The 57,671-nt window shown below is 40.0% G+C and carries 51 protein-coding genes and 2 riboswitches (1 of these 53 cut by a window edge); of the genes, 38 read left to right on the forward strand and 13 right to left on the reverse strand.

Annotated features, from left to right (window positions below):
• Window positions 1-43: 43 nt before the first annotated feature.
• Window positions 44-583, reverse strand: a complete 540-nt coding sequence (locus FD50_RS05710) for a YagU family protein (RefSeq protein WP_056960756.1) — start codon at window positions 581-583, stop codon at window positions 44-46.
• Between the two features lie 510 nt (window positions 584-1,093).
• Here FD50_RS05710 and FD50_RS05715 point away from each other — a divergent pair.
• The 6 genes from FD50_RS05715 (at window position 1,094) to FD50_RS05740 (ending at window position 7,131) form a co-directional block, all read left to right on the forward strand.
• Window positions 1,094-2,230, forward strand: coding sequence for an epoxide hydrolase family protein (locus tag FD50_RS05715; RefSeq protein WP_056960757.1), 1,137 nt, complete (start codon window positions 1,094-1,096; stop codon window positions 2,228-2,230).
• Window positions 2,231-2,348: 118 nt separating this feature from the next.
• Window positions 2,349-2,990, forward strand: a complete 642-nt coding sequence (locus tag FD50_RS05720; RefSeq protein ID WP_056960758.1) for a cation efflux transmembrane domain-containing protein — start codon at window positions 2,349-2,351, stop codon at window positions 2,988-2,990.
• A 95-nt stretch (window positions 2,991-3,085) separates the two neighbouring features.
• Entirely contained in the window at window positions 3,086-4,609 is a 1,524-nt protein-coding gene (locus FD50_RS05725; RefSeq protein WP_082610441.1) for a ClC family H(+)/Cl(-) exchange transporter, read from the forward strand.
• A 75-nt stretch (window positions 4,610-4,684) separates the two neighbouring features.
• Window positions 4,685-6,304 carry an APC family permease gene (locus FD50_RS05730; RefSeq protein WP_420806262.1) on the forward strand — a complete coding sequence of 540 codons (1,620 nt, stop codon included), beginning with the start codon at window positions 4,685-4,687 and terminating at the stop codon, window positions 6,302-6,304.
• A 193-nt stretch (window positions 6,305-6,497) separates the two neighbouring features.
• Complete coding sequence (locus FD50_RS05735; protein WP_056960759.1) at window positions 6,498-6,845, forward strand: ArsR/SmtB family transcription factor; 348 nt, start codon at window positions 6,498-6,500, stop codon at window positions 6,843-6,845.
• 79 nt (window positions 6,846-6,924) lie between these two features.
• The gene (locus FD50_RS05740; RefSeq protein WP_056960760.1) at window positions 6,925-7,131 is read left to right on the forward strand and encodes a hypothetical protein; all 207 of its coding nucleotides are present in this window, start codon (window positions 6,925-6,927) and stop codon (window positions 7,129-7,131) included.
• A gap of 120 nt (window positions 7,132-7,251) precedes the next feature.
• Here the strand turns inward: FD50_RS05740 and FD50_RS05745 are convergent, their stop codons facing one another.
• Complete coding sequence (locus tag FD50_RS05745) at window positions 7,252-7,845, reverse strand: TetR/AcrR family transcriptional regulator (RefSeq protein WP_054756890.1); 594 nt, start codon at window positions 7,843-7,845, stop codon at window positions 7,252-7,254.
• Window positions 7,846-8,051: 206 nt separating this feature from the next.
• Here FD50_RS05745 and FD50_RS05750 point away from each other — a divergent pair, with 206 nt between their 5' ends.
• The 4 genes from FD50_RS05750 (at window position 8,052) to FD50_RS05765 (ending at window position 15,970) form a co-directional block, all read left to right on the forward strand.
• The gene (locus FD50_RS05750; RefSeq protein ID WP_056960761.1) at window positions 8,052-11,705 is read left to right on the forward strand and encodes an MMPL family transporter; all 3,654 of its coding nucleotides are present in this window, start codon (window positions 8,052-8,054) and stop codon (window positions 11,703-11,705) included.
• Window positions 11,706-12,282: 577 nt separating this feature from the next.
• Window positions 12,283-13,146, forward strand: coding sequence for a metallophosphoesterase family protein (locus FD50_RS05755; protein ID WP_056960762.1), 864 nt, complete (start codon window positions 12,283-12,285; stop codon window positions 13,144-13,146).
• A gap of 114 nt (window positions 13,147-13,260) precedes the next feature.
• Entirely contained in the window at window positions 13,261-14,058 is a 798-nt protein-coding gene (map, locus tag FD50_RS05760) for a type I methionyl aminopeptidase (protein WP_056960763.1), read from the forward strand.
• 166 nt (window positions 14,059-14,224) lie between these two features.
• Complete coding sequence (locus FD50_RS05765; RefSeq protein ID WP_056960764.1) at window positions 14,225-15,970, forward strand: methyl-accepting chemotaxis protein; 1,746 nt, start codon at window positions 14,225-14,227, stop codon at window positions 15,968-15,970.
• A 170-nt stretch (window positions 15,971-16,140) separates the two neighbouring features.
• On the opposite strand, the gene FD50_RS05770 is transcribed toward FD50_RS05765, so the two are convergent.
• Window positions 16,141-17,244, reverse strand: a complete 1,104-nt coding sequence (locus FD50_RS05770) for a serine hydrolase domain-containing protein (protein WP_056960765.1) — start codon at window positions 17,242-17,244, stop codon at window positions 16,141-16,143.
• A 13-nt stretch (window positions 17,245-17,257) separates the two neighbouring features.
• Complete coding sequence (locus FD50_RS05775) at window positions 17,258-19,012, reverse strand: hypothetical protein (protein ID WP_056960766.1); 1,755 nt, start codon at window positions 19,010-19,012, stop codon at window positions 17,258-17,260.
• Between the two features lie 466 nt (window positions 19,013-19,478).
• On the opposite strand from FD50_RS05775, the gene FD50_RS05780 reads away from it, so the two are divergent.
• The gene (locus FD50_RS05780; protein WP_056960767.1) at window positions 19,479-20,831 is read left to right on the forward strand and encodes an aspartate aminotransferase family protein; all 1,353 of its coding nucleotides are present in this window, start codon (window positions 19,479-19,481) and stop codon (window positions 20,829-20,831) included.
• Window positions 20,832-20,934: 103 nt separating this feature from the next.
• On the opposite strand, the gene FD50_RS05785 is transcribed toward FD50_RS05780, so the two are convergent.
• Complete coding sequence (locus FD50_RS05785) at window positions 20,935-21,189, reverse strand: TetR/AcrR family transcriptional regulator (protein WP_056960768.1); 255 nt, start codon at window positions 21,187-21,189, stop codon at window positions 20,935-20,937.
• Between the two features lie 91 nt (window positions 21,190-21,280).
• Between FD50_RS05785 and FD50_RS05790 the strand changes: the two genes are divergently transcribed.
• Together FD50_RS05790 and FD50_RS05795 are read left to right on the forward strand one after the other, a co-directional pair.
• Window positions 21,281-22,702, forward strand: coding sequence for an MDR family MFS transporter (locus FD50_RS05790; protein ID WP_082610443.1), 1,422 nt, complete (start codon window positions 21,281-21,283; stop codon window positions 22,700-22,702).
• A 5-nt stretch (window positions 22,703-22,707) separates the two neighbouring features.
• Entirely contained in the window at window positions 22,708-23,427 is a 720-nt protein-coding gene (locus FD50_RS05795; RefSeq protein WP_056960769.1) for a DUF4811 domain-containing protein, read from the forward strand.
• Between the two features lie 10 nt (window positions 23,428-23,437).
• On the opposite strand, the gene FD50_RS05800 is transcribed toward FD50_RS05795, so the two are convergent.
• Together FD50_RS05800 and FD50_RS05805 are read right to left on the reverse strand one after the other, a co-directional pair.
• Window positions 23,438-24,343, reverse strand: a complete 906-nt coding sequence (locus FD50_RS05800; protein WP_056960770.1) for a cation transporter — start codon at window positions 24,341-24,343, stop codon at window positions 23,438-23,440.
• An 11-nt stretch (window positions 24,344-24,354) separates the two neighbouring features.
• On the reverse strand, window positions 24,355-24,774 hold the full coding sequence (locus FD50_RS05805) for a MarR family winged helix-turn-helix transcriptional regulator (RefSeq protein WP_054756915.1): 420 nt from the start codon (window positions 24,772-24,774) through the stop codon (window positions 24,355-24,357).
• Between the two features lie 289 nt (window positions 24,775-25,063).
• Here FD50_RS05805 and msrA point away from each other — a divergent pair, with 289 nt between their 5' ends.
• The gene (gene msrA, locus FD50_RS05810) at window positions 25,064-25,912 is read left to right on the forward strand and encodes a peptide-methionine (S)-S-oxide reductase MsrA (protein WP_056960771.1); all 849 of its coding nucleotides are present in this window, start codon (window positions 25,064-25,066) and stop codon (window positions 25,910-25,912) included.
• A 47-nt stretch (window positions 25,913-25,959) separates the two neighbouring features.
• Here msrA and FD50_RS05815 read toward each other — a convergent pair whose 3' ends face one another.
• The 3 genes from FD50_RS05815 to FD50_RS05825 all read right to left on the reverse strand — a co-directional run bounded on the left by FD50_RS05815 (window position 25,960) and on the right by FD50_RS05825 (window position 28,261).
• Window positions 25,960-26,775, reverse strand: coding sequence for an HAD family hydrolase (locus FD50_RS05815; protein WP_056960772.1), 816 nt, complete (start codon window positions 26,773-26,775; stop codon window positions 25,960-25,962).
• On the reverse strand, window positions 26,768-27,538 hold the full coding sequence (locus FD50_RS05820) for a DeoR/GlpR family DNA-binding transcription regulator (RefSeq protein WP_056960773.1): 771 nt from the start codon (window positions 27,536-27,538) through the stop codon (window positions 26,768-26,770). Before FD50_RS05820 ends, FD50_RS05815 begins: the two co-directional genes overlap by 8 nt.
• Window positions 27,539-27,784: 246 nt before the next feature.
• Complete coding sequence (locus FD50_RS05825; protein ID WP_056960774.1) at window positions 27,785-28,261, reverse strand: MarR family winged helix-turn-helix transcriptional regulator; 477 nt, start codon at window positions 28,259-28,261, stop codon at window positions 27,785-27,787.
• A 92-nt stretch (window positions 28,262-28,353) separates the two neighbouring features.
• On the opposite strand from FD50_RS05825, the gene FD50_RS05830 reads away from it, so the two are divergent.
• The 10 genes from FD50_RS05830 to FD50_RS05870 all read left to right on the forward strand — a co-directional run bounded on the left by FD50_RS05830 (window position 28,354) and on the right by FD50_RS05870 (window position 42,414).
• Window positions 28,354-28,950: an NAD(P)H-dependent oxidoreductase gene (locus FD50_RS05830; RefSeq protein WP_054756923.1), complete on the forward strand. Its 597-nt coding sequence runs from the start codon at window positions 28,354-28,356 to the stop codon at window positions 28,948-28,950.
• Window positions 28,951-29,098: 148 nt separating this feature from the next.
• Entirely contained in the window at window positions 29,099-30,274 is a 1,176-nt protein-coding gene (locus tag FD50_RS05835) for a cation:proton antiporter (RefSeq protein WP_056960775.1), read from the forward strand.
• Window positions 30,275-30,688: 414 nt separating this feature from the next.
• Complete coding sequence (locus tag FD50_RS05840) at window positions 30,689-32,869, forward strand: glycosyltransferase family 39 protein (protein WP_056960776.1); 2,181 nt, start codon at window positions 30,689-30,691, stop codon at window positions 32,867-32,869.
• Between the two features lie 77 nt (window positions 32,870-32,946).
• Window positions 32,947-33,993, forward strand: a complete 1,047-nt coding sequence (locus FD50_RS05845; RefSeq protein WP_082610444.1) for a glycosyltransferase family 2 protein — start codon at window positions 32,947-32,949, stop codon at window positions 33,991-33,993.
• A 466-nt stretch (window positions 33,994-34,459) separates the two neighbouring features.
• Window positions 34,460-34,543: a potassium-transporting ATPase subunit F gene (locus tag FD50_RS13065; RefSeq protein WP_369440881.1), complete on the forward strand. Its 84-nt coding sequence runs from the start codon at window positions 34,460-34,462 to the stop codon at window positions 34,541-34,543.
• The gene (kdpA, locus tag FD50_RS05850; RefSeq protein WP_056960777.1) at window positions 34,540-36,315 is read left to right on the forward strand and encodes a potassium-transporting ATPase subunit KdpA; all 1,776 of its coding nucleotides are present in this window, start codon (window positions 34,540-34,542) and stop codon (window positions 36,313-36,315) included. Before FD50_RS13065 ends, kdpA begins: the two co-directional genes overlap by 4 nt.
• Before the next feature lie 16 nt (window positions 36,316-36,331).
• Window positions 36,332-38,410: a potassium-transporting ATPase subunit KdpB gene (gene kdpB / locus FD50_RS05855; RefSeq protein ID WP_056960778.1), complete on the forward strand. Its 2,079-nt coding sequence runs from the start codon at window positions 36,332-36,334 to the stop codon at window positions 38,408-38,410.
• Between the two features lie 16 nt (window positions 38,411-38,426).
• Complete coding sequence (gene kdpC, locus FD50_RS05860) at window positions 38,427-39,011, forward strand: potassium-transporting ATPase subunit KdpC (protein WP_056960779.1); 585 nt, start codon at window positions 38,427-38,429, stop codon at window positions 39,009-39,011.
• Between the two features lie 54 nt (window positions 39,012-39,065).
• Window positions 39,066-41,726, forward strand: coding sequence for a sensor histidine kinase (locus FD50_RS05865; RefSeq protein WP_056960780.1), 2,661 nt, complete (start codon window positions 39,066-39,068; stop codon window positions 41,724-41,726).
• Window positions 41,719-42,414 (forward strand): response regulator transcription factor, encoded by a 696-nt coding sequence (locus tag FD50_RS05870; RefSeq protein WP_056960781.1) that lies wholly within the window; start codon window positions 41,719-41,721, stop codon window positions 42,412-42,414. The genes FD50_RS05865 and FD50_RS05870 overlap by 8 nt, the downstream gene beginning before the upstream one ends.
• Window positions 42,415-42,534: 120 nt before the next feature.
• On the opposite strand, the gene yjeM is transcribed toward FD50_RS05870, so the two are convergent.
• Complete coding sequence (gene yjeM, locus FD50_RS05875; RefSeq protein ID WP_228888067.1) at window positions 42,535-44,046, reverse strand: glutamate/gamma-aminobutyrate family transporter YjeM; 1,512 nt, start codon at window positions 44,044-44,046, stop codon at window positions 42,535-42,537.
• A gap of 595 nt (window positions 44,047-44,641) precedes the next feature.
• On the opposite strand from yjeM, the gene FD50_RS05880 reads away from it, so the two are divergent.
• The 5 genes from FD50_RS05880 (at window position 44,642) to FD50_RS05900 (ending at window position 48,345) form a co-directional block, all read left to right on the forward strand.
• Window positions 44,642-46,114, forward strand: coding sequence for an anthranilate synthase component I family protein (locus tag FD50_RS05880; protein ID WP_056960783.1), 1,473 nt, complete (start codon window positions 44,642-44,644; stop codon window positions 46,112-46,114).
• Window positions 46,098-46,691 (forward strand): anthranilate synthase component II, encoded by a 594-nt coding sequence (locus FD50_RS05885; RefSeq protein WP_056960784.1) that lies wholly within the window; start codon window positions 46,098-46,100, stop codon window positions 46,689-46,691. Before FD50_RS05880 ends, FD50_RS05885 begins: the two co-directional genes overlap by 17 nt.
• Window positions 46,692-46,744: 53 nt before the next feature.
• A riboswitch (Fluoride riboswitch) is annotated at window positions 46,745-46,805 on the forward strand.
• 138 nt (window positions 46,806-46,943) lie between these two features.
• Window positions 46,944-47,339, forward strand: coding sequence for a fluoride efflux transporter FluC (locus FD50_RS05890; RefSeq protein ID WP_054756942.1), 396 nt, complete (start codon window positions 46,944-46,946; stop codon window positions 47,337-47,339).
• The gene (gene crcB / locus FD50_RS05895) at window positions 47,336-47,689 is read left to right on the forward strand and encodes a fluoride efflux transporter CrcB (RefSeq protein ID WP_054756945.1); all 354 of its coding nucleotides are present in this window, start codon (window positions 47,336-47,338) and stop codon (window positions 47,687-47,689) included. Before FD50_RS05890 ends, crcB begins: the two co-directional genes overlap by 4 nt.
• Before the next feature lie 137 nt (window positions 47,690-47,826).
• Entirely contained in the window at window positions 47,827-48,345 is a 519-nt protein-coding gene (locus FD50_RS05900; RefSeq protein ID WP_056960785.1) for a helix-turn-helix domain-containing protein, read from the forward strand.
• Between the two features lie 278 nt (window positions 48,346-48,623).
• Here the strand turns inward: FD50_RS05900 and FD50_RS05905 are convergent, their stop codons facing one another.
• On the reverse strand, window positions 48,624-49,277 hold the full coding sequence (locus FD50_RS05905; RefSeq protein WP_054757755.1) for a haloacid dehalogenase type II: 654 nt from the start codon (window positions 49,275-49,277) through the stop codon (window positions 48,624-48,626).
• A 124-nt stretch (window positions 49,278-49,401) separates the two neighbouring features.
• Here FD50_RS05905 and FD50_RS05910 point away from each other — a divergent pair, with 124 nt between their 5' ends.
• Window positions 49,402-50,049 carry an ArsR/SmtB family transcription factor gene (locus FD50_RS05910; protein ID WP_056960786.1) on the forward strand — a complete coding sequence of 216 codons (648 nt, stop codon included), beginning with the start codon at window positions 49,402-49,404 and terminating at the stop codon, window positions 50,047-50,049.
• Window positions 50,050-50,118: 69 nt separating this feature from the next.
• On the opposite strand, the gene FD50_RS05915 is transcribed toward FD50_RS05910, so the two are convergent.
• Window positions 50,119-51,306: an MFS transporter gene (locus tag FD50_RS05915; protein WP_056960787.1), complete on the reverse strand. Its 1,188-nt coding sequence runs from the start codon at window positions 51,304-51,306 to the stop codon at window positions 50,119-50,121.
• Window positions 51,307-51,553: 247 nt separating this feature from the next.
• Between FD50_RS05915 and FD50_RS05920 the strand changes: the two genes are divergently transcribed.
• From FD50_RS05920 to FD50_RS05955, 8 genes are all read left to right on the forward strand, one after another.
• Window positions 51,554-52,357: an alpha/beta fold hydrolase gene (locus tag FD50_RS05920; RefSeq protein WP_054757752.1), complete on the forward strand. Its 804-nt coding sequence runs from the start codon at window positions 51,554-51,556 to the stop codon at window positions 52,355-52,357.
• A gap of 45 nt (window positions 52,358-52,402) precedes the next feature.
• Entirely contained in the window at window positions 52,403-52,981 is a 579-nt protein-coding gene (locus FD50_RS05925; protein ID WP_054757751.1) for a TMEM175 family protein, read from the forward strand.
• An 86-nt stretch (window positions 52,982-53,067) separates the two neighbouring features.
• Window positions 53,068-53,769, forward strand: a complete 702-nt coding sequence (locus tag FD50_RS05930; RefSeq protein WP_056960788.1) for an MBL fold metallo-hydrolase — start codon at window positions 53,068-53,070, stop codon at window positions 53,767-53,769.
• Between the two features lies 1 nt (window position 53,770).
• On the forward strand, window positions 53,771-54,328 hold the full coding sequence (locus tag FD50_RS05935; RefSeq protein WP_054757749.1) for a TetR/AcrR family transcriptional regulator: 558 nt from the start codon (window positions 53,771-53,773) through the stop codon (window positions 54,326-54,328).
• 263 nt (window positions 54,329-54,591) lie between these two features.
• Complete coding sequence (locus tag FD50_RS05940) at window positions 54,592-55,125, forward strand: GNAT family N-acetyltransferase (protein WP_056960789.1); 534 nt, start codon at window positions 54,592-54,594, stop codon at window positions 55,123-55,125.
• 302 nt (window positions 55,126-55,427) lie between these two features.
• Window positions 55,428-55,560: riboswitch (FMN riboswitch) on the forward strand.
• A gap of 261 nt (window positions 55,561-55,821) precedes the next feature.
• Window positions 55,822-56,850, forward strand: a complete 1,029-nt coding sequence (ribD, locus tag FD50_RS05945; RefSeq protein ID WP_056960852.1) for a bifunctional diaminohydroxyphosphoribosylaminopyrimidine deaminase/5-amino-6-(5-phosphoribosylamino)uracil reductase RibD — start codon at window positions 55,822-55,824, stop codon at window positions 56,848-56,850.
• A 1-nt stretch (window position 56,851) separates the two neighbouring features.
• On the forward strand, window positions 56,852-57,448 hold the full coding sequence (locus tag FD50_RS05950; RefSeq protein WP_054757747.1) for a riboflavin synthase: 597 nt from the start codon (window positions 56,852-56,854) through the stop codon (window positions 57,446-57,448).
• Window positions 57,445-57,671, forward strand: partial view of a bifunctional 3,4-dihydroxy-2-butanone-4-phosphate synthase/GTP cyclohydrolase II gene (locus FD50_RS05955; protein WP_056960790.1) — the beginning only. The gene runs 994 nt beyond the window's last position; only the first 227 of its 1,221 coding nucleotides appear in the window; its start codon is at window positions 57,445-57,447; its stop codon lies beyond the right edge, outside the window. Before FD50_RS05950 ends, FD50_RS05955 begins: the two co-directional genes overlap by 4 nt.

Consider the following 57,671-nt stretch of genomic DNA (forward strand, 5'->3'; position numbering starts at 1 on the left):
TTTAACTTTTGTCACAGCCCCTTAATTTTTAGTAACTATCTCCTCAGAGATTTTCAAGAGTATGTTTTTTGTCTTTTGCGGCCAAAAAATAACCGACTGCATAAATTGACCAAGCCCAGACGATGTGACCAAAGAACTCAGAAAAATGTTCATCAAATGGCTGGTTCCACGCTGCGGGCACAGTCCCCATTGCAGGCATAATAATCAGATGAAAAGCTACCCAGACAGCAATCCCATAAGCTGCACCTTGCCAGAGTGTAACTTTACTCCAGTACTGCGCGAGAAATAGGAATAGGGCTGCAAAAACGATTGAGAAGGCGAAATGAATAATAAGAGCAACATAGAAGTCCTTCTGATCGGTAGAATAATACACAAATGCATGCGTTGTTGCATGCGACATCCCAAGCTGTTCAAGTAAATGCTGCGGTGGATTTGTGGCGTTTCGGGCTAGAGTTCGTGGTGGGAGCAATGTTTCCCAACCAATTTTGACCATTCCGGAAATCATTCCAGCAATTAAACCATACCAAAGTGTTTTGGCAACAATTGCACCAAATGGAGCATGCGGTTTAGAAATTTGAAACATGATATTCACCTCGTTAATTTAGGAACAGTGATCATTATAGGTTTATGTGATTTTTTTATCAAGTATGATGATTGCAACTAAAGCTTTAACATTGGTTATTATAATAATTAACTAAAAAAGTCACAAGACCTCTTTAAGCGCATCTTTTGCTAGTGAAAAATTCTTATGCTAAGGTTAACATAAATCTTATAATAGAGGTTAAGTTCGCTACGAATCAAGGCATGCTTAGCAAACGAATTGGACACTTTAAGTATTTGGCAAGGCATTGCCACAGGAGTACAAGTCTATACTGGAGATGACTAGCGCTCAAATTATTTTGCTTTCCAAGGTAACCAGCTTGAAACGTTGAGTCTGCTCCTAGATGCAAAGTCGCCGATCACCTTTAAAAATATTCCTGAAAAAATGATAAATTATGGTGGGGCAAGTCCTTTAAGCAACAAGGACACAATATTCAGAAAAAGTACTTGCCGAAATAGTTGCAGCATCTTAGCAGAAATTGGGGGGATTGGAATGACAATTGAACCATTAACAATTAAAATCGGAGGAGAGCAACTTGTTTTTCTCAAAAAAAGGCTCCGGCAAACCATGCTTCCAGCGGCATTAGAGATGTCTGACTGGGATCAGGGCATGAGTGGTGACTATTTTCAGAAACTGATCAGTTATTGGAGTACTGAGTTTAGGTGGCAGCAACAGGAAGTCAAACTTAACCGCTTCAAGAATTTTCAGGCGGTTCTGGGTGATTTTAGAGTACATTTTATTTATGAACGTGGTGCAAGTTCAAACTCGATCCCGATCATCTTAACACATGGATGGCCGGATAGTTTCTTACGCTACACTAAAGTATTGCCGCTTTTGACCAAAAAGAGAAGGTTTGCAGACGGACAGGAGTTTTCCTTTGACGTGGTGATTCCTTCTTTACCTGGATTTGGTTTTTCTAATTATCCGGCGGCCGTTCCCGCAATTAACAATGCTACAATTGCAGCATTGTGGCAGAGACTGATGACTGAAGAACTAGGATATTCAAAATTTATTGCAGCAGGTGGAGATCTTGGTTCAAGTATTTCACGTTATTTGGCAGCTGATAACCCGGCTAACTTGCTAGGTCTTTATCTAAATGATGTTGGCATTATTAGGGAACTTTTAACTCCGCAGCCAGATGATCAAGCAGATTTACGCGTTTATCAAAAAAAGGTTCAGACGTGGTTGCGTACGGAAGCTGCATTCATGAATTTGCAAGCAACTAAGCCGCAGACACTCGCATTTGCCTTAGCAGATTCACCTGCCGGGTTGGCCGCTTGGTTGTTAGAAAAATTTCATGCTTGGAGCGATAGTCAGACAACGTGGAAACTTGATGAGCTTTTAACGAATGTCATGCTTTATTGGCTCGGAAATTCAAGTGCAACTGCAGGCAGACTTTACTATGAGAATGCCCACCAGCTTAAATCATTGGGAAAACTTGCCGTACCGACGGGAGTATGTCGACTTCCGGCAGACCTTTTGTTACCGCCCAAGGACTGGGTAGCAGCTCACTTTAATCTGATTCACTGGACTAAGTTGTCATCTGGTGGTCATTTTACTGCTTGGGAAAATCCCCAAGAATATGCAACCGACCTTTTTGACTTTACGCATAAGCTCAAGTTGCTGTAAATATTAAACCCAAAGCTAAAGCCTGCCCTGATTTACTGTAAGTAATTTTAATGCTAATATGCACATATGAAATAAAAAACATGCAAAGCTGTCGTGTCAGCGGTAAGAAGGTCTGAACATGCAAGTAAAAACTAGTTACAGTAAATTACTACAAAAAAGTTTGCGAACTGAATATTTTTCAGTGGGCTGGATGTTTCTTGAATTTTTAGTGGCCCTTTATTCAGGAATAAGGGCCGGTTCCATTCTCTTGATTGCTTTTGGGCTTGATAGTCTGCTTGAAATTATTGCCGGATTGACATTGATTTGGCGGTTACACAAAGCGGAAGTTGCGGGAATGACTGAAAGTGACATAAAAATTGCAGAGCGTCGGTCATCTTTAGTGGTTGGCAGTGTGCTGCTATTGCTTGGAATTTATATTTTTAGTATTTCAATTTATGATTTAACTGCACATCAAGGGGCGCAAGATAGTCTGATGGGAATCGGGCTGGCGGTTTCTGCGGTGTTCTTAATGCCTTTTTTAGTACACAAAAAAAGAAGTCTAGGCAAAGCTTTGCATTCGAAAGCCTTAATTGAGGATGGGATGTGTAATATTACCTGCGCGTATATGGCTGCAACTGTGCTAATCGGGACCTTGTTTACAGCATTATTTAACTGGTGGTGGCTGGATGCGACAGCAGCTTTATTTTTATGCTATTTCATTATGAATGAAGGCCGCGAAGCGCTGCATGAGGGATTAGCACAGGAAAAAAAGGACGAATAGAAGATAAAGTAGCTGCATTGGAGCAGGTATTTTATTTTTTTGTGTTTTAATTGGATTAAGATGTAATAGTTTTTACAGGAGATAAATACATAATTATGAAAGAAAGAGATTTGATTAGAATTAGGGCGGTTTTTCGCGGAGTTATCGTTGGAAGTTTAGTTGGCTTGGTTGTGAGTGCTTTTCGTTACACGATTAGCGAACTCCTAGTTTTTTGGAAATTCTGCTATCATTTAGCTGGAACTTCGGTTTATGATGCATGTCTGGTAGTCTTTGGACTGCTATGTTTAACCTGGATAATTGGATTGTTTATCACCCATGAAAAACATATTATGGGCTCAGGAATACCAGAAGTTGAATTGCAATTAGTAGATCGCCTGCAACTGAATCCGGTTTCTGTTTTAATCAGCAAGTTCATTGCTGGCAGCTTAGCGCTCGGGACTGGTGGATTCCTTGGACGTGAGGGGCCTTCTGTGCAACTCGGTGCTGCAGTTGGACAGATTTATGCAGAAAAAATTAAAGTGTCTAAGGCTGACTGGCGCCTCTTAGTGGCAACTGGGGCAGCCGCAGGACTTTCTGCGGCGTTTGGTGCACCTTTAGCCGGGACAATGTTTATCCTTGAAGAAGTGGCGCATAGCTTTTCAGTTTTGTTATGGATTGAGGCTTTGAGCGGTGCTTTAGCTGCTGATTTGGTGACAGATCACTTTTTTGGACTTGAACCGGTACTTGCGATTCACTACAGTGCAAGTTTCCCACTACGTTATTATTGGATCTTAGTATTATTGGGACTTTTGCTTGGCGGTTTAGGGACTATTTACCAGCAAGTGACCTTGAATACCGGAATTTTTTATCGCTTTTTGCGTTGGATTCCACGCAAATGGCAGTCGATTGTAATGTTTGTTGCCATCTTACCACTTGGAATCTGGGCACCGACCTTATTAGGAGGCGGAGAAAATTTAATCAAAGGGTTGCCACTAAGTAACAGCAATTTGCAAATTATTTTGCTGCTTTTTTTAGTGCGCTTTGTGCTCTCAGCTGTTTCGTTTGGTTCCGGAAGTCCGGGTGGAATTTTCTTGCCAATTCTGACCCTTGGAGCAATCATCGGGCTGGCAGTCGGCAGGAGTGCAGTTAATTTGCAGCTTTTGCCAGCAGTTTATCTGCCTAATATCATTATTTTTTCTTTAGCAGGCTATTTTGCTTGTATCAGTAAAGCGCCTTTCACTGCAATTTTATTAATTGCTGAAATGGTCGGTTCGCTTGCACACCTTTTGCCGCTGGCATTTGTTTCTTTGATTGCCTACCTCTTCGTTGATCTTTTAGGTGGGGCACCTATATATGAGTCACTAGCTGCCAGAATTGGATTGAACACCGTTTTAAAGGAACGAGAAAAGCCTCAGTTGCAACGCGTTGAACTTAGTGTCTCACCTGCAGGCAGTTTTACTGATCGGGAAGTTAAGGAGATTCCGTGGCCAACACAGGTAATTTTAACCAGAGTGGTGCGCAACGGAAATGAATTATTAGGTAAAGGGGATTTAATAATTCAACCCGGTGATAAGTTAATTTTGCTTGTGCCTGCAACGACCGCAGCAGCAGTTTCTACCGCTTTAGCACGCCTGAATTAACTACCATCATGAGGTCTTTAGAGATTGTGTTATACTTAAACGTGTATTGTCAATTTTTAAAGGAGTGAGTATTTTATTAACGCAAAAAGTAAGAAAATCAGTTTGTTTAGCCTTGTGATGCTTGGACTCGGGTCGTTAATCGGCTCAGGCTGGCTTTTTGGATCATGGGAAGCAACTAAAGTCGCAGGCCCGGCTGCGATTATTTCATGGTTCGTAGGTGCCGTGATTATTGGTGTAATCGCGTATAACTATATCGAGCTGGGAACGATGCTGCCAGAATCAGGTGGAATGAGCAAGTATGCACAATATACACACGGTTCTTTATTGGGTTTCATCGCCTCCTGGGCGAACTGGATTTCTTTAATTACTTTAATCCCAATTGAAGCAGTTGCGGCTGTTCAATATATGGGATCGTGGCCATGGAGTTGGGCAAGTTTTACCCATTCTTTTATTAAGAATGGCACAATCACTACTACAGGGCTGCTCGTAGTTTTTCTGTTTATCATTATCTTTACTTTGTTTAATTACTGGTCAGTTTCTTTGTTGACTAGATTCACAAGCTTTATTTCAATTTTCAAGATTGGGATTCCTGTGCTGACGATTCTAATGCTCTTTCTTTCAAGCTTTCATCCTGAAAATTTTGGAACTAACCTGCATGAATTTATGCCGTATGGGTCTTCGGCAATCTTTAGAGCAACAACTGTTTCAGGGATTATTTTCTCGTTTAATGCATTTCAAACGGTCATTAATATGGGCAGTGAAATCGAAAACCCTAAGATGAATATTCGAAGAGGTATCGTTTTTTCATTGTTAATCAGTGCTGTAATTTATATTTTATTACAGGCGGTCTTTATTACTGCCTTAGAACCGCAAACAATTGCCAAAGCAGGTTGGAGCGGCATCAATTTTAATTCACCATTTGCCGATTTAGCAATTCTCTTGGGAATTCATTGGTTATCTGTCTTGTTGTACATGGATGCTTTTGTGTCACCCTTTGGAACTGGCGTTTCGTTTGTAGCTTCAACTGGGCGTGCGCTGGCTGCGATGATCGACAATAAGCATCTTCCACATTTTCTTGGGAAAGTTGATAAAAACCTTGGAATTCCACGAGTAGCAATTGTCACAAATTCACTGTTGAGTATGGTGCTCGTTTCGATTTTCCGTTCATGGGGAACACTTGCAAGTGTAATTTCCACAGCGACACTGATTGCCTATTTAACAGGTCCGGTGACAGTCGTTTCCTTCCGTAAAATGGCACCGGAGTTTAATCGACCAGTTAAAAATTCTAACTTAAAATTTATGGCACCTTTAGCCTTTGTACTTTCTTCACTAGCAGTTTACTGGGCAATGTGGCCGACTACGATTCAGGTGATTTTGATTGGGCTTCCATTTTATATTTATTATGAATGGAAAACTGATTGGTTTAAGACTAAAAAACAAATTGCAGGAAGTCTCTGGATGATTTTCTACCTTGCATTCTTAACCTTGATTTCGTTCATTGGCAGCAAGGATTTTAACGGATTGGGGATTATTCCGTATCCTTTTGATTTTCTGGTCGTGATAGTAGTTTCCCTGTTCTTTTATCATTGGGGGACAGAAAGCCGCTTATTTACCAAGTATTTTAAACAGGCAAAAAGAGTTAACAACTTGACCAAAAGAAAAGGCGGTCAAAAATCCTCTCAAGAGGAGAAATAATTTCGTTTGCAGCTTAGCTGTTTTTACGCTTTGAATTTCAAATTTGCTAATTTTGGATTGTTTTTAAAAGAAAAAGCAGGCAAATATGCGGTTATGTGATAGCATGTAGTTAGATTGGGACGCAGAGCTTAAGCGCTATTAAGCAACTGAAGCTCAGTAGACCACGTTATAAGTGAGGAGGCGTTATTTCTACGTGAAGAGAAAAGAACACGTCCAAACTGAGGTCCAATTGATTGATGAGCGCCATTTGGCCGAATCTAAAAGGATCTTTAAGCTGTTAAGCAATCCAATTCGGCTTCAAATGCTGAATGTATTAGAACAAAAAGAATTAAATGTGGGAGAAATCGGGCATTTACTGCAAATTGAGCAGTCAGTAATTTCGCATCAATTAGCGCTTTTACGGCAGCACCAACTGGTCAGTGCACATAGAGTTGGCAAGGCGAACTATTATCGCCTAGATGATCCCCATATTTTAGATGTTATTAATGAAATGATTGAACATGCAGATCATGTGATGCGTGGGCAAAAACATGGCCATTAAGATAAGAAAGTACCAGGTATGAGACACAGGCTAGTTGATTTCCCCAAATTCCTTTAGGTTAATGGAGAGGATCGAGAATATGAGCAAATATGATACTTTGTGGGCATACTTTCGCAATAAAAGGGAACCAGAGATTAAGTTGAGCTTTGCGAAGATTAAAAAAATAGCGGGGATCGAATTGGACCATTCCTTTTTGAGTTACAAAAAGGAACTACTGACGTATGGTTACACAGTTAGTAAAATCTCGCTTAAGAGTCAATACGTTGTTTTCAATCGGATAGATTAGCAGCAAGGCGTAAAAAGAACTGCTCCAAGCAAACCTGAATTTAATCAGTTGCTTGGAGCATTTTTTTTGATGACTAGCAATTTTTGGATAAGATGTGTTTCGTCCACAATGATGGTGTAGTTAATCTTTTCCACGTAAAACAACGCTGCGAAAATGCAATTGTTCATCACCATAGACCCATTTATCGATGTAGCTTGCAAGCTCTTCGGGTGATTCTTTGAGACCGGTTTTTAACCAATAGCGAACGGCGCCGATAATTCCATTTAAGCAATATTCAAACATGTAGTGTTCTTCGGTTTTATTTTTAAAAGGGAATGTCTTGATTTCGTGGTCATTTTTTAGAATCTCATTTTTAGCGTTTGTTAGAAACTGTGTTAAGAATTCTGGATCGTTTGTCAGCACAAAAAGTGAGACTGCTGAGCGTTTTTTGACGACTTCTAAAATACTGGTCAAAACATTTTTTAAAGAATCTGGACTAGTGCGTCGATTAATAATGGTCAGTAATTTTTCAGTCGTTTCCTGCTCCATCTCATGCATACAATCAGGAATATCCTGATAATGGGCGTAAAATGTAGCCCGATTGACATCTGCAATTTTGCATAATTCGGTTACTGTAATTGCATTCAATGTTTTTTCTTGTAGCAAATCAATTAAACTGCTTTGAATTATGAGTTTAGTCATCTGTACACGTCGATTATTTTTTGTTCCCGCCATTAGAACTTGCTCCTTTTTTAGCATAAATTCAACGATTTAAGTAATAATGTTGATTTAAAAACACCTGTTGGTTAGCTGTTGGTTGAAAAATAGCTTTCTTTATTCTAACATATTAGTATCATTTAAACACATTGTTGTAAAGATGTCACGACGTTGTACTACATTTTGACAGCAATCTAAAAATTTTAAGGGAGAGAAGTCACGAGATGAGAGGGAGTAAAAAACAGTTCATAATTCAAGCAGTTGTCTGGCTTCTTATAATGTGTGCTGCAGTTATTTTATTACCTAATGTGGGGCAGTTAGTGCGTGACAAGGGGCAGATGAAACTGCCAAGTAGTGCTAAGAGCCAAGTTGCACAGGTAATTCAAGACAATTGGGGACGTGATCAGGGAAATACGCGTCAAGTAGTTGTGGTCTTTAATAATGGCAGTTCGCCATTGACAACAGCACAAAAGAACAGAATTAAACAAACTGTCAGTCATTTTAAGACTAGCAAGCAAAAGTATGGGATCAAAGATGTGACAGCAGCTAATGACAATGCTGCTACCAAGAAACAGTTGATCTCGAAGGATAAGTCAACCGAATTGTTACAATTGATGGTCGACAAACAACAAACCGTTAAGAAAATGAAGACGTTGATCACTTCTGGGGCTAAAACCCAAGGTGTTAAAACTTATGTTACAGGCAGCGACATCTTGAATGATGATTTTATTCAAGAGACAGAACAAGGCTTAAAGAAGACTGAGTTAATCACTGTGATTTTTATTTTCATTATCTTAACTTTGGTTTTCCGGTCGCCAATTACGCCACTTGTTTCATTGCTTTCGGTCGGGGTATCTTTCATTATTTCGTTAAGTGTTGTGATGAACCTTGTTGAGAAATTTAACTTTCCGCTTTCAAATTTCACCCAAGTCTTTATGGTTGTGGTTTTATTTGGGATAGGAACGGATTACAATATTCTGCTGTTTGATCAATATAAAGAAGAACTTAGTCGCGAAAAAGACGTGATTACGGCCACTAGGAATGCGTTGCGGATTGCAGGACGCACGATCCTATATAGTGGTTCATCAGTTTTGATTGGCTTTACAGCATTAGGATTAGCCAATTTTTCTGTTTATCGTTCAGCAGTGGGAGTTGCAGTGGCCGTAGCAGTTTTGCTACTAGTTTTATTGACGCTCAACCCATTTTTTATGTGGATTTTAGGGCGGCGTCTTTTTTGGCCGACTAAGAACTTTGGTAGCGGCAGTAGTAGTCGTTTGTGGCACGGGATTTCCACGCGAGCGGTTAGGCATCCATTCATTGCAATCGCGCTTGTCTTAGTAATTGGGGTTCCGTTTCTTGCGACATATCATAATGAGCTTAACTATGATACGCTTGCAGAATTAAACGATTCGATTCCAGCTAAAAAGGGCTTTAAAGTAGTCCAGAAACATTTTTCTAAAGGGACAGCTGAGCCTTCAACACTGTATATTAAAACCAATCATCCTTTAAACAATGAGAAAGACTTGAAGGAGATTGACGCGCTAACACGCAGGCTTAAGAAAATTGCTGGTGTAAAAACAGTTGCATCTGTAACACAACCAGGCGGTTCTGAAATTAGTAGCTTGTACGTTACTAAACAGCTAAAGACAGTTACTAACGGTATGAAATCTGCAAGTAGTGGGTTAAACCAAATTGGAACTGGGTTGAATAGTGCCAACCAGCAACTAGGAAATGCAAACTTGCAACAGGGTGTTACGGGTGCAAAACAGTTGGCTAGTGGGACGGCAACACTTAAGTCCGGGAGTCAACAGTTAAGTAGTGGTGCAACGACACTTGCTAATGGGGCGTCTGCATTGCAGCAAGGAACCACGACTTATACCAGTGGAATTAATACGCTCAACAACGCACTCAATACTTTGAACAGCAAGCAGTCCCAGATAACGACAGGTGTGGGGACACTTAATAGTAGTGTCGCGAAGCTGCAAAGCGGTTCGCAACAAGTAGCAGCCGGATTAGCACAATTGCAAAGTAAAGTTAACGCAGCTACAGGGACAGGCAATACGGCACAGATTCAGGAGCTAAAAAGCAAGTTAGGCGAGTTGAATAGTGCAATGGCCCAACTTGAAAAATCAACCGGTAGCACCAATTTACCGGATATTAGCGGTATAAAAACAACTGCAACGGCATTGACGAGTTCGAGTACAAAGGCGCAAAATGATGCGCAAACGCTGCAGACTGCGTTAACGAGTCTAGCAAGCAGCAATTCGGATGCAGCTACACAGCAGAAAATGTTAAATGAAATTTTTGCTGCAATTGCACAGACTGGAACGGCATTAAACACACAGCAAAAAGCTGCCTTAACCACTGTAATGAGTTCGATTGCAAAGTCTAATGTACAGCAATTAAGTGGTGCAACGACCGCCGCTTCGAGTTTGAAAAATGATCTTAGTGCTCTTACTACAGCCGGAAACAGCTTAAACACTGAATTGAACCAATTAAATGCTCTTAGTTCACAATTATCACAATTGTCTAATCTCAATCAGCTGGCGGCTAGTTCAATCCAAGCAAACACGGCTTCAATGCAGGCATTGGATAAATTGAGTTCAGCTGTTCAGGGAATGCAACAGATTAAAAGTGCACTTAATGGAAGTACTGGGCAAACAGGACTCACCAGTGGTTCACAACAAGTTGCCAGTGGGCTTAGTCAATTGAGCTCTGGCACAGACGAGATGGCTAGTCAGTTAAGTCAGTATACTAGCGGTGTTGCTAGTGTAACTGCAGGTGCAAATAAGCTGGCTTCAAATTCAGGAACTCTGACTAATGGGACAGCACAGTTAGCTGCTGGCAATCAGCAGTTAGCAGAAAAACAGAGTGAGTTGACCGCTGGATTGACAACCGTCAATAGTGGGCAACAAACGATGTATAATTCTTTGCAAGGATTAGTGGGCCAGATGCAAACCCTTAGAAACGGGCTCAGCACTGCAAGCAACGGAACGCAGAAAATTAATCAAGGTGTTGGTTCAGCCAATAGTTATCTGACAGGCTTGAAAAATTCTGCGGCTTCTAAAACGTATTATGTTCCTAAGAGCGTTTTGCAGGGTAAGACCTATAAACAAAGTTTGCAAGCTTATATGTCTGGCAATTACAATGCAACGAAGATCACGATTGTTCTGGATGAAAATCCAAGTTCTGAAAGTGCGATGAACAAGATTTCAACTATTCAAGACCAGGCTCAAAAATCATTGAAAGGCACTGCACTTGCTGGTGCGACGGTCGCAATCGGAGGACAGACTTCGACTACTCATGACTTGCAGCAAACTGCATCAAATGATTTCTTGAGAACTGCAACTATTATGTTAATCGGGATCTTGATTGCATTAATGGTTATCACGCGCTCAGTGTTGCAGCCACTATATATCCTAGGGACACTCTTATTAGCTTATGTGATGTCCCTAAGTATCACGAAGCTAATCAGCAGTGCTTTTCTTGGACAGAGCATGCTAACTTGGAATACACCATTCTTTGGCTTTATTATGCTGATTGCCTTAGGGGTGGATTACAGTATCTTCTTAATGATGAAGTACCGCGAATTTGGTAATTTTACAGGGACACCAATTATCAGAATTGTGCGGGCCTCAGCTGTGATTGGAACTGTTGTAATCTCAGCAGCTGTAATTTTGAGTGGGACCTTTGCCGCACTGATTCCATCAGGTGTGTTGACATTAATTCAAGTTGCACTGGTTGTGATCATCGGTCTCATTATTTTGGTATTTGCAATTCCAACGATCATTCCAAGCCTTATTCGGTTAACTTATCCGTTGAAGGATAAAATGGACGATGAAGAGAAGTTCAAAGAGACAGAAAAAAAGCAAAAATAAAATAAGGTTACGAGAGTGTGACATAAGTCGAGAAAATTTGTGTGCTAACTCGAAATTACGAACATAGCGAGTACTTTGCTATGAGTAATTCGAAGTCAGACGGAATAAAAGAGGGGCTGTGACAAAGGTTAAATTTTGTCACAGCCCCTCTATTTTGTAATTTGTTGTTAGCACTCAAAGGCTAACGGTGTTTGTCGGCACTTCTTTTAACGTGCTCCACCAGCAACCTCCTGTGTCTAAGCCTAAATTACGCGTAACCAAGATCAGGTTACTTTGTAATTCAAGGCTTAGCCTGCGATGGTTAAACGCTGAGTGTCGGCACTTCTTTTAACGTGCTCCAAAAGGCAGGTTTCTGTGTTTAGAGTGAATCACACCGGTAACAAGTTCAGTTACCACCGTGATCCAACTCTAAGCCTCAAAACCTAACGCCTCTTTACGCACTTCTATCTTAACGTGCTCAAAGGCTAACGGTGCTTGTCGGCACTTCGATTTACTAGTCGCACTTATGTTATACTCAGCTAGTGGTTTGTGCGCAGTACAAAATTAGTAATTAATAAAGAGTTTGGGGGAATTGAGGATGAACTCACGCATCGCAATCGTTTCAGATAGTCACGGGAATGCAACCGCATTGAAAGCTGTAATTCGAGATGCACTGGAACAAAAAGCTGCTGAATTTTGGTCACTGGGAGATATCGGTTTTGGAGGGGCAAACTCAAAGGAATGTTTTGAACTCCTTGCGCAACAAAATACGACACAGTTTTTAATGGGAAACTGGGAAGCAAGCTATAATGAAGTGCTAACTAAAAAGGTTTTTAATATAAATGATCCGAGCGATGTCTATTTTGTAATGCTTGCAAAATATGAGTATGAACACTTAGGCTCGTACTGGAATCAACGTTTATTAAAACTCCCCCTCACAGCACAAAAGCAGCGCTATAACAGAATTTTTTCATTGACACATAATCTACCTACTAAAAACTATGGACCGGCTTTGCAGCCAACACAACCGCAGGCCAATTTTGACCAGCTAACTCTTGATCCTAAGGTCGATGTGGCATTATATGGGCATACACATACACCCATTTGGAGATATACACAACAAGGCCAGCTAATTTTGAATCCCGGTTCTGTAGGAGAAATCTTTTTTTCACGGACGCGGTTAATGCAAAATCGGAGTGCAAGTTATTTGTTATTGACAGTGACTGCTGAGGGAATTACTGAAGTTGATTTTCGCCGAGTTCCGTATGATGGCGAAATCGAGCTCAAAAAAGCAGCAGCACAAAATTTTCCTTACATGGAGCTGTATCAAAAAAATGTTCAGACTGGAAAAATTGAAACGCATAATCAGCCACTTTTAAAAAAGATCAACGAAGAATTAGGATATCGCAGGGTTGCACAGGAATTTATTACGAGCCTGCAATCAATTCAAGTTGATCATTAATTTAAGAAACCAGCAAGTTAGTGATAGTTTTTCTAAGAAGATTGGGCTGTTGAAAATTACTAAAAGTGGTAGGATAGATTCATTGGTAATTTGGGAAGGGAGTTTTTTAGTTACATGATTACTTTAAAATCGGCACGTGAAATTGCTGGAATGAACAAGTCAGGTGCCATTCTAGCCGCAGCGCATCGGATGCTGCGTGATAAAATTGTTGTCGGAATGGACACATGGGAGATTGAACAATTAGTTGATAACTTTATTCAAGCACATGGTGCGACTGCTTCGGAAAAAGGGGTGGATGGCTATAAATATGCGACTTGCATTAGTATTAATGATGAGGTGGCGCATGCAATTCCGCGTAAGGGCTTGAAGTTAAAAAACCATGACGTGGTAACTGTTGACTTTTGCGTTAATTGGCAAGGTTATCAGAGTGATTCAGCTTGGACCTATGTTGTGGGTGAATCCACGCCAGAAATTGAGCGTTTGCTTGCTGTGACCCATAAGGCGCTTTACTTGGGAATTGAACAGGCACAAGTTGGTAATCGAGTCGGTGATATTGGGTACGCTATTCAAAATTATGTGGAAAATCAAGCACACATGGGTGATGTGCGTGAATTGATCGGCCATGGAATTGGGCCATCCGTGCATGAGGAACCTGATATTTTTCATTATGGGCGTCCGCACCATGGTCTGCGATTGCGTGCAGGAATGGTGATTACGATTGAGCCAATGGTCAATGCGGGCGGTTCGAGTCACATTGAGACAAAAGTTATGCCCAAAATTGACTGGGAGTACTATGTTTCCGCTGATCGCAGTTTAGCCGCTCAATTTGAACACACACTTGCAATTACTGCAACAGGACCTAAGATTTTGACGTCTCAAGATAATGTCTTTGATCAAAAATATTTGCTTTAAAGAAAATATTAGTTAATAAAAAGCTTGTTTGTTTGAATTCTCAAGAATCTGCGGGAATCAAACAAGCAAGCTTTTTTGGTAAATTAAACTTTTAATTCTTACTTAACTGAAAGCTCATTCAATCCGATTAGAAGTATAAGGGCAGCTTTGAATGGAGGAAAATTGGATGAGCATTACTAAAAAGATGACTCTAAGCGTGACAGCAATCGTTTTTTTTAGCGTAGCAGTTCTTGGAATTACAAATTATTTTTTCAGCTATCGAGAAACGTTGAAATCAGCTGGCGTAGAACTTACTGGGTGTGCCAGTATCACAACGGGAATTGAAACTCCTGAGTACCTAATGCAAGTTAAGGCTGGTAAGCTCGAGAATCAGAGTAAGCTTGAAAAACAGGTAGACTGGATTGTGCAGCATAAAAAAATTTTTGCGGAAGCTTATATTCTGGATACTCAAGGAAAGCTAATAGTTGCAGATCAACATGCACGTCAATTGGGTTTTAAAAGAGGAACACAATTCAAGCTTTCAGCTGCAGCACTAAGACAAATCAAAAGTGGCAAAACATATTACACAGGAATCTATGAGCTTAGGGGCCGGCGGGTCATTACAGGATATGCGCCGGTCTATCGCACACAATCTACTTCAATGGCTTCAATGCCAGGAATGTCGCAGAATTCTGGGAAAGGCGCGGTCATTGCAATCAATGCGATTGATTTTGATGGTGGAATTGTCAGCGCTAGAACTTGGGAAATGAATAAATTTGTAATTTTGCTGAGTGTTATTTTGCCGTTGTTGGCTGCAATGATCACAATGTTCTTTGTGCGCCGGCTAACTATCCCAATTAAAAAAATCGGTAGACATGTTGAAAAGGTTGCCCAAGGTGATCTTTCATTGAAGCCATTGGAAATTACGGCGCATGATGAGTTAGGCCAACTGGCTCATGATTTTAATGGAATGGTGGCACAATTGCAAAGATTAATTGGCAATGTCGCCAGCACTAGCCAAAAAATAACCCTTAATTCGCAGGAATTAATTGAGGGTTCTCAAAAAGCTCAAGCTGCGACTGTCCAGAGCGCAACTCAGCTTGCAGAGGCCAACGAGAGCGTAACGCAGCAATCTGTATTAACACAGCAAGCAAATGAGGATCTTGGACAAATGTCGCTGCAATTTAAAGCAATTAGTACTCATATTGAGACTGCTGCACATCAAGCTAACAAAACAAAGCGTCTATCACAGGCTGGGAATACAGTTGTTAAGAATACAATTGCACAAATGGACAGAATTAAACAAAATAGTACTGAACTACAGCAATTAGCAGCTGGTTTAAATGAAAAAGCAAAAGCAATCGATCAAGTTATGACTTTGATCAATGGAATTTCAAAACAAACAAACCTGCTGGCTTTAAACGCGTCCATTGAAGCAGCGCGATCAGAAAATACGCAGGGCCAAGGATTTACAGTTGTTTCAGATGAAATTCGCAAACTTTCGGAACAAACTGGGCAAGCAACACTTGAAGTAGCTGAAGTTGTTACTAAGATTCAAAAAGATGCGGCACTGTCAGTCGCAAAGACGATCGCAGGTGCAACCAGTGTGGCTACAGGAATTACATTAATTAATCAGACAAGTGCCTCGTTTACACAAATTTCAGACAAATCAAATGAAACCTCGCAGCATTTAGCTAGACTTGCGCGCGAAATTTTACAACTACATGCAAAAATGGACAGCATAGTAGGGGAAATCGCGCATATCACTTCCTTTGCAGCTGGAATTGCAGCTAATACTAATAAGATTAGCGAAGCTGGCAGACAGCAAAAGGAGACAATGCAAGAATTTGTCACAGTTTCAGCTGAATTGTCGCAAATCGCTGCGCAATTACTAGCCTTAGTCAATGAATTTAAGTATAAAAAAATAAATTAATCTGAGTATCAAATTTTTCAAAGAAGGCTGCACCAAAAGTGAAATTTCAGCACAACCCCGCTACTTATTCCGGATAAACGTGTTCCATAAGTCAAAATCTTCTGTCTAACAAGAAGTTTTGGCTTATGGAACACTCTTTTTGTCTTTGTTTAGCTTGAACCGTTCGGCAATTACGACAATACAATGTCGTGAATGGTTTTGATTAATTCGTTTCCAGTGGTCATTGAAGCACAGCGATTAGTAAAAAAGATAATGGTCAACTTGTTTTGACTGGTTCCATAGTAGAAAGTATGATAATTCATGTCAGCGCCCTCAGCATGATGAAAAAATGAGGAGTAGTAAATTCCGCCTGAATAGCCAGCATGTGTGCCCATTAGCTGAACAAACTGTGCGTGATTCAATAGCTTTTGTGATTGTAAAGCATTGATAAAAGTATAGTAATTAGTAATACTTGAATAAAGATTGCCACAGCCAAGTTCAGAAGACAGTAATGGCCGCGTGCCCATGAACGGTGCGAGGGGAGTCTTAGTAGCAGTATAAGAATCCGGGACTAAGCTCCTGGTTGGTAACTGATCCCAGATATAAGTCTCTCTCAAATTCAAGGGTTGAATAATCTCAGAATTTAAATCCGTACTGAAGGGGCGCTTTGTTATCTGAGTAATGACTCCTGCCAATAAGGTGTAGTTGGCATTACTGTAATTCCATTTGTGAATGCCTGTAGAAGTCAAATGTGTAATTGTCCAATTAAGTGCGGCTTGATCGCCATGAAGTACTTCTCGTGGCTCAGGTTCTGCCATTTGAATCCCAGAAGTGTGATTTAATAGCTCACGAATCGTAATCTGGTGTGCGTATTTGATCTGAGGATAAAAAGCAGAGATATTTTCATCGAGCCGAATTTTGCCGGCAGAAACCAAGCGTTCGATCATAAAAGCAGTGTAGGCTTTTTGCAGCGACGATAAAGGATATAATTCAGTTACAGTATTTCGCACCTTATGCTGATAGTCTGCATAGCCGTAAGTCCGATAAGTTATTTTTTTTGAACCACTGGCGGTGATTAAAAGCGTTCCCCAAACTTTTGCCCGCGAAACAGCATTATCGATTTTTCGAACTTTAGCTGAAGTGAGTGTAATGTGCTGATTGTCTGCTGCGATTAGATTGCTTTCATTTGATGCGCGCGAAAGCTTGCCATTTCCCAATTGAATCAACAAAAAAAGTGTAATAACAAGCAGACATTTGAAAAAAAAGTGAGTTTTGTGCAACTCCCCCTGAGACATTAAAAAAACCTCTTTAACTAATTAAATTTTTATGTGTATGTTTGTACTTAAAAAGCAAAAAGCAAGTCAAGAGCCATAGAACCAAGGCAAATAGCTGAAGTACTGTCCGATAAGGTTTATTTTTGAGCGTGATCTTAATGGTATTTTTGCCTTTAGCAACATTTACTAGAAAAGTTCCCCGCGTTGACTGCCGAATTTGCTGGACATGTCCATTAACACTTAGTTCATAGTAATCACCAAAATAGTGTAGTAGCGGAAGATTCATCAGTTGTTTCTTTGAACTGTAGAGCTTAAAAGAGAGATGATTATGCGTAAAGTTAAACGGCGGCATTCTTTGTGTTGAGCCGTCTGCTTTGTAGATCAAATTGTGCAGAATTGAGTAGCGCTGCGCATACGCTTTTTGTGGATAATAGTCCGTATGCGCTGCAGTGTTATTCATATTTGAAAAATAACTATAATAATATTTGCCGGGCAAAATAAAACGGGCGTGCGTATTTTCTTCTTTAGCATGTTTAATAAACTGATAAGTTTGAACTTCATAAGCGTGGCTACTATAGGCGGCGCATAGGCCTGGAAAAGCGGCAATCAAGATTGCAACGCAAACAATCCATTCGAAGTTAAGTCTGCTGAAAAATGGTGTAGTACATAAATATTCTAACAGCCATGACCCTGTAAGTGCCATAAAAAATGCAGCAATTCCAAGTAAGCGCCATGGAAACTGAATAACCGCAACGGGGGTGTGCTGGAACAGACCCCAAGGAAAGATAGTTGTAGTTACAACTGTAAATAAAATTGTTAGTCCCAAGCTGACTTGATAGAGTTTGGGCATTTTTTTCCAATAAATAACACCAGCAATGATTATGAGGAGTACAAAAATTCCCAAACTCATATTTAGCTGATTTTTAAGGCACAAACCAATAAAACTGAAAATATCAGGCAGCTTGCCGCCAGGGCTGCGCAAGAGGTTATACTTTCTAGGAAAATGAATCTTGTTTTGAACACTTAAAACAATCATCGGAACGATTTCAAACAGGGTCATGCCAAGTGTGAGCAGACTAGCTTTTAGGGCTGCTTTGGCACGAGCATGTAAATCACCTGTTTTGCAGTAGCAGGCAATAATAACAAAAAGGAAACAGACTGAAAGTGCAAGCAACGTGGATAAAACATGACTGTAAGCTATTAAGGTTAGTCCGATTGCCGCAAGATACCAGGAGTGCCAATTGCGGAAAAACAATTCATATGCGCCTAAGAAAGCCAGCGGAAAAAAACTCAGCGCAATCCATTCTCCAATATCAAAACGATTAAAGATATCAGTCAGATGGTAGACAGAAAAGTTGAATAAAACGGCAAAACAAACCGATTGCAACACGTTATTGCCAGTAAAACGCATCATCGCATAGTAACCAACGATAAACCCTAAATATGTATAGATAATGATGCCAATATAAAAAGCAAGTAAGGGATGCGGGAATACAATCCGCAAGAGTGCAAATGGCAGTAATGTTATATTGGGATAGAACTGTTGGGAAACAGCTCCTACATTCCGAAAAGATGAAAAACTAAAAGGTGCTAATAAATTATTATGATTCTGAATTGCATTTGTGAGTTCGGTGATCCGCGAGAGGTGGAATTTGATATCGCCGCCGCCGTAAAAGTATCCTTTGGAAGAAAAGATATATACGCTGAGATAGGATAATGCAAGGAAAATTAACTGAAGCATAATTTTCTTTAATAAAGTAGACTGTTTTTTGTTAATAAAAGTGGTCATTTTGGAGACTCCCATCAACTATAAGATTGTAAATAAATGCTTACGCTACTTGTAACTATGCGAGTCAAATTAGACTAATCTATGATCTTTCAGAAATTTTTAGATAATTTTAAGAGACGTTGCATAAATTTACATATTTCTCAGCAAAATGAGTAAGCAAAAACCGCATCAAAAGTACAGTTGCTGACAGAGATGCGACAAGCGGTCTTTAGTTTTATTTAATATGTAAGTCATCCAAAATAATTAATCGTTACAATAAAAAAATTTGGTTATAAATTTTTAATGGTTTGAGCTGGTATGTAGATCGCGTTAATAATGGATTAGAAATAAGTGTTGACAATTTAATGTTAGATACGTTAAACTACATGCAATCTTTAATGTAAATTAAAACTGTTTTGAATCTGTAGTTTGCTTGCTATACATAACATATCCAAGCGGTTCAAGAAGAAAATGAGGGGTTGCAGAGATGGCAGATCTGGAAAAAGCTAGAAAATTAATTGCAAAAGAAAAGAAGTATTTTGCGCGTTCTGCGCGAATCAACTACTATGATTTAGTAATTGACCATGCACATGGTGCGACTTTAGTAGATGTTGACGGCAATCACTACTTAGATTTGTTAGCGAGCGCATCAGCAATTAATGTAGGTCACACTGATGAAAGAGTTGTCAAAGCAATTACAACACAGGCGCAGAAGTTGATTCATTATACTCCTGCGTATTTTCATCATGTGCCAGAGATTGAACTTGCCCAGAAATTAGCAGAAATTGCACCAGGCAAATCACCTAAAATGGTGACATTTGGTAACTCTGGTTCAGATGCGAACGATGCCATTATCAAATTTGCGCGGGCTTACACAGGGCGTCAGTATCTGGTTTCTTATATGGGTGCATATCATGGTTCAACCTATGGCTCCGAGACGCTCTCAGGTGTGAGCCTTAATATGACACGCCAGATTGGACCGATGCTTCCAGGAGTAGTTCATGTGCCATATCCGGATCTTTATCGCAGATTACCGGGTGAAAGCGAACACGAAGTTGCTTTGCGTTTTTTTGCTGAGTTTAAACGGCCATTTGAATCTTTTCTCCCTGCAGATGAGACTGCCTGCGTATTAATTGAGCCGATTCAAGGTGACGGAGGAATTGTCAAGGCACCTGAAGAGTATATGCAGCTGGTCTATAACTTCTGTCACGAAAACGGGATTCTTTTTGCAGTGGATGAAGTTAATCAAGGGCTGGGGCGGACAGGCAAAATGTGGAGTATTCAGCAATTTAAGGATATTGAACCAGACTTAATCTCCGTTGGTAAATCTCTAGCTGCAGGGCTGCCATTAAGTGCTGTGATCGGTAAAAAAGAAATTATTGATGCGCTAGGGACACCAGCACATTGCTTTACAACTTCTGGGAACCCAGTTTGTGCAGCAGCGTCATTAGCAACGTTAAACGTCATTGAAGCTGACCATTTGGTTGAGAAGTCTGCTTCTGATGGTGAATATGTAAAAAAACGTTTCTTAGAGATGCAACAAAGGCACCCAGCAATTGGTGATGTACGGATGTGGGGGTTAAATGGCGGAATTGAACTTGTTAAAGATCAAAAGACAAAAGAACCAGACAACGAAACTGCAACTAAGGTCATCTATTATGCCTTTGCTCATGGTGTTGTTTTGATTACACTTGCTGGCAATATTCTCAGGTTTCAACCACCTTTGGTAATCACACGAGCACAGCTTGATCAAGCACTAGCAGTCTTAGATGATGCATTCAGTGCAGTTGAGCAAAATCAAGTTGAATTGCCACAAACAAACGAAAAAATTGGATGGTAAAAAAGGCAAAACTGGGCATATGTTGAAAATTTTGGTTTAGAGCACACGTTTATCCGGAATAAAAGAGGGACTGTGACAAAATTTAACTTATGTCACACTCTCGTCATCTCGCAGCTTTCCAATACTGGAAAGCTGTATTTTTGGGTTTGGGGCCAAATTGTGCGCATGCGGCAAGTACTAATACAGCTTTATTCTGCCAATGACGATAAACAGTGTTTGTATTTGTGTGAGCCAGCTGGGCCACTTCTTTAATAGTTAATTCTTGATAGCCAACTTTATTTATTTGTTCCCAAACAGTTGTTAAAATTGCCATTTCAAGCTGTTTTCCATGGCGGCTGGTTTGTTTTTGCAGGGTCATCTTTAAAACTCTTTCTTGCCTTTTTAAACTTAAGGGGGTACTATCTTTTTAGGAACCCGGGTACCTTAATAAGAGAGTGAGGTCTGTTTTGATGAATGAAAAGGGTAACAGGCGCAACATCGCTAAAGTTGCTTTTGTACTTGTATTAGGTGCGGTTGCACCAATGCTCGATACGACAATGACTAACGTTGCACTTAACACTATTATGAATGATTTAAACAGTTCTGTCGACATAGTACAGTGGGTAACCACTGGCTATGTTCTGGCTCTGGGCGTGATTGTCCTTTTTACCGGTTGGGCCGCAGATAGATTTAACGGGAAAAAGCTTTATTTAGTTGGCATGTTGATTTTCTTAGCAGGTTCGCTGATTTCTGGAATAGCAACTAATATTGGAGTTTTGATTGGTGGACGTTTAATTCAAGGAGCTGGTTCGGGGATTGTTATCTCTTTAGTATCGACGTTAATTGTACGTGCGGCTGGTGGGAAAAGTTTAGGTAGCTTAATGGCAATCGTCGGCTTACCAGTAGTTTTGATTCCAATTTTAGGTCCCACGATCGGTGGTTATCTAATTGACCGATTGAATTGGCACTGGATTTTCTATATTAATGTACCAATCGTAATCCTTTCGTTTGTTTTAATTGGTTGGCTGATGCCCAGCTTTCCGGTTACAAAGACTAAAAAGAATTTCGACTGGTGTGGATTTTTTCTTTTAGGCGGAATGTTTTCTTGTTTAATTTTAGGGATTGTAAAATTCAGCAGCACTGGAAATCTAGCTACACTTAAGGTCTTATTACCAAGTTTTATGGGTGTCGATCTACTCGCAGCATACCTTTTTTATGCGAAAAAATTTCCACAGCGGGCTTTAATTAGTCTGGACCTTTTTAAGTCACGAAATTTTTCAGGCGCATCAATTATCTTATTGATGTCGGGAATTACCGTCAATGGTGCCATGTTTTTATTACCGCTTTATCTCCAGAACATTCAGGGGTTAAGCGTAGTTTGGTCGGGCACATATTTAATGTCACAAGGAGTTGGGTTGCTTGTTTCGCGAAGCCAAATTGGAAAGTTGACTGATCGGTTTGGAGCACGCTGGATTGTCATAGGATCGCTTGTGTTGGCGGTTTTAAGTACCTGGCCGTTTATTTATTTTAACGCTGCAACGAGTAAGTACCTAATTTGGTTTGTGCTTTTCTTCCGCGGGATTGCTCAAGGAGGAATTGAGATTCCAGTAATGGCAGATTCTTACAGCGGTATTCCAAGCACCCAGATTTCAGAAGCAACCACTGCCACCCGAATGCTGCAAAATGTTGGTGGCGCATTCGGTTCGGCAATTTTGGCAACAGTGATTCAGAATCGTCTAAGTTTTGTGGTACCAACTGTTGCGAATCAAGCGATTGCATATCAGATGGCGTTTATCTGGTCGGTGGTTATTACTGCAATTGCAGTGGTACCAGCATGGTTCCTGTCGTACCATGATGTGTCAAAAAGATTTAAAAAAGAACTGGAGGGATAGAAAGTATGATTCTTATTCTCAGTGCTATTTGTCTGGTCGGAATCATCTTACTAAGTATTAGGGCTAAGTTTCCTGGACGCGGAGGATACCTTGCACTGTTAACAATTACTCTTTTAGGCAGTCAATCCTATTTATTAATGGATACGCAATTTCATTGGGGAACTAAGCTAGTTACAAAAAAACACACTGTCAAAATTTATCCAATAGTCTCATTTCCTGGTTCAAATCAGGTCTTAATTTATCGAAATCTTGGCAGTGGTAAAACAAAAAAGCAGATCTATGTGACTGCAAAAGGTCCGCAAAAAAAGCAAAAAAGTTTGCTTTATTCGGACGGCATCAAGGTTAGACTACGGTCATATAGGCAAAAAAGCGCACTAAGAATAACAGCTCAGTCGGAGTACCATTACACTAGTAAATTAATGCAAGTTCTTTTTGCAGGAATTACCAACAATCATCACCTTAAAGCAACGACAGTCACTTTTTTGCTACCGGGAAATTGGTCTGTACTTTCAACTTCTAATGCAAGACAAGCTGGCACTGCTTTAAAGAATGGGAAAGCTGAGCTTAAGCAAAAAGTAGCTGGACGAGTTCAAAAATATCTTCGGTTACATCCTGAAAAGGCAACTGCTCAGCCAGTCCTTAAAAGGATAGAAGAACAAGCGCTTCAAGTTGAGACGCACCGGATTTTGCAAAAATTTGCGGACCGTCAAGCTTCTCATGATTAATTGTGTTGGGTTATGCGACACAAATTTCAAGTTTGATAAAAGCAAAATGTGCAGAAAGTTCTTTTAGGATCAATTTTTTTTGGTGCTGCAAGCTCTCGTTGTTGATAGTGTGGAGCTGACTGCTTAATTGGACATGGACACGCAGGGACATTCCCGTTTTATAAATTAAACACTGTTTAATGGGAAAGTTGGGTAAGAGATGTGTCTGAACGCAAGCATTAATTGTTTGTTGCAGGTTTTTGTTCGTCAACGTACCGCCGCTGATCTCGATAAAGCAGTTTTTCATGATATGCAAAGGAATCCTGACTGTGAGGAGAATTAGTGTTAATGTAACAAAAAAGTCCCCTGTATAAAGCAAAAAGCCCAGACTAGAATGTTCTTTAATAAACAACAGTACACAAGCAACAACTCCAATTCCGGCTGACATAATACCATCAATTAACGTACTTTTTGACTCAGCGGAAAGCATTGTGCTGGTATGATTGATTAATCTGTTTTGTTTACTATAGTACCAAGAAAGTCCCCAAGAAAGTGACACCATCACGATTTCATAAGGAATTACCGGTCCGACTTGCATCACAGTTCCTTGTCCGGTAGTGAAGTAAACAAGGGCTTTTTGGGTAACGCTAAGTAAGGAACTTGCAAGTAGTGTTAATGTCAATGCAGCTTGAAAAAGGGAGTAAAGCGGCTCTAGAACAAAGAAACCTTGTGGAAAACGCTGACTTGTTTTTTCACTGAATTTTGAGATGAAAAACGAAACAATTCCTGAGAGTAGAGTAATGATTGTAAAATAGGCATCAACAAACAGTGCCTCGATTTGTGTCAAATAAAAAACTGTCATCCCTGCAATACTCATTAGCAGGTTAACCATAATTCCAGCAAGGAGACCACGTTGTTCAATTTTCTTTTGTTTCATCTGCTGTTCACTCAAATCTTTTGGTTGATTTTACGCAGGAGTAGTTGAAGTTGGGCTTGCTCTTCCTTTGTAAGTGCAGCGGTACATTCAAGAAAGACACTGTCAAAGAGTTGATAATTTTTTCTGCAATGGTTCCGGACAGCCTTGGTTAAAGTAAGGTAGGAGATCCGCTTATCTTGCTTTGAAGGATGTTTGGTTAGATAACCAGCAGCAATGAAACGCTGAATAATTCTAGTTGCCGCTGGTTTTGAGATCTTTGCAGCAATTGCAAAACTGGTCCCAGTGGCATTCTTCAATGTATATAAAAGATCGATGTAATGTTCATCATTGGCAGACATCTCAGGAAATGCAGTACTGCGCGCGGGACTATTTTGGTATTTAATGAGAACTTTGTCGTATAGTTCCGAAAAAATTTGACTGATTCTTTCCATGTTATGTCACTCCCACAAAATATAGTTAACAAAGTTAATTACTTTTGTTAATCATATTGCGGGAGTGTTTTTTTGTCAACTAGTAATGTACAACTAAAATGGCAAAAGGATGGACTAAGTTCCGGTCAAGGATATCATACCAGGTTCAACCGGTAGTTAGGTTCTTAAAAAATTACTGAACGTAGCTTCTAAGCAAGACGTTTATCCTAAAGTATTTTTTGCGGTATACTGCAAGCAGAAAAGCTAAACATTAAGCAATCATTTGTTGTGCTGGAAGGGAGTGAGGACAATGGAGAAACAAGAAAAAGAAATACTCGCAGATCTTTATAATTTAATATTAAATCCTGCCACCCGTAAATGGGAACGCTCACTATTAGTGGAGACCAAAGAACAGCTTTCAAATCAAGACAAGCCAGAAAGAGAACTCGCACAACTTGAATACAAGTTACGACCACTGGCGATTAGAAATAACTTAACACCTGATGTGGCTGATTTTTATGCCAAACTCACGGGCAATGCAGCAAAAGCAAGGCACTTTGATCTAACTAAACATGCCGCAAAAGATCTGGCGTTTCAAGAACGAGCTATTTTTGCAGGAGGGTGTTTTTGGTGTATGGTGGAGCCGTTTGAAACTAGACGCGGCATTATTTCTGTCTTATCAGGGTATACTGGAGGCACACTAAAAAAACCGACATACGAACAGGTAGTCAGCGGGACTAGCGGTCATGTTGAAGCGGTTGAAATTATTTTTGATACGCGAATCATAAGTTACGCTGAACTCGTAGAACTTTATTGGAAAATAACGGACCCTACTGATGCACTTGGGCAGTTTGAAGATCGCGGCAGTAATTATCGTCCGGTGATTTTTGTAAAAGATGAAACTCAAAGAAAAATTGCGACAGAATCCAAGCAACGCTTAGCGGCGTCTGGACGTTATCGAAAACCAATTGTGACTGCAATTGAAGCTGCCGGAACTTTTTGGCCTGCGGAAAATTATCATCAACAATTCTATCAAAAAAATCCGGAACGTTATCAACGAATCAAGCGCATCCGGCAACAATATTTAATGTTTCAGCGTTTGCATGGAAAAGTTCGGAGCGAACTGATGCACTTTAGAAAAAAACGGGTACACAAATAGCCTCTAAGTGTGCTGGGAGTTTATTTAAAATAGGTCTGCGCTTTATTTTAATGAGAATTTTTGGCTAAAATTTTTTGAATTCCATAACCAACACCATCAGCGTCATTAGAACGGGTCACGTAGTCTGCAGCCTTTTTGACCGTTGGCTCAGCATTTGCCATTGCGATAGCGGTTCCAACCACATCAAACATGGTCATATCATTACGTCCATCGCCAAAAGCAGCCAGTTCGTGTTTAACCAACCCATTTCTTTTCTTGAGATACAAAATTCCATTACGTTTTGAAATTTCTTCGTTAGTGATTTCCAGATAATTTCGATTTGAACGTGTGACTGTAATTCCTGGGAAGTGCAGGGTTTGCAGATATTTCTCAAGTATTTCGGTATCAGCAGGGGTGGGGCTGATCAGCATAATTTTATAGATCGTCGTTTTGGTTAACTGTGTTAATTCATTGAATGGCATCATAACCGGCTTTTGATGCGTGATGTTGGCCTCACGAATGATCGCTTGGCTCTTTTTTTCTGTAAACCAGTCTTGTAGTGTAAACCAGCTGGCGGACGTTTCAGGAAACGCTTTTTGCACAGTTGCTAAAATCTGAGTAACAGTTTTAAACGCTATTCCTTTACTAAAGAGCGTTTCGTAGGTGGAGCCGGTCATTTTAAAGATTAATCCTCCATTAAATGCAACTTGTTCATCAACAAGTGCTAGTTGTGAAATCGTGGTTCGCATGGCTGCAGGGGGACGTGCGGTCACAAGTGTCACCGGAATTCCGCAATGTTTAATCATGCTGATATTCCCCTTTGAAAGCTCTCCTGCTGAATTTAGCAAGGTGTTATCCATGTCTAGAAAAATATGCTTAATCATCCTGTTCCTCCTTTGCGATCACGATTTTAATATTTTTATTAAACCAGTTTCTTTGGGGCTCTTTTAAGCTGCTATCTGTAATTAAAGTATCTATTTTTTTGCAGGAACAAATTTTATAAGCAGCTTTTTTTGAGTTGAATTTGTATTGTTCGGCAACTGCAATGATATGACGTGCGTGTGCGACAACATGTCTAATCACGACTGCATCATCTTTGTTGGATAAGTAAAAGCCTTCCGGGGTGACTCCTGAAGTACCGATAAACACTTTTGCAAAAGAAAAGTATCCAAGTTCTGAGAGTGTAGAAAGTGAGCAGGTGTACCGGTTGCGCTTGTCAACAGTTCCCCCTAGAAGTTCAATTTTAACAACTCCGCTTTGCGTTAAGGCCACCGCATTGTCAATTGAATTTGTGACCACAGTTGCACCTTGTTGCTGAATTTGTTCACACATCTGTACTAGAGTAGTTGAAGCGGCAATAAAATAAGCTCCAGCCATCTGAATTTCCTGCAATGCTAATTTTGCCATTTCAGCCTTAATAGGAGATAAAATGTGTGTGCGTGCTAGATATTCGGGTACACTGCTTACACTATAGGCAAAAATTCCCCCATGCATCCGTTTAGCTCTGCCAGTTGAGACAAGCTTCACAATATCTCGCCGTGCAGTATCTCTGGAAACATTAAAATATTGTGCAATAAAACGAGTACTCAGCTTTCCCCTTTTTTTCAATAAGGCTGTAATTGCGACCAATCTTTCAGCTTGTGACATCTAATACACCTCCCCTTCAAATAATATTTTAGCATTTTTTTAAGCGCATACATTCACTTTGGTACAGAAAATTATTCTTTTTCTGCACTTCTAAGCAATTGCTGATTTAAATGCGTAAGTAATATGCACCTATCTTTAAGCTTAATTTGCACAGTAGTTATTAGAATTTTTAAAATTATAAAAGAGGAGGAAACTTCTTTTCAAATGGTTAAATTCTGTAAAATATAGAGATCAGCACGCTAATTTTTATTTCTCACGTAACTCATTAATCTCATGTAATATTTGGGCTAATCTGATTAAGTCTGTATTATTAAAAGTTGCTCCGAGCTGATTCAATTGCTGATTTTTCTGGGTGTGGTACTGTTCGTGCAAGTCTGCAACTAAGCAACCATGTTCGGTTAGCTTCAGATAAACATCTTTTTTATTGTTGGGTTGATGATATTTTTTTACTAGCTTTTTTTTAACTAAGCGGTTAACGATCTTCGAAACGGTTCCTTGTGGAAAGTAGGTTGTCGTAACTAATTCCTTGATTCTCAAAGAAGAAGCACAAGAAATTGCTTGTAGAACATCCAGTTCCGTAATTGAAATTTTGCTAACAATGTGCTTGGCTGCAGCAGGAGCGACTTGTGCAAGATGTTCTTGAACTTTCTTAGTATCGTCAAATGCAAGATAGCGATGCAATTCGCTGTCAATTTGTTGCAGTAAGGGATTTAATTTCGACATATATATTCCTCCGAATATAAATTGACTTTCAGCTTTAAGCCTGTTAATGTATATTATATTCCAAGGAATATAAAAGATAAAGGAGAATTAATATGCACATTACATTAGTCCTTGATCATCCCTATATGTTAGAGTCAAGTGAAAACATTCCGCATAAGCGTTCCTATTCAGCTGCAATTGCTCAGAATGCGATTGAAATGTTGCAAAGAAGCGGACATAGTGTAGATGTCATTGATCTTCAAAAAGATAGATATAATCCGGTGCTTGATCGCCAAGGATTACTTAACTGGCGGACAAAAGAATACGTTGACACGCAGAGTATGAATTATTTGCAACGCTTACGGGTAGCAGATGAAATTATTTTTATTTTTCCGCTTTGGTGGGAGATCATGCCGGCAATGACCAAAGGATTTATTGACAAAGTTTTTTGCAAAGGGCAAGTCAAAAAACTTGCAGGCAAGCACTTAATTTTAGATCCGAAAACTAAAATTCGGGTTTTAACTGCCTGTGGCACACCGCAATTTATCTATAGTTGGCATTATCGTAATCCCCTTGGAAAAATGCTTAAAATTGGAGTATTCGGTAAACTAGGTTTAAAAGATTTTAAACTGGTTAACTTTAACGCAGAAGATCAAAGTGAGCAGAAACGAATGAAAAATCTCAAGCAGCTTAAGAAGTATCTTCTATAAAATTGATACGTTGCTAAGACGTCTTCCAAAACTTTTATTTTATAGGATTTATTTATCTTTTTGAATCATTCTTTAAAGTAGTATGCAGTGCTTTGGCATGGTAAAATTAAGTTAATTTTTTAATTTATTCATGAACGGGGTTGCTTTAATGTCTTTTATTGGTACATTAGTTTTAATTTTGGCAGGTACTACTCTAGCAGGGCACCTAACTGCACGTTGTGGAATTCCGGCAGTCTTGGGTCAATTGTTAATTGGAATTGTACTCGGTCCTGGAGTTTTAAATTTAATCCACCCGTCAGAATCAATTACGCAATTTGCTGAAATTGGTGTGATCTTACTGATGTTTATGGCCGGAATTGAAAGTGATCTGCAACAATTGAAAAAATATTTGAAGCCGGCACTTTCTGTGGCGGTTTCGGGAGTAATACTTCCAGTCGTAGTTATGGGAGCAACCAGTCTTTTATTCGGTTACTATTTTCAAGAGGCACTCTTTATTGGCGTTGTTTTTTCGGCGACTTCTGTGAGTATCTCAGTAGTTGTTTTGCGAGAATTCAAGGCACTTAATGGAAAAGAGGGAGCGACGGTCTTAGGCGCTGCGGTTGCTGATGATATTTTGGGTGTGCTTCTTTTGAGTCTGATGATTGCATTGGTTGGAACAAATAGCGGGACTAGCAGCCATGGAGGTACCAACAATTTATTGATTCAACTGGTTTTCCAAGGACTTTTCTTTGCGGGGGTCGTTTTTCTTGTGCGGTGGATCGCACCAGGTATTATGTATTTGAGTAATAAATTACTGATACCTACGGGGCGCACAATTTGTGCAATGATTATTTGTCTGTCAATGGCATATTTAGCTGAATTAGTTGGCTTATCGGGAGCAATTGGGGCTTTTTTTGCCGGAATTGCGATTGGGCAAACATCTGCAAAAAAGATTGTTGATCCTAATATCGAACCGATTAGCAATGCAGTTTTTGTTCCTGTTTTTTTTGTAAGCATTGGTCTGAGCGTTTCGTTTAACAACTTTATCACAGCATTGCCTTTTATTTTTGTAATGACAGTTCTCGCTGTCATTACAAAATGGCTTGGCGGTGAACTGGGTTCTATTTGGGCCGGTTTTGATCGGAGAAGTGGTCGCGTTGTTGGTACTGGGATGATTGCCCGCGGTGAAATGGCATTGATTACAGCCCAAATTGGGTTTAATGCGCATTTGCTTGAAAGAGCGTTATACGTTGATATTATTTTCGTGATTGTAATTGCTACCTTAATTGCCCCTTTGATGTTACGGTTGGCATTAAAGGGTTTGCGTAACTCAATTGATAAGTAGCAGAGCACTTTTCTTAATTGAGTTGTAAATTTTAATTTGTTTGCACCAACGCATGCAGTCAATTAAATCAAAACGCTTTAAGTCATAGGATACCCTCGTCATTATTTAGTAGCAATGCTGATAACGAAGGGCTTTTTTGTTGTGAAATAAAGTGAAGTAAATCTGATGTGGATTGAAGGATGGTTTACAAGATTAACAATTTTTATGTAAACGTTTTAATTGTAAAGGACGGATTTAAGAACTGGCAATTGTTAATAAATCTTACAAAAATGTTGTTATAACAGCATTTGTTCTTTGAATAAATTACAAAGTTTAATAATCTTAACTTCATAGAAAGTTCAAATTTAACAGCTACCCTTGAATTATAAGTTTGGAGGTATCGCACTAAAAATACAGGTAATAGGGTGATAATTTATGATAAGAGAGCGAATAAAGCGTTGGGACTATTGGTTAGTCGGTATTTTAATTTTAGCTGCTTTTCTATATGGCTGGAGCATTTGGACAGCCGGATATTCAAATAATTTTTATACAGCAGCAATTGTAAGTATGAGTGAGAGCTGGAAAAATTTCTGGTATGCCAGTTTTGATCCAGCCAGTTTTATCACAGTTGATAAGCCACCTGTTGCACTGTGGTTCATGGTTATCTGTGTTAAAATATTCGGTCTTCACGGCTGGAGCATTGTTTTGTCTTCAGTTCTTTTCGGAATCGGCTCTGTAGCATTAATATACAAGATGATTAAACCATATTTTGGGAGATTAGCTGCTAATATGGGTGCGTTTTTTATGACGATTACACCCATTGTGGTAGCTGTATCACGGACAAATAATATGGATGCAACTTTAGTTTTCTTCCTCTTGCTGGCAGGTTATCTGCTGCAGGTGGCTGTGAGCAAGCAGCGAGCGTGGTTAGTGGCAGTCTCATTTGCATTAATCGGGGTTGCTTTTAACATTAAAATGCTGCAGGCTTTTATGGTTTTACCAGCAATGTACTTTTTCTACTGGATTGCATCAACTGCAGGGTGGAAGAAAAAAATTATGCACCTAGTTGCTGCAACAGCTGCCTTGGTGGTCTTCACATTACTGTGGCCGCTGGCAGTTGATTCAACAAGTACCAGCAAACGTCCATATATCGGAAGTTCTTCTACTAACTCAGTCTTGAACTTAGCTTTTGGTTATAATGGAAGTCAGCGGCTCTTGGGACAAACTTCTGGAACTGGTGGTCGTTTTAGTGGCATGGGTGGTTCAAGCAAGAAGGGCAATCATGCAGGTAAAATGAATGGTACACGGCCAACTGGAAGCAAAAAAATGACTGCTCCTAAGGGAATGACTGGTAATAAAAAGGCGGGCACTGCTGGCGGACAGACCGGTAAAATGGGTCAAAACGGCGGCGGTGGTGGCGGCAGTAATATCTTTAATGTTGGATCCGCTGGGCCATTTAGATTATTACAAAAGGCGTTAGGTCAGCAGGTTAGTTGGATGTTCCCATTGGCTTTAATGGGGTTAATTGCAACTTTCCTTTATGAAATTAAAAAGCAACGCAGATGGTGGCAAACAACTAAAAAACAGCAACAGCTCTTCTATTGGGCTGGTTGGTTAGTGCCAGTTGGTGCATTTTTCAGTATTGCAAGCTTCTTCCATCCTTATTACATGGTAATGGTGGCCCCACCGTTAGCTGCTTTAGCTGGAATTGGCGTAGCAACTTTTGTGGGCGCCTTAAGAACTAGCAAACCACAGTGGCAACTTTATCTTCTAGCTGCAAGCTTTTGGTTGACTGGGATTTTACAGGCATGGTATGCATACAGTTATTATCCATGGCTAAGCTGGATTATTGTGGCCGGGACAGCTGCTGCATCGTTACTAGCAGTCTTCTTTTACCGAAATACGCTTAAAAGTATGGTATGTGCCGCTGTAGCGACTGTTTTTCTCTCACTTGCACCTGGTTTTTGGGCGTTGACTCCTACTTTGGCGGGGGCTTCTGATGCAATTCCTTCAGCCGGACCTGACTTGTTAAGTAGTTCAGGCGGAGCAAGCGGTGGTTTAGGCAGCGAGCAGGCTAATACAAAAATGATCAAGTATCTTGAAAAGCATAACAACGGAGCAAAATATTTATTTGCGACGATGGATTCAAATACTGCGGCTCCATATATTATCAAGACCAAAAAAGCAGTCATGACCATTGGAGGTTATAATGGAACTGACAATGCAATTTCATTGGCACAGTTCAAGAAACTGGTTAAAGAAGGCAAAGTTAAGTACTTCTATCTCTCTGGGAAAACTACGAATAGTGCACTTGTGCGCTGGGTTAAAAAGTATGGGACCAAGGTAAAATCAAGTGAATACTCGAATAGCAGTTCAACACAGCAAACGACAACTGGAAAGAGTAATACTGCAATGAAACAAGGCACACCTGGAAAAGGAGGAAAGCGGCCTAGTGGAAAAGCGCCTCAAGGCATGAAGGGCAACCAGATGGGTGGTCGTAAAAACATGAAACAGGGTCAACCTGGCAAGAACGGGAAGACTTCAAGTAATTCGCAGACAAGTTCCTTTGGCGGTTCGATGGGTGGCCAAAGTGGCACACTCTATAAACTGGATTAAAGTGGTTCGTATAAAAGCTAATTTATCATTTTTAACGAGGACTTAAACACACACTAGTGAATAGGAGGTCAACTTCTATGGGTAACAGATTAACAATTGTTTCGCCATGTTACAACGAAGAAGATGTACTTGCGGAAGCTGCTAAATTGCTGGGAGAAATTCTGGATAAATTGATTGCACAGGGAAAAATTGCAGCAGACAGTAAGATTCTTTTTGTTAATGATGGAAGTGTTGATGCAACTTGGCAAATGATCAAAGAACTTGAACACAAGTCTCCCAAATATACTGGAATCAAGTTCAGTAGAAACTTCGGACATCAGAATGCACTGATGGCAGGGTTAAAAAAAGCTCTTCCTTGGTCAGATATGGTGATCACAATTGACGTTGATTTGCAAGATGATGTTGAAAAAATCTATGAAATGGTAGATTGTTATCATGCCGGTAATGACATTGTATACGCGGTCCGTAATAATCGTGATACAGATTCCAAGTTTAAGCGAAACACGGCCTTGTTCTTTTACTGGATGATGAAGAAGATGGGGGTTGAGCTTGTCCCTAATCACGCTGATTATCGGCTAATGTCTCAACGTGCAGTTAAAGCACTTCTTGAATATCGAGAGGAAAATCTCTTTATTCGAGGAATCATCCCTAAGTTAGGATTTAAGAATACCAAAGTATATTATGCCCGCAAAGAGCGTTATGCAGGAGTAAGCCACTATCCTTTGAAGAAGATGTTGAACTTTGCGATTAATGGAATCACATCGTTTACTATTGTTCCCATTAAAATCATGCTTTACTTGGGAATCGTGATCAGTACACTCAGCGGATTATGCTTATTATGGGTCTTATATTCCTTTTTAACGAGCCACACAGTCTCGGGATGGGCATCTGTAATGATGTCGCTCTGGTTTCTCGGAGGTTTCCAGTTGATTACAATTAGTATTGTAGGAACTTACATTGGTAAGATCTTTGTTGAGACCAAGCACCGTCCACGGTATATCATTGAAGAAGATGATTATACTCAAGGAATGACTAATCAACTAGCTCAAAGTCAAGTTGCTCATGGCACATTAAGAGATGCAGGAAAACTTCCAAAAGAGCTGAACCATGTTAATGTTAATTAATATTAGTAAACTATAGATAAATTAAAGAGAGTGTGACATAAGTCGGGAAAATTTGAATGCTAACTCGAAATTATGAACATAGCGAGTAATTTGCTATGAGTAATTCGAAGTTAGACGGAAAATTTTGACTTATGGAACACTTCGATCCGGAATAAAAAAGAGGCTGTGACAAAATTTAACTTTTGTCACGGCCCCTTTTTTGTGTTCTTGATTTCTAAACAGCTAGTGCTGAAATGTGTACCAAAAGACAGTTGGCTGCACTTAACCCCGTAAACCAAACAATCTAATCCCTGAATTATCCGCCTGACGCTGTTAATTTCTGCCAACTAAATGCCTTTTGTCCCGCTCGCTTTTTTGACCAGCAGTGCTTTAACACGGAATTAACATCTGAGGTGGAAGATTAACACTGCTTTAACAGTAAATTTGTTATATTACGTGATAGAAAATAATAAAGGAGAAGATGAAGATGATTATTTTCACAACCGTACTTGTAACACTTGGTTTATTTATCTATCTTGGTTACGTGCTGTTGAAGGAGGAAGACAGATGAAGATGTTATTACAGTATTTGCCATATTTAATATTGCCATTAGTGCTAGCGATTCCGCTGGGAATTTTTATGAGTAAGTTAGTATTGGGGGAAAAGACTTTTATGACAAAGTTCTTGGCTCCTGTCGAAGGTAAAATCTATCGTTGGTTTCGGATTGATCAAGCGGAAATGGATTGGAAAAAATATACACTCAATCTGCTAAGTTTTTCAGCGATCGGTTTTATCTTTTTAATGTTAGTATTGAAATTTCAGAATTACTTACCATTAAATTCGCAGCATTTTGCGGGCATGTCATGGTCTTTAGCCTTTAACACAGCAGCCTCATTTGTGACCAACACGAATTGGCAAAGTTATTCTGGCGAATTTGCCTTATCCAACTTTTCGCAAATAGTTGGATTAACGGTACAGAATTTCATTTCTGCTGCCGTCGGGATTGCAGTGCTATTTGCTTTAATCAGAGGGCTCAAGCGCACCTCTGTGAAGTTGATTGGTAATTTCTGGAAAGATATTATCCGGATTTTATTATATGTTTTACTGCCTTTGAGTTTCGTAATTTCCCTAGTATTAGTGTCAACGGGAGTTCCTCAGACCTTAAGTGGGTCACGCACAGTTGAATTGGTACAGCCGGTGGCAGTTAATCAAGACGGGGCTCCAATCATGAACGCGCACATTGATGAAAAGAATAAAGTAGTTACAGTCAATGGCAAGAAAATCACAAACGCAACAATTGTGACTCGAGAAGAAGTGCCGCTTTATGCGCAGGCCAGTCAAGTTGCCATTAAGCAACTTGGAACCAATGGTGGTGGGGTTTTAGGTGCTAATTCGGCCCATCCTTTTGAGAATCCCAATCCGCTTTCAAATCTGGTCCAGATTACTGCGATGCTATTGCTGCCAATGGCACTTTGTTTTACTTTTGGATATTCCTTGAAAAAGAAAAAGGAAGGAATCACAATTTTTGTAACAATGTTTGTGCTGTTAGCTACTGCCTTAGTTATTAATGGCTTGGCAGAACAAAAGGGGATTTCGCTGGCACATATTGGCAACCTTAATCTGGAAGGAAAAGAAACACGTTTTGGAGTGACACTTTCGTCATTATGGTCAGTAATAACGACAGCAACTAGTACAGGGTCTGTAAATGCTTCCTTGGATAGCTTTTCAGCAATCGGTGGAATGATTGCAATGATGCTGATGCAAATTGGTGAAGTTGCTTTTGGTGGTGTGGGCTCTGGTTTGTACGGCATGCTAGGATTTGTGATTTTAACGGTTTTCATTGCCAGTTTGATGGTAGGTCGGACCCCAGAATATTTAGGGAAGAAGATTGGACCAAAAGAAATGCGGATGGCAGTTTTAGCTTGTTTAGCAACTCCTTTGGCAATTTTGATAGGAAGTGGCATCACCGCCGTTTTCCCAGATACTGTTAAGAGCTTAACAAATGCTGGGGCACATGGATTTTCTGAGTTTCTCTACGCATTTTCGTCAGCTGGGGGAAATAATGGATCTGCTTTCGGTGGCTTTAGTGCTAACACCACGACTTTTAATATTGCATTGGGCCTGGTAATGCTATTAGCGCGTTTCTTGCCAATCATAGCTTTATTGGTAATTGCCGGGAGAATGGCACAGCAAAAGATGACAGCCACTACTAGCGGAACTTTGTCGACTACAAATACAGTTTTTGTGGTCCTTTTACTAATCGTAATTCTTATTATTGGAGTCTTGAGCTTCTTTCCAGCCCTGGCTCTGGGACCAATAGCTGATTTTCTGGCGAGTCATTAGTTAAGGGGGAATCCTCATGGAAGAACAAAAAGGAAAAAATAAAATGCTTGATAAATCAATGTTAATTGCAGCTTTAAAGGAATCGTTTTTAAAACTTGCTCCACGTGATGAAATTAAAAATCCGGTCATGTTTCTTGTCTATATTTCTGCATTGTTGACTACATTGCTCCTCGGATACTCGCTTTTCAATATTAAAGATGGGATTGTAACGAGTGGTTTTATTTTCTCAGTGGCAGTGATCTTGTGGTTAACGTGTTTATTTTCAAATTTTGCAGAAGCAGTCGCAGAAGGACGCGGCAAAGCACAGGCTGAGTCCTTAAAAGCAGCACGTAAAAATGTTGTGGCCCATAAAGTGGATGGGATAACTCACAAAAAAACAGTTGATGCCGACAGTGCTTCTTTAGTTAAAAATGATTATATTTTAGTTAATGCAAACGAACAAATTCCGGCAGATGGAGAAGTGATTGAAGGAGCAGCTTCTGTTGATGAGAGCGCAATTACAGGAGAATCCGCACCTGTGATTCGGGAAGCCGGCGGGGATCGTTCTGCTGTAACTGGCGGAACTACAGTGTTATCGGATTGGTTAATTATTAAGGTCACGCAAGAACCTGGGAAAAGCTTTCTCGATAAGATGATCGGCATGGTTGAAGGTGCCAATCGGAAAAAGACACCCAATGAGATTGCACTTGAGATATTACTGGTGGCACTTTCACTCATTTTCTTGCTGGTAACGGCTTCCTTGTTTACCTATTCAGCATTATCAGCCTCTATTTTAGGGGTGAAAAATCCGATTTCGATTATCTGGTTGGTAGCCTTGCTCGTGTGTTTGGCACCCACAACCATCGGTGCTTTGCTTTCTGCAATCGGAATTGCAGGGATGAGTCGCTTAAATCAGGCGAATGTATTAGCAATGAGTGGACGTGCGATTGAAGCAGCTGGAGATGTTGATGTTCTCCTGTTAGATAAGACAGGAACAATAACGCTAGGAAATAGACGTGCAGCTGAATTTATCCCGGTTGATGGTCATGCGGAAAGTGAAGTCGCAGATATCGCACAACTGGCATCTTTAGCCGATGAAACTCCTGAAGGTCGTTCAATTGTTGTTTTGGCTAAAAAACTTTATGGTTTGCGGGGTCGAACAATCAACGATCAGCATTTCAAGTTTGTTCCATTTACAGCTCAAACAAAAATGAGTGGCGTCGATTATGCGGGGATTGAGATTCGTAAAGGTGCGGCAGACAATGTGGCTCAATATGTCCAAGCTGCTGGTCAAAAGTATAGCACTGCTTGTAAACAGGTCGTTGAAGATATTTCTAAAAAAGGTGGGACACCTTTAGTTGTGACGCGCGATCATGAAGTCTACGGTGTGATCTATCTTAAAGATATTATAAAAAAGGGTGTTAAAGAAAAATTTGCAGATTTAAGGAAGATGGGGATTCAAACAATTATGATTACCGGTGATAATCCTGTTACCGCAGCTGCAATCGCTGCAGAAGCCGGTGTTGATGACTTTTTGGCACAAGCTACACCAGAAAGCAAATTAAAAACAATCCGTGAATTTCAGGCCAAAGGTCATTTAGTTGCCATGACGGGTGACGGAACTAACGATGCGCCTGCTTTGGCGCAAGCTGACGTAGCAGTTGCGATGAACTCAGGAACTCAGGCGGCTAAGGAAGCTGGCAACATGGTTGATCTTGATTCATCACCCACAAAGTTGCTTGAAATTGTGAAGATTGGCAAGCAGCTGTTAATGACACGCGGCAGTTTAACAACTTTTTCGATTGCCAACGATATTTCAAAATATTTTGCGATTATTCCTGCAATCTTTATGAATCTCTACCCACAATTGCAGGTACTAAATATTATGCGACTCAGCAGTCCTACAAGTGCAATTCTGTCAGCTTTAATCTTTAATGCACTGATCATTGTCGCATTAATTCCACTAGCACTCAAAGGAGTTAAATATCGCGAAGTAGCTGCAAAACAGTTATTGAATCATAATCTGCTTGTCTATGGGATTGGTGGACTGGTGATTCCTTTTATCGCCATTAAAGCCATTGATCTGTGTGTTTCTTTACTGCTAGGACTTTTATAAAAGGAGAGGATTACAAATGAGACGAGCACTTAAGGATTCTGTAGGAATCTTACTAACAGTGGTTGTATTGTGTGTATGCTATACGTTACTAGTTACACTTTTGGGGCAGCTGTTTTTTAATAAGCAAGCCAATGGGAGTTTAATTACTAATTCTAAGGGGCAAAAGGTTGGCTCTGAGCTTTTAGCACAACCTTTTACAGCGAAGAAATACCTCTGGGGCCGAAATATGATTTTAGATACTACGAGTTTTAAGAGCACTCAAGGACGCGTAGCTTATGGAACAATTTCAAATCTCTCACAAACCAGCACGGAATTACGGACCCAAGTTAAGCAACGTGCTGCAGTCATTGGAGCTTTAAATAATCAAAAAAATGTTCCTGCGGAGTTAGTGACAACTTCTGGCAGCGGTCTAGATCCAGAGATTTCACCACAAGCCGCGGCTTATCAAGTCGAACGAATTGCACGTGCACGCTCGCTTTCAGCTAAAACAGTTCAGAAAGTAATTTCCAAGTACACCTCTCAGAAAACAGGAGGAATTTTGGGAGCGGCAAGGGTCAATGTTTTACAGGTCAACTTGGCGCTTGATAAAATAAAGAGCTAATTTTTATTTTTCAGACAAGCTGTGGTAGGCTTGAGTTTAAGGGAGGTGGTGTTCATGCAGGAAGATTCAAGTACGCAGAATCTTTTAGCACAAATTAAGAAAACCCAAGCTAAAGAGCGCGGCAAAAGAGGAAGGCTAAAGATCTTCTTTGGCTATGCTGCAGGTGTCGGAAAAACTTTTGCAATGCTAGAAGAAGCACGCGAACTCAAAAATGAGGGTTATGATGTTGTAATCGGCTACTTGGAACCGCATGACCGCCCAGAGACAGCACAGCTAGCAGAGGGTTTGGAACAGCTTCCTCCAAAACGTGTGCAGCATCAAGGACTTCAAGTTAATGAATTTGATTTGGAAGCTGCGCTTAAAAGAAAACCAACTTTCATTTTAGTTGATGAACTTGCACATTCTAATGTAGACGATCAAAAACATTCAAAAAGGTATCAAGACATTGCGGAACTTCTTAATGCAGGGATCAATGTTTATTCAACTTTGAATGTGCAGCATTTAGAGAGTTTAAACAGCGTTATTGATAATTTGTTGCATGTAGCTGTGACTGAGACCGTTCCGGATTATATTTTTGATAATGCCGATGAGATCAAACTTGTTGATTTGGAACCTAAAGATTTGACAATGCGACTGCAGCTGGGCAAGATCTATTCAACTGTGCATGCACGTAAAGCCTTAAATAATTTTTTCAAAATGAATAATCTGACGTACCTGCGTGAACTAGCACTGCGTAAAATGACAATGAGACTTGCTCATAGAAAAAAAGCAAGCGAGCGCCTTTTAGTTTGTATCTCAGGTGCACCTAGTAATCGGCGAGTGATTCGAACAGCAGCGCAATTGGCGCATGCTTTTAGTTGTGAATTAAGTGGAATATATATTAGTGACGATCAGGATGAAACAGCGCATAGTCAGCAATTAACTGAAAACATTCGCTTGGCGGAACTTTTAGGCGCAAAAGTAGCAACCTTGTATGGTGCGCAAAAAGGAGAGCTGATTGCAGAATACGCCAAGGAAAAAGAAATTTCGAAAATTGTCTTGGGTGCCAGTCAGACAACTTGGCTAGAAGAGCTATGGCGCGAGGACATAGTTGAACAGCTCAATACACTGATTCCTGAAATTGATAAGTTTGTGATTACAGAAAAGAAGCACCGAAAAAAAAGAAAAAAGCTTTTTAGTGTATCCCTTAATCAAGTTGCCAACCTTTCAGATCTATTGAAAACTTTTGCGATTTTAACGGGATGTAGTTTTCTCGGACTTCTTTTAAAGGAAATCGGGTCCAATGACGTTAATATTGTGTTGCTTTATATTCTGGGAGTCATGATAAATGCGCTTGTGACTCATGGTAAACGGTATTCGCTCTTTTACTCGTTTGCAATGCTGTTACTCTATGATTTTCTGTTTACGCAACCACTTGCTTCTTTTCAGAGCAGCCCCAATAATCTTTTGACTTTTGTAGTCATGTTTTTAGTCGCCTTTTTGAGTAGTTCGTGGACTACAAAGCTTAGAAAACAAGGCATTTTAGATGCCCAAAGAGCGTATCGTACTGAAATATTACTAAAAACAAATCGGCTCCTGCAACGCTCCCCTAGTCTTGCAGAAATCTATCAGGTGACAGGGGAACAACTGCGTGAACTTTTAAAGTGTCCAGTTTGTATTTTTCCCGGTAATCAAGAAAATTTGAGTATGCCACATTTTTTTGGAGATGGCAAAGACAACCAGGCAACAACCATTACCACGGCCGAACAGGCAATCGTATTGTGGGTATTGCGTAATCGCAAAAGAGCAGGGTTTGGGACAGATACTTTGCCCAAAGCAGACTATCTGCACCTTCCGCTTAATGATCCGGAAGAACCGCGTTATGCATTGGCAGTTGTTTCATTAGGTCTTAAAAAAAGTGTGCATCCGGATTCCTTTACACTGGATTTAGCCTATTCTATCTGTGATGAATGCGAACAGGCTGTTTTAAGAATTAAAAATCTTAAGCAAAAAAACGAAGGCGAAGCGCTGGCACGACAGGAAAAATTGCGAGCTAATTTGTTACGCGGGATCTCGCATGATTTGCGCACACCTTTGACTACGATTTCTGGGAATGCTGATATTTTACTGCATAGTGAATATGAGTTAGAAGAGACGCAGCGAAAAGAGCTATACCATTCGATTTATAATGATGCTACCTGGTTAATCAATCTGGTTGAAAATCTACTGGCGATGACCAAGGTTGATGAAGGAAGTCTCAAGGTTAAACGCAGACCAGAACTAGTAGAAGATATTTTCCAAGCAGCACTCAGTCATTTGAGTGCGAATGCTGTAAAACACACCCTTGAGACTAAAATTGAATCGCAGATGTTGATATTAGATACGGATGGACAGTTAATCACCCAAGTACTCATAAATATCATTAATAATGCAATTCAATATACGCCAACCGGTTCTAAAATTATTCTGACAGCTAATTCGACCGCCAATGGACGTGCGCAGATTAGTATTTACAATGATGGACCGCATATTGATGAACAGGCGATGACTAAGATTTTTGAATTGTTTTATTCAGGAAATTCCATCTATGCTGGTCGCAAAGGAATGGGGATCGGGTTGGCGCTTTGCAAATCGATAATAGCGGCTTGTGGAGGGCGCTTAGAAGTCGAGAATGTGCAACCAAAGGGAGTCCGTTTCTTTTTCACATTACCATTATGGAGGGACAAAGATGAGTAAAATTCGCATACTTGCTGTAGAAGATGATCATGAGGTTGGCAGATTGATTACAATGACTTTAAAAGCCAATCATTATGTGTATGAGTGGAGTAAAACAGGGAATGATGCGTTAAGTGTTTTCTCACTTTTTCAACCAGAGGTAATTTTACTTGATTTAGGATTGCCTGACATGGATGGAATTGAAGTCATCAAACAGGTCCGAGCAATTAATCAGACTCCAATAATTGTGATTTCAGCACACAGTGAAGAAGAAGATAAGATTAGTGCACTTGATGAAGGGGCAGACGATTATCTAGTTAAGCCCTTTTCCGTTAATGAGATGCTGGCGCGTATTCGAGTTGCATTGAGACGCAGGCAAGTAGTTGCAGATAGTGCTGCACAACAGCGCAGTTACGTGAATGGCGCTCTAAAAATTGATTTTTTAGGCAGAACTGCCTATCTGAATGCCAAACCCTTGGCTTTAACGGAGACAAATTATAAATTACTATGCCTGTTGGCTGCCAACACAGCTAAAGTGCTGACACATGGCTATCTAATGCGTGTTCTCTGGCAGGATAAGCCATTAGATGATACGACTTCGCTACGTGTAGCAATTGCTGGGTTAAGGAAGGCGCTAGAACCAACCGCAAACTCACCGAAGTATATTCAGACTCATATTGGCGTAGGTTATAGTTTTATTCAACATTAAAGTTAACGCCATCAGTTAAAGATAAACGGCGAACTACTAGGAAGTCTGCAATTGACCAAAGTAGTTCGCCGTTTGTATAAGTATTGATTTTAAAAATGTCTGTTTTAAAGTTCCGCTCGTTTAAGCTTGGGAATGTTTCACCTTGGTGCGGTACAACCGGTAAAGAGTATAACCAATCAGACCAAACAACAACGGTCCAATAATTTCTAAGAAAAGGTCCCAGTATTGGTGTGCACTAACCGCAGAAATAACTGTTGCGCCAACTCCCACAAGTAAGAGTGCATCTGTCAAACAAACGACGATTAAGGTACTCCATTGATGCTTGAAAAAAACAATCTCGGTTTCATTAAATGAATATTTAGCTTTGAAGAAAGCAAAGGCCGTGACTAAAAATAGATAGGGCAGGGTAGAAGAAATATTATCCATCAAAGTTAAGACATTATAAAAACTTACCGCACTTTTGCCGCCAAATGAAGTCAAAGCTAAAAGGATACTGACAAGCAAGGCTTGTGCCCACATTGCATTTGCAGGCATCTGAAAATGATTTAGCTTTGTCAAAAAAGCTGGCCACAATTTTTTAGGAGTACCAAGAATAAATGACTTGATTGGCATAAAGGCAATTACGAAAAAAGAACCACAATAGCTCAGTAACATCATTAATGCTGCAAAACGGGCACACCAAAAACTAAAGGCCGGTGCCGCCGATTTTAAACCTAACGAAAGTGCCATAGTGCGCCCAAGATTACTCATCAGCACGTAGGTTGTATTCCCAAGATTAACTGAAGAAGCAGTAAAAGTTTTTGTCCAATTGGCAGAAGCTCCCCACATGAAAATAAAGAGGGCATAAATAACGGTAATTAAGATCGCACCGAGAGCCATTGCAAATGCAAAATTACGCTTTGCATTTTTCATACGATCAGAAACACCACCGAGAGCTTCAATGCCCGCAAAAGCATAAACTGCAAAAATAACAAATGAGACCGTCTGGCTAACTGACTGATAACTTTTGCGTGGTGAAACCAGCAGGCTTTTAGGTAATGAAATCGGTTCTGCTAATTGAAAATGATTAAGACATAGGACAAACAGGCTTGCAGCAAAAAAGAAAAGTGTGATAGCAACTGCCGCTAGACCGCCAATTGAAGCCAGGTGCACAATTTTTTCAATTCCTTTGGTCGAAATGAAAGTTACAAAGCAAAAAAAGAGAATGCTAATCAGGCCCAAGGTAGTAGTTGAGTCCAGGTTTCCAAAATGCCAGGTACTGGTTTGGTCTGCGCCGGATAAGGTAGTTGAAAGCATAATCCATATTTTTGAAACGGTGGAAACAATTAAAATAATCCAGGATGCAATCCAGACAAATCCGCCAATAAAGGCCCATTTGATGCCCAAGGAATTTTCAAGCCAAGCATAAACACCACCAGGTTCGTTATGAAAGGCGGCTCCAAATTCGGCAAACATCAGTGAAGATGGTACGAAAAATAAGAGTGCTGCCAAGATGTACCAGACGATTCCAGCATAGCCCATAGTGTAATAAGCAATTGAAGTATTATCAAAAGCAAAAGTTGATGTGAAAATCATCAGCATAACACTCAGAAATGTGACGGTTTTAGGAGACAAAGTTGTTGATTTTTGCAAGTCGTTCACCTCAAGCATAGTTTACAGGTTAAAAAACAATAAGTATTTTTAAATTTTTTATAAGCAATCTGTTAAAATTGTACACTGAAAAATAAGATAAAGAAACAAGTTTTTGCAAATTAATGAAAACTATTGTGAAAAAAAGTTGGTTTTCAATTTTTTGAAAATTTTACGACCTTGTTTTTAATTAGATATTTACAGAACGGAAATTCTGGTGTAGACTACAACTAATAATTTTAATAATGATATTTTAATAGTAATCTTAAACCGTTGATGCGGAGATCAAGATTGTTGTGCACGTTAAGAGAGTCACCGAAGCTGGGAGTGTGACCGAACGCAGGCAGTTAAATGGACCGCAGAGGGCTTTTCCGAAAACAAGTGTGAGTACGGAAAGACGTCAGACATACGTCAGTTGTCGGGAGTGTGTTGGCACTTCGCTAAGAGTGTGATTACCAGTTTTAATAGTCTTATTTAGTCAACGACTGTTGGATTGGTGTCAAATTAAGGTGGTACCGCGAAAATATTCGTCCTTAAGAATGCTAAAGCATTCCTAAGGACTTTTTTTATGCTCAAAATATAGAAAGGTGTGTCTAAGATGATTGCAGAATTAGAGAAGTATCACGATTTTCCAGCTGTTCCGGTGACAATCCAGTTTAAGATGGAGTCTTTTGCAGCAATCCAAGTAATTAATAGTTTCAGAAAGGAACATGTGCCATGTTTTTTATTGACGCGTACGACTGAAAAAGATGAAAAGTACACATACTTGGGGATTTCTCCGCAAAGAAGTTATCAAATGCATGCTGAAATGGTGACAATTAATACCCCGAAAGGACAGCAGGTTAAGCATGAGGTGCCTTTTTCAAAAGTCCTTGAGCAGGTCTTAGCCAAATACCAAACACCGCACATTCCAGAGTTACCTCCCTTTCTTGGCGGTCTGGCCGGTTATTTTAGTTATGATTATGCTAAGACTGCCACCTCTGCTCATTTTGCAGATGTGACCGATCCACTCGAACTCCCAGATGCAGACCTATTATTATTAGATCAAGTGATTGTCTATGATCACCGCAAAAAAGAAATTACGCTAAGTCGAATAGTCTCAACGCAGATCACTCCCACAAAGTATCGCGCAGTTCTTGAAGATTTACGTACTTTGAAAGAAAAAATCTTGCATTTACACCTAGATTCGGATTTACCAACTTTTTCAATGGGAAAACTTAAAATGCATTTTTCTTTAGCAGAATTCGAACAGCATGTCGAAGAGGTGCGACGCAGGATTAAAGATGGAGATATTTTCCAGTTAATTCTCTCGAATATGCAGGAAACAAGCATGCGAGGCTCCTTATTAGCAGTTGCTCCGCGGCTTTTCACTGATTGCCCTTCACCATATGAATTCTATTTTCAGCATGCAGATTTTGAAGTGGTCGGAGCCTCGCCAGAAACTTTGGTTGGCAAAAACGGACAGCAACTGTTCGCATATCCATTAGCTGGAACACGCAGACGCGGTGCAACAGCTGCCCAGGATGCAGCTTTTGCACAAGAGTTATATCACGATCCCAAGGAACTTTCAGAGCATAACATGCTGATTGATCTGGGAAGAAACGATTTGGGGCGGGTCAGTAAATTTGGCACTGTTCAGGTAACTGGAGTACGCAAACTCTTAAAATTTGCCAACGTGATGCATTTAGGTTCAACGATTGAGAGTACTGTTGCACCCAAAACAACTGCAACTGAGATTGTTAAAGCAGTGCTACCCGCAGGAACACTTTCGGGTGCTCCCAAAATTTCTGCGATGCAGATCATTGCACAGCTTGAGAAACGTAAACGGGGTCTTTACGGCGGCTGTCTTGGTTATTTGGGATTCGATGGGGATTTGGATATGTGTATTGGAATCAGGCTGGCTTATCGCAAAGCGGAACATTTAGTGGTCCATTCAGGTGCAGGAATTGTAGCGGACAGTGTCGCGAAACATGAATATCAAGAATTCAATAATAAAGCAGCTGCTGTGAAAAAGGCACTTGCAGCAGTAAATACCACTGAGGAGGTAGCAGTCGATGCATTATTTGATTGATAATTACGATAGTTTTACCTATAATTTGTATCAAATGGTCGGGACTTTAACTAACGAAACTGTTAAAGTAATCAAAAACGACGAGTTGACCGTTGCGCAGTTAAAGGAACGCAAACCACAAAGCCTAATTTTCTCACCCGGACCGGGGCGCCCACAGGATGCAGGGCAGATGGAAAATTACCTGCGTGCCTTCATTGGACACATTCCGATCTTAGGAATTTGCTTAGGTCACCAAGCAATCGGCGAAGTCTATGGCACCAAGGTTGTTCACGCTAAACAACTGATGCATGGGAAATCATCATCGATTCATTTAACTCACCCGGATAATCTTTTTGCGGGTTGTCCTGAAAGCTTCACTGGGGCACGGTATCATTCTTTGGTACTTGAGCGCAATAGCCTCGCTTCGGCTCTAAAAATCACGGCCGAAAGTCAAGATGGTAGCATTATGGCAATTGCAGACGATGTTAAGCAGGTTTATGGGCTGCAATTTCATCCTGAATCAATTATGACTGAGCATGCAGTGGGCCAACAAATCATGCGGAACTTTTTGCAACTTGCTGAAGCGGTTTATGCGTAGCAACCACTACTTAATGACATTGACATTTAAATTTTTAACCTGCATAATAAATGGTAATAAAACGTGATGGTGTTCGCGGATAACTATCGAAAGATTGATAACACCTACCTGCTTGCATGGGGGTAGGTGTCTTTTTTTGTCTCTCTTGCAAGCAAATAAACCTGAGGGGGATTAGCAATGAAGCAATCAGTTATTAACTGATAAGAAGCAAGCAATTATTTTGAAGAACAAGCTATCGGGGTGGGAGAAAGAATGAAAGAGAATTTAAAAAATGATGTTAGTGTCATCTGCTTTGCTTTTGGAGGCGGGTGTTTACGCTATTTTTTTACAACGTGGTTAGGTTTTAGTGGAACAGTCGTAGTTAATTTAAGTGGATGTTTTTTATTGGCTTGTCTGACTTATTTCTTTTTGACCTTTAAGAATTTTTCAGAATGGTTAACAATCGGTCTAGGAACTGGATTAATCGGTTCTTACACAACATTTTCCAGCTATAATCTTGATCTCTTAAAGATGATTCTCCAACACACCACAGGAGAAGCGGTGCTATACTTGGTAATCAGCATTTTAGGCGGGCTGCTTTGTGCTTATTGTGGAGCTTTTTGCGGAACCAGTCTAGGAAAAAAGTTGGTTAGGAGGCGGCAGCGATGATTTATTTAGTTGGATTAGGCTCAGCGATTGGATCGTTATTACGTTTTGAAGTGACCAGAAACGTTAAACGGCGTTATCGTCAGAACTGGCCGCTGGCGACATTTTTGATTAACTTAAGCGGGGCCTTTTTACTCGGGTTTATCTTTGGCTTGCATCTGACTCAAGTTTCTTTTGCATTTTTAGGAACAGGTATAGTAGGCGGTTTTACAACTTTTTCAACTTTAAATACGGAAGTCCTTGGTTTATTCAATAACCAGCATGTCCACACCGGGACCAGCTACTTGCTGTTTAGTTACTTAGGTGGTGGGCTCTTAATTTTTAGCGGCTACTTTTTGGGGTCACTGGTCTAGCATAGAATAGAAAGTTTGAGTGTAAAAATGGTGTCAGCTTAACTTTAGTAAGATCTTTCTATCGTCTTTTAGGTTATTATGAACTATCTTGGATAGTAGCCAGTTCAAAATGAAACTAAAATTAAAGGTGAGGATAAATGGAAATCAATCAAATCTTAAAGAGTGAGCGAAAAAAATTAAAGTTGACACAAGCACAGGTTGCTGCAGAAATCTTTGTTTCGCAAAAGTCAATTTCTAATTGGGAAAATGGACATTCATTTCCTGACATTGATAGTTTGATTCGGTTAGCTTCTTTATATCATTTATCCTTAGACAATATTTTATTGGAGGATTCTAAAATGGTGAAAGATCTTAAGGAAAAAACTGATTTGAATGCAATGAAGAAAATTCAAATGACAGTCTCTATTACCAATTCGCTCTTAATACTAGTGGTTTGTGCCCAGAGTTGGCTGGGGGAGCTGTCTTTGCCAACCACAGTTTTGATCAGTTTGGTTATTATGCTAAACATCGTTTCAACAGTCTACTTTTCGAAGTTAATTAGCCGCCTTGATAATGCAGCAGCAGCTAAAACAAAAAAGAAGCGGCAGATAGTCCGATTCTTGATTTTTGCAATTATTTTTGGTGGTTGTCTGTTAATTGGAACCTTACTGAATTAGGCTTTGAAAGCTGAGTTACAGGTAGTTGACGAAACAGTTATGGTTCTATTAACTAGAAAATTTTGAACAGGGGGCGGTGACAAAAGTTAAATTTTGTCACCGCCCCTCTTTTATTCCGGATAAACGTGTTCCATAAGTCAAAATTCTCCGTCTAACTGCGAATTACTCATAGCAAAGTACTCGCTATGTTCGTAATTTCGAGTTAGCACTCAAAATTTTCCCGACTTATGTCACACTCTCCTTAGTTTGCGCGTTGCACATCGTTGGTGAATGAGAGGTTAACGAAGTAACTGCTCCAATGAATCAACCTCGGTGACAGGCGCAAATGGTAAATTTTCAAAAGGCGCTCTGGTTCTATTAATCCAAGTTGTGTTAAAGCCATAACTAGTGGCGCCGTAAATATCCCAAGCATTGGAAGAGACAAATGTGTAATTACGCGCCTCTTCTTTAGCGGCAATTAAACCATAGACACTTGCCGTTGGTTTATATTTTTTGACTGTGTCAGCCGAAAAAATGTTACTAATGAATTGATCGATGCCCGTCTTTTGCAAAATGGGAGTGATCATTTCGGGAGTTGCGTTTGTTAAAATTACAATTTTTTTATTTTCAGCTGTTAATTTTTGCAATACTTTAAGCGTGTCAGGAAACAAAGGCGCAATTTGATAAGAGAGCAGCATTTCTTGTCGTAAATGAGAATCTTTAATATTAAAGAACTCAAAAGTATAGTCGAGCGCTTTCTTCGTTAAATCCCAAAAATTCAGGTAGAATGTGGGATCTTGTTGCGAAATAAGCCACGCGTATTCTAATTGCTTTTTTCGCCAGAGATCATTAAAATCTTTTGTTAAGGAACCTAACTTGTTGGAAAACTGGTCTGTGACAGCATTTAGATCAATTAGGGTCCCATAAGCATCAAAAATTATTGTCTTTTTCATAACGTTCCTCCTAGCTATTTGTCAATAATTATAATTTATCATTAGAATATCTCGAATGCTTTCGAGATAAGCTTGGAAAGAAGGAAATGATATCAAAGAACCCAATCTTAATCAGGTAGCATATTTGCTAAGTAATGCGCAACGGACAAAAATATTACTTTTTTTGCTGGATAATCGCTTCCATACTGTTAATGAAATTACGCAAAAAACGGATTTGAAGAATAATACTGTCTCATTTCATTTAGGCAAGTTTCTTAAAGCCGCTTGGGTAATTTGCACAGTGAAGGGCAAATTTCATTATTATAGACTTAAAAATGCTCAAGTTGCGGCTCTCATAGAAACAATGCTGGTGCTCGCCCCACGAAAGGAAATCCTTTCTTTTACTCAAAATAAGGTTTATTTACGCCTGAAACAAGCACGGGTTTGCTATGACCATTTAGCAGGCGAGCTTGGCGTGAATTTACTACAGCAGCTGCTGCAAAAGAAATGGATTACTAATACTGCTTCGGGGTTAGTGATTACAAGCCATGGCAGTCTCCAGCTTGCTCAAAAATTTAATATTAGTTTTGCAGCATTCGAACTACAAGACACAATGATTCTGGCAACGTGTCCTGACTGGAGTGAAAACAAGCGGCATCTAAAAGGTGCGCTCGGCAGGCAGTTGTTACGATTTATGTTTGTGCATGCGTGGCTTTATTTTCCAGTTGAAGATAGTCGAGCGGTTGCGTTGACCGCTAAGGGACGGCGCAAGTTCAAAGAATATTTTGACTGATCAAGCAGCCTTAACAGCCGAGTTTTGGGACTAGGCACAACGAGTTAGCTTTTAAAATAACTGCAAAAACTACTGTGCTTTTGGATCTGCTGAACTGACAAAAAGCAGGCCCACTAGGAATGTACAACAGGCAAGCAGTAACAAGACCACTAGCGCAACTTCCCAATTACCAACGCTAGTTTTAAGTTGTCCTAACAAAGTTGGACTCAAACAAGCGATGAGGTAGCCGATTGATTGGACAATCCCGCCGATTGCACTCGCTTCGCGTGCAGAATGTGCGAGTGTTGTAATGAGGCTCAAAGACAACGAGAAAATTGCAGCAGTTGTCAAGCCTAAGCAAATCACGGCGCTTGTTAATAGCAGCAGTGAAGGCTTGCCAAGCAGCAACAAGCCTAAGCCAATGAGGTACCCACTGAGCAAAAAAATCAGTACCGTTTGCAATGTGCGTCTTGAGGTCTTAAGGCGCGGAATAAGATACGAAATTGGAATTCCACTGAATTGAAAAAGTGCAAAAAGCCCGCCAACTGCTAAAACGGAAAGTTTTAAATTACTCAAAATACTGGGTAACCAAGCTACTAATCCATAAAAAATAAAAGATTGCATTCCCATGAAAAATGCGAGAATTAGCACTCGTGGTTGTTTAACAAGCAACTGTTTGAGACTCTTTTTCTGGGGCATTGGCGCGTGGTGATCGTTGACTTGAGCGTTGCTTATTTTTTTAGGAAGCAGGAACCAGCCGCAAAGCGCGACAACTGGCGGAAGTGAGACTAACTGAATGACTGCTTGCCAACCAATATTTTTGGCTAAAAAGGCTGCGGAGTAACCAATTAATGCAGCCCAGAGACTAAGTGCCGCAATGTAAAGGCCATTTAAAATACTAGCTTTTTCCGGGGCGCGTTCCATAATGATGGTGGGGATTAGAACATTTAAGAGCGTAATTGCTGTTCCTACAAGTGCAGTTCCCAAAAAAAGCAACGGCAAGGAGTAGATCCGCACGAAATTTGCAACCAGTAATAGTGTCAAAGATAGCAGTAACGAGCCTTGTGTTCCCAGTCGGTGAATTACTAAAGGTGCTAACACTGAAAATATTCCAAAACAAACCAGCGGAATAGTGGTTAAGATCCCCATTTCAGTAGCAGAAAGTTTAAAGGCTTGCATAATATAAGTACTCAATGGCGGAATAACAATAATTGCTAGGCGCAGATTGCCGGCAATTAGAAAAATCTCCCAATTCAAATTAAACTTTATTTTTTCCATGCTGATGATTCGCTCCCTTTAAATTAATTAAAACAATAAAAAGCCCACCTAAACAAGCATTCTTGCCTAGATGGGATCCATTCTAGTATCATGACGAAATAAATTTCGCTATCAGAATTGTACCGCATTATTTTAGCACCTGATCTTTCTTAAAGTCAAATTCAAGTGTAATTAGCAATAAATTGAATTAAGATTAAAGCTGAGAAGGTATAAAAAAAACAATTTAGTAAATTTGGAGGCCCCCCAGATGCAACAGAAAATCGATAATTTTTCAATCCACTACGAGATTCGTGGAACAGGAATACCGGTTGTCTTTTTACACGGCTTATGCTTAGATTTGAATTTTATGAAAGAAAACTACGCAGAATATTTTGATTCAAAAAAATACCAGCAGATCTACCTTGATCTTCCAGGAATGGGAAAGAGCAGCTCATTTTCAGAACCGCTTCCGAGTGGAGATTATTTATGTACTGTCATCACGCGATTTTTGGATAGTCTGGGAATTAAGGACTTTTACCTTTGTGGTCATTCTTATGGCGGATATCTGGCTTTAGGGATTGCCTATCGTTGTGCGCAGCAAGTTAAAGGGTTGTTTTTGACTTGTCCAGTTATCACTGCGAATGCAAATAAAAGAATTACTGAAAAACATCTTAATTTGACCTTGGCTGAAATTAAGCCGACTAATGCAACAGACTATGCCGATTATAAAGAAATGAATGTTGTTATTAATGATTTAAGCTGGCAGAAATATCAAAAAGAGATTGCCAGCGGACTTCAGCAGTGTGATTTTCAGTTTATTGAGCAACTGCAACGGGATGATTTTAAGGCTTACCAGTTGAATGATGAAGAAAATATTAAGAAATGGCAGACGCAGATTCCAACTTTTTTGTTACTGGGACGGCATGATCAAATTGTCGGTTTTCGCGAACAGTCTAAGTTGTCATTGACTTTTGTAAATTGCAATCTACTGGTTTTAGATTCCGCGGGGCATAATTTGCCACTTGATCAACCGCAAATCTTTAAAAGCTGTCTTAATTATTTTTTTAAGTAAGTAATTTGTTTACACTAATTAGTGTGTAAAAGGGAAGTGAAAACCATGTCAAAAAGTCGCTTAGAAGCTTTCAGTGATGGAATTTTTGCAATTATTATTACTATTATGGTCCTCGAGTTGAAGGTGCCTGCGACAGGTGCTTGGAGTGAACTAATCAAACCGAGCTTTTTTGCTACCTTGTCAGCCTACTTACTTAGTTTTTTATTTGTGGCTAGTTTTTGGATTAGTCACCACATGATTATTACTCCAGTCAAAGTAGTTGATAAAGTTCTACTATGGTCAAATATTGGACTTCTTTTACCAATCAGCCTATTGCCATTGGTGACTGCTTGGCATGGGAGGTATCCTAGTGCTACTGCTCCAAGTGTTTGTTACCTGTTAATATATGTCTTATCAGTTTTGGGTTTATATATATTAGGTCAAGTTTCATTAGCACGTGTCAGCCCAGTACAAAGAACAGAGTGCTATGAAACGAACAAAACACGGTTATGGTTGGTTGTTTTCGGTTTGATTTCACTTGCGGTTACTTTTGTGATACCTTTAGTTTCCTCGGTGTCAGTTTTTATTATTTTGATTTATTGGTTAAGAGCCTCTAACCAAAAAGATGTTCGCCGAAAATTTTAGATTATGAAAACCCCAAGCATTTTTTTGGACTTAACTAATATGATTAGTTATAATACTAATAGAGTTAGTTAAAGGAGGTCAGGAAGATGAAAATCAAAAAAATGCAGCACCTTTATCAACTTACTTTTTTGCCGCATTTATTTCCGATTAACTGTTATCTTTTTGAAACGAATTCAGGATTAATTGTAATTGATATGGGAGTTTCTTCTTTCGTATCAACGATTCAAAAACTCGCCCGTGACAGCCATCAAAAAGTCGCAATGCTTTTACTGACACACGCGCATGGCGATCATGTTAATGGAGTACCAGCATTTCGAAAAGCCTTTCCCCATGCAAAAGTTGGAATTTCCAAAAGAGATTCAGCGTTTTTAAAGGGGAATTTTGCACTGCAGGCTGGAGAAGCACAGCGTAAGATTAAAGGCGGATTTTCTAAGCAGCAAATTCAAGTAGATTTTACGTTTACAGACCGTGAATTGATTAATGGACTAAAAGTAGTTGCAACTCCCGGTCATACACCGGGCTCAGTTTCTTTTTTGGAAACTGCTACAAAAATAATAGTTGCAGGCGATGCCTTGCAAACTCAAGGCGGAATTGCAGTGGCAGGGGTTCTTAAGTTGCGCTTCCCGTTCCCAGGGCTGGCAACGTGGAGTCCAGCAATTGCGCTTGCAAGTGCAAAGAAGATTGCTCAACTGCATCCGGCAGTACTGGCGGTCGGACATGGGGAAATGTTATTGAAACCTGAAAAAATGCTGCAAAAAGCAATTAAAGCTGCTGAAAGGAAAGTTTGAAGTGAAAAAAGGAATAGATCAAGATGCAATTATTAAAGCTGCACTAACACTTTTGGACAAAGAAGGGTTAAAAGCAGTCACATTAAAAAATGTTTCAGTCCTTTTAGGAATTAAACCACCTTCTCTTTATAATCACGTTGAAAGTCTAAACGAACTTCTCGAACTCACTGCTAAAAACTGTTTGGCAAAACTATCGCAGAATCTGCTGGAGTCAGTGGTGGGACTGCAAAGCAAGGAGGCATTGTTGGCGTTATCGAATGAGTACCGCAAATTTTTTAAATGCTATCCTAATCAATACCGTTTAATCCAACAAGTTGGTGTCTGGAGTCAACACGCAGGTGCGAGTGCTGAATCTACCAAAATGATTGCATTGCTTTCCAAAGTGCTGGCAAAAAGTGGATTGTCACAAAAGGAAATGATTCATTTTATCAGAGCATGGCGCAGCTATATGCATGGCTTTTTATTATTAGAAACGAATGACTCCTTTAAAATGAAAGAAGACATTAATGCAAGTTTTGCTTACGGATTAGCTATTTTTGCTGCTAAATTAAAAGAGTGAGTGAAAGCCTGGTATGAAAAATGTGCAATCAATTTAAACGGTTGGGATAAAACCCATTTATTATTTGTTTAGCAGTAACGTTTAACTAAGAAAAAACGACAAATAAAATGGTTCTTATTAAAAATACAACAACAATCAGAATTGCTAACTGGGAAATTGACAATACTGTATCTCTTGTGCGTGCCTTTTGGGCTTAGTTGCAAGTTATTCAGCAAAAATAGTGATTTAGCAGTATAATGATAAAATCTGGTGGAGGTAGGAATATGAGTTATTTGATTGAAACACAGCGAATTGGGTTTAAGCAATGGGATAATAGTCAAGCTGAACTAGCCACTCAATTATGGGGCAACGCAGAGGTAACTAAGTTCATTCATAAAAACGGAGCCTTTTCGCCTGCAGAAATTAAGCAACGTTTAGCGACAGAAATTAAGAGCATGGAGCTGCATAATGTCCAGTATTGGCCGCTATTTTTGAAAGCGACAAATGAATTTGTTGGAGTTTGCGGTTTAAGAATGGAAGGAACCACGGGAAGCTATGAACTTGGATATCACTTGCTGCCTGCTTTTTGGGGGCAGGGAATCGGGACGGAAGTTGCTCGCAGAGTCGTTAACTACGCTTTTGAAGAGTTAAATGCCGTCAAATTAGTTGCCCGGCACCATCCAGAAAATCAAGGATCAAAGAAAATAATACTCAAACTTGGGTTCGTCTTCAAAGGTTTTCAATATTATCAACCGACAGGATTGCAGCATCCGCATTACGAATTAACGCGAACAGACTATTTGGGAACGCTTAAATAGCAATTCGTACAACTTTTTTTGTTTTTATAATTTAATGCAAGCAAATTAAGCGAGATTGGGGTAAAAGTGAAACTTTGACTCAACCCCGTTATTTTATTCTGGATAACCATGTTTTATAAGTCAAACTTCTTCGTCAAAACTCGAGTTACTGATGTAAAGTGCACACGACATTTGTAATTGCGCGTTAGTCCTCAAATTTGATTGACTTGGGCCTGAGCTAATTTTTAAACGTGATCACGCTGCATTCAAAAAAGACTTGTATCTAAAAAAAGCGTGCGTTACACTTAAAATGACAACTGAATAGATTTCTTCGGGGCAGGGTGAAATTCCCGACCGACGGTGACAACTTTGAGTTGAAGTCCGTGACCCGCGTTTAGCGGTGGACCCAGTGTGAGTCTGGGACCGACAGTAAAGTCTGGATGGTAGAAGAAAACACTTAATAAGTTTCGTTTCTGTGAAATATGTGACAGAAAAGGCACGAATTTTTAGGCAGGCATAAGTCAAGTTTGAATTTTGGCTGTCATTGAAGAATGCGTGACTGTCATTTTTTCATGACTAAGAAAAGGGAATTATTTCAAGAGTCCTTTTTGGAATAACCTGGCTCAATTGAGATCTTATTTAGCTTTCAAATCTTTGCCCCGCATCTTGTTGCGGGGCTTTTTTTGTGGGGTGAATCAAATTAAAACAACAAAATTCATGCAGCTAGCATTGCAAAACGCGCAAAAGGGAACGGGAAGTACTTGGACAAATCCACTTGTAGGTGCAGTCATTGTCAAAGACCAAAAAGTACTTGCAACTGGCTATCATCATCACTTTGGTGGCCGGCATGCTGAAATAGATGCGCTAAAAAACTTAGCTAAAAGCACAGATGCCCAAGGTGCAACCATGTATGTCACTTTGGAACCTTGCAGTCATTTTGGGAAAACACCGCCGTGTGCCCGCACACTTGTTAAGGCCGGAATTAGCCGCGTCGTCATCGGCCAACGTGATCCTAATCCACTTGTGGCCGGCAAAGGAATTGCAATTTTGACAGCGGCGGGGATTGCAGTTCAAATTTTAGGTCAGACAGGTGGCTTGAATGCGGCCTATAACTTCTTTTATGAGCAACATCGACCATTAGTAACACTTAAATATGCGATGAGTCTTGATGGCAAAATTAATGCCAACGCAGGTGTTCGCAGTATTTTAACGGGAGAGAAAGCTTATGCAGATAGTCAGCTGCTGCGGCGTAGCAACCAAGCAATTTTAATTGGCGAACATACATTCAAAGTTGACGATCCTTTGTTGACAGTGCGGCAAACGGTTCCGGAATTTGAACCTTTACGCATCATTTTGGTCAATGATGCGGATGAAATCGATTTACGAGCACGTCTTTTCAAAGCTAAGGCCCCGATCTTATTGCTTAGTCGTAGGCAAACACAACGAAAATGGCCAGCAGGTGTCGAGGTGCACACTAAGTCTGACTGGAAGCCCAAGCAAATTCTTAACTTATTAGCAGACAAAGGGATTCAGTCCTTGCTGGTTGAAGGTGGCAGTCGAATACAAGCAGACTTTATTGCCGCCGATGTCGTTGAACATTTGGTAGTTTATGTTGCACCGGTGATCTACGGTGGCGGGGGCTTGCCAGCAGTTTTTGGAACTTCAGCTCACAGATTAGCCCAGTATCAGCTTGTCGACCGCAAGCAATTAGCACAAGATACGCGTTTTGAATTAAGGAGGAATTGAAATGTTTACCGGAATTATTACAGGGAGTGGACAGATTGTAGCCATTGAGCGTCAGGCTGAAGCAGCAAGGATTACTATTCAGACAAACTTGACACAAAATAATCACAGCCAACTAGGCGATAGTATTGCTGTTGATGGGATCTGCTTAACAGTTTCTGCTTTGGTGCCGCAAGGTTTTACAGTAGATGTGATGCCAGAGACCCTTCGCCGTACTAATTTAGCGAAAATTCAAGTTGGTGGGACGGTTAACCTTGAATTAGCATTGCTTCCAACCACGAGATTAGCGGGTCATTTTGTAACAGGGCATGTAGACACTAAGACACAGGTCTGTGAACGTATTTCGGATCAAAACGCGGTTATTTTAACGTTTCGACTCCCGTCCTGGTATTGGCGCTACGTTGTTGAAAAAGGTTCACTTGCTGTTAATGGTGTCAGTTTGACCGTCTGTGCAGTTACAAAGCAGACCTTTAGCGTTAGCTTGATTCCTTTCACACTAAAAAATACCAACCTTGGCGCTTTAGCTGTGGGTGATTTTGTAAATATCGAAGTGGATATTCTCGGAAAATACATTTTAAAACAGGAAGGTGTTCAGTTATGAAGCAAAATGAAGTTATCACACGGGTGAAGAATGCATTAGCAGTTTTGAAAAAGGGCGGTTTGGTGATTGTAACTGATGCTACAGATCGTGAAGGAGAAGGCGATATGGTCGGCCTCGCCGAATTTGTAACGCCTCAGGCTGTGAATACAATGATCACTAAGGCTCGTGGGTTGTTATGTGTTCCAATGAGTAAAGCGGTGGCGGACCGACTTGGCCTCCAACC

It is taken from the genome of Liquorilactobacillus satsumensis DSM 16230 = JCM 12392 (genome assembly GCF_001435195.1).
GTDB classification, from domain to species: Bacteria; Bacillota; Bacilli; order Lactobacillales; family Lactobacillaceae; genus Liquorilactobacillus; species Liquorilactobacillus satsumensis.

Coding starts and splice junctions, on each gene's coding strand:
- FD50_RS05710 (WP_056960756.1), bottom strand. CDS start 583: ATGTTTCAAATTTCTAAACCGCATGCTCCATTTGGTGCAATTGTTGCC.
- FD50_RS05715 (WP_056960757.1), top strand. CDS start 1,094: ATGACAATTGAACCATTAACAATTAAAATCGGAGGAGAGCAACTTGTT.
- FD50_RS05720 (WP_056960758.1), top strand. CDS start 2,349: ATGCAAGTAAAAACTAGTTACAGTAAATTACTACAAAAAAGTTTGCGA.
- FD50_RS05725 (WP_082610441.1), top strand. CDS start 3,086: ATGAAAGAAAGAGATTTGATTAGAATTAGGGCGGTTTTTCGCGGAGTT.
- FD50_RS05740 (WP_056960760.1), top strand. CDS start 6,925: ATGAGCAAATATGATACTTTGTGGGCATACTTTCGCAATAAAAGGGAA.
- FD50_RS05745 (WP_054756890.1), bottom strand. CDS start 7,845: ATGGCGGGAACAAAAAATAATCGACGTGTACAGATGACTAAACTCATA.
- FD50_RS05750 (WP_056960761.1), top strand. CDS start 8,052: ATGAGAGGGAGTAAAAAACAGTTCATAATTCAAGCAGTTGTCTGGCTT.
- FD50_RS05755 (WP_056960762.1), top strand. CDS start 12,283: ATGAACTCACGCATCGCAATCGTTTCAGATAGTCACGGGAATGCAACC.
- map (WP_056960763.1), top strand. CDS start 13,261: ATGATTACTTTAAAATCGGCACGTGAAATTGCTGGAATGAACAAGTCA.
- FD50_RS05765 (WP_056960764.1), top strand. CDS start 14,225: ATGAGCATTACTAAAAAGATGACTCTAAGCGTGACAGCAATCGTTTTT.
- FD50_RS05770 (WP_056960765.1), bottom strand. CDS start 17,244: ATGTCTCAGGGGGAGTTGCACAAAACTCACTTTTTTTTCAAATGTCTG.
- FD50_RS05775 (WP_056960766.1), bottom strand. CDS start 19,012: ATGACCACTTTTATTAACAAAAAACAGTCTACTTTATTAAAGAAAATT.
- FD50_RS05780 (WP_056960767.1), top strand. CDS start 19,479: ATGGCAGATCTGGAAAAAGCTAGAAAATTAATTGCAAAAGAAAAGAAG.
- FD50_RS05785 (WP_056960768.1), bottom strand. CDS start 21,189: ATGACCCTGCAAAAACAAACCAGCCGCCATGGAAAACAGCTTGAAATG.
- FD50_RS05790 (WP_082610443.1), top strand. CDS start 21,281: ATGAATGAAAAGGGTAACAGGCGCAACATCGCTAAAGTTGCTTTTGTA.
- FD50_RS05795 (WP_056960769.1), top strand. CDS start 22,708: ATGATTCTTATTCTCAGTGCTATTTGTCTGGTCGGAATCATCTTACTA.
- FD50_RS05800 (WP_056960770.1), bottom strand. CDS start 24,343: ATGAAACAAAAGAAAATTGAACAACGTGGTCTCCTTGCTGGAATTATG.
- FD50_RS05805 (WP_054756915.1), bottom strand. CDS start 24,774: ATGGAAAGAATCAGTCAAATTTTTTCGGAACTATACGACAAAGTTCTC.
- msrA (WP_056960771.1), top strand. CDS start 25,064: ATGGAGAAACAAGAAAAAGAAATACTCGCAGATCTTTATAATTTAATA.
- FD50_RS05815 (WP_056960772.1), bottom strand. CDS start 26,775: ATGATTAAGCATATTTTTCTAGACATGGATAACACCTTGCTAAATTCA.
- FD50_RS05820 (WP_056960773.1), bottom strand. CDS start 27,538: ATGTCACAAGCTGAAAGATTGGTCGCAATTACAGCCTTATTGAAAAAA.
- FD50_RS05825 (WP_056960774.1), bottom strand. CDS start 28,261: ATGTCGAAATTAAATCCCTTACTGCAACAAATTGACAGCGAATTGCAT.
- FD50_RS05830 (WP_054756923.1), top strand. CDS start 28,354: ATGCACATTACATTAGTCCTTGATCATCCCTATATGTTAGAGTCAAGT.
- FD50_RS05835 (WP_056960775.1), top strand. CDS start 29,099: ATGTCTTTTATTGGTACATTAGTTTTAATTTTGGCAGGTACTACTCTA.
- FD50_RS05840 (WP_056960776.1), top strand. CDS start 30,689: ATGATAAGAGAGCGAATAAAGCGTTGGGACTATTGGTTAGTCGGTATT.
- FD50_RS05845 (WP_082610444.1), top strand. CDS start 32,947: ATGGGTAACAGATTAACAATTGTTTCGCCATGTTACAACGAAGAAGAT.
- FD50_RS13065 (WP_369440881.1), top strand. CDS start 34,460: ATGATTATTTTCACAACCGTACTTGTAACACTTGGTTTATTTATCTAT.
- kdpA (WP_056960777.1), top strand. CDS start 34,540: ATGAAGATGTTATTACAGTATTTGCCATATTTAATATTGCCATTAGTG.
- kdpB (WP_056960778.1), top strand. CDS start 36,332: ATGGAAGAACAAAAAGGAAAAAATAAAATGCTTGATAAATCAATGTTA.
- kdpC (WP_056960779.1), top strand. CDS start 38,427: ATGAGACGAGCACTTAAGGATTCTGTAGGAATCTTACTAACAGTGGTT.
- FD50_RS05865 (WP_056960780.1), top strand. CDS start 39,066: ATGCAGGAAGATTCAAGTACGCAGAATCTTTTAGCACAAATTAAGAAA.
- FD50_RS05870 (WP_056960781.1), top strand. CDS start 41,719: ATGAGTAAAATTCGCATACTTGCTGTAGAAGATGATCATGAGGTTGGC.
- FD50_RS05880 (WP_056960783.1), top strand. CDS start 44,642: ATGATTGCAGAATTAGAGAAGTATCACGATTTTCCAGCTGTTCCGGTG.
- FD50_RS05885 (WP_056960784.1), top strand. CDS start 46,098: ATGCATTATTTGATTGATAATTACGATAGTTTTACCTATAATTTGTAT.
- FD50_RS05890 (WP_054756942.1), top strand. CDS start 46,944: ATGAAAGAGAATTTAAAAAATGATGTTAGTGTCATCTGCTTTGCTTTT.
- crcB (WP_054756945.1), top strand. CDS start 47,336: ATGATTTATTTAGTTGGATTAGGCTCAGCGATTGGATCGTTATTACGT.
- FD50_RS05900 (WP_056960785.1), top strand. CDS start 47,827: ATGGAAATCAATCAAATCTTAAAGAGTGAGCGAAAAAAATTAAAGTTG.
- FD50_RS05905 (WP_054757755.1), bottom strand. CDS start 49,277: ATGAAAAAGACAATAATTTTTGATGCTTATGGGACCCTAATTGATCTA.
- FD50_RS05915 (WP_056960787.1), bottom strand. CDS start 51,306: ATGGAAAAAATAAAGTTTAATTTGAATTGGGAGATTTTTCTAATTGCC.
- FD50_RS05920 (WP_054757752.1), top strand. CDS start 51,554: ATGCAACAGAAAATCGATAATTTTTCAATCCACTACGAGATTCGTGGA.
- FD50_RS05925 (WP_054757751.1), top strand. CDS start 52,403: ATGTCAAAAAGTCGCTTAGAAGCTTTCAGTGATGGAATTTTTGCAATT.
- FD50_RS05930 (WP_056960788.1), top strand. CDS start 53,068: ATGAAAATCAAAAAAATGCAGCACCTTTATCAACTTACTTTTTTGCCG.
- FD50_RS05940 (WP_056960789.1), top strand. CDS start 54,592: ATGAGTTATTTGATTGAAACACAGCGAATTGGGTTTAAGCAATGGGAT.
- ribD (WP_056960852.1), top strand. CDS start 55,822: ATGCAGCTAGCATTGCAAAACGCGCAAAAGGGAACGGGAAGTACTTGG.
- FD50_RS05950 (WP_054757747.1), top strand. CDS start 56,852: ATGTTTACCGGAATTATTACAGGGAGTGGACAGATTGTAGCCATTGAG.